Origin of the sequence: Anabaenopsis arnoldii, from assembly GCF_028331025.1 — a bacterium.
In the GTDB taxonomy this organism is placed as follows: domain Bacteria; phylum Cyanobacteriota; class Cyanobacteriia; order Cyanobacteriales; family Nostocaceae; genus Anabaenopsis; species Anabaenopsis arnoldii.
This window is the reverse complement of sequence record NZ_JAQMUH010000090.1, coordinates 1-41,213: the sequence shown is the minus strand read 5'-3', so window position 1 is coordinate 41,213 and position 41,213 is coordinate 1. Positions and strand designations below refer to the sequence as shown.

30 protein-coding genes, 1 tRNA gene and 1 pseudogene are annotated in these 41,213 nt (G+C 42.1%); 20 read left to right on the top strand and 12 right to left on the bottom strand.

The features are described from left to right. The 3 genes from PN457_RS07900 to PN457_RS07890 form a co-directional block, all read left to right on the top strand. Positions 1–211, top strand: a 211-nt coding sequence (locus tag PN457_RS07900) for a zinc ribbon domain-containing protein (RefSeq protein WP_425332777.1), incomplete at its 5' end; no start/stop codon positions are given. 105 nt (positions 212–316) lie between these two features. Further along, on the top strand, positions 317–1,552 hold the full coding sequence (locus PN457_RS07895; RefSeq protein WP_271732474.1) for an HhoA/HhoB/HtrA family serine endopeptidase: 1,236 nt from the start codon (positions 317–319) through the stop codon (positions 1,550–1,552). Positions 1,553–1,732: 180 nt separating this feature from the next. Next, positions 1,733–2,914, top strand: coding sequence for an aldo/keto reductase (locus tag PN457_RS07890; RefSeq protein WP_271732472.1), 1,182 nt, complete (start codon positions 1,733–1,735; stop codon positions 2,912–2,914). A gap of 3 nt (positions 2,915–2,917) precedes the next feature. On the opposite strand, the gene PN457_RS07885 is transcribed toward PN457_RS07890, so the two are convergent. Then, positions 2,918–4,264 (bottom strand): hemolysin family protein, encoded by a 1,347-nt coding sequence (locus PN457_RS07885; protein ID WP_271732471.1) that lies wholly within the window; start codon positions 4,262–4,264, stop codon positions 2,918–2,920. 289 nt (positions 4,265–4,553) lie between these two features. On the opposite strand from PN457_RS07885, the gene mfd reads away from it, so the two are divergent. The 3 genes from mfd to PN457_RS07870 all read left to right on the top strand — a co-directional run bounded on the left by mfd (position 4,554) and on the right by PN457_RS07870 (position 9,703). Then, a complete protein-coding gene (gene mfd, locus PN457_RS07880) occupies positions 4,554–8,012 on the top strand; it encodes a transcription-repair coupling factor (protein WP_271732470.1) in 3,459 nt (1,152 codons plus the stop codon). A 109-nt stretch (positions 8,013–8,121) separates the two neighbouring features. Next, positions 8,122–9,360, top strand: a complete 1,239-nt coding sequence (locus tag PN457_RS07875; RefSeq protein WP_271732469.1) for a glycosyltransferase family 4 protein — start codon at positions 8,122–8,124, stop codon at positions 9,358–9,360. Positions 9,361–9,463: 103 nt separating this feature from the next. After that, complete coding sequence (locus tag PN457_RS07870) at positions 9,464–9,703, top strand: hypothetical protein (protein ID WP_271732467.1); 240 nt, start codon at positions 9,464–9,466, stop codon at positions 9,701–9,703. Here the strand turns inward: PN457_RS07870 and PN457_RS07865 are convergent. Further along, complete coding sequence (locus tag PN457_RS07865) at positions 9,700–10,461, bottom strand: GDYXXLXY domain-containing protein (RefSeq protein ID WP_271732466.1); 762 nt, start codon at positions 10,459–10,461, stop codon at positions 9,700–9,702. The genes PN457_RS07870 and PN457_RS07865 overlap by 4 nt on opposite strands. Before the next feature lie 139 nt (positions 10,462–10,600). Then, positions 10,601–12,022, bottom strand: a complete 1,422-nt coding sequence (locus PN457_RS07860) for a DUF2157 domain-containing protein (RefSeq protein WP_271732464.1) — start codon at positions 12,020–12,022, stop codon at positions 10,601–10,603. Between the two features lie 165 nt (positions 12,023–12,187). Between PN457_RS07860 and PN457_RS07855 the strand changes: the two genes are divergently transcribed. The 4 genes from PN457_RS07855 (at position 12,188) to PN457_RS07840 (ending at position 16,618) form a co-directional block, all read left to right on the top strand. Then, on the top strand, positions 12,188–13,141 hold the full coding sequence (locus tag PN457_RS07855) for an RsmB/NOP family class I SAM-dependent RNA methyltransferase (protein ID WP_271732463.1): 954 nt from the start codon (positions 12,188–12,190) through the stop codon (positions 13,139–13,141). 113 nt (positions 13,142–13,254) lie between these two features. Further along, the gene (locus PN457_RS07850) at positions 13,255–13,863 is read left to right on the top strand and encodes a GIY-YIG nuclease family protein (RefSeq protein WP_271732462.1); all 609 of its coding nucleotides are present in this window, start codon (positions 13,255–13,257) and stop codon (positions 13,861–13,863) included. A gap of 86 nt (positions 13,864–13,949) precedes the next feature. Continuing rightward, the gene (locus tag PN457_RS07845; RefSeq protein WP_271732461.1) at positions 13,950–16,373 is read left to right on the top strand and encodes a dynamin-like GTPase family protein; all 2,424 of its coding nucleotides are present in this window, start codon (positions 13,950–13,952) and stop codon (positions 16,371–16,373) included. After that, positions 16,370–16,618 (top strand): HNH endonuclease, encoded by a 249-nt coding sequence (locus PN457_RS07840; protein WP_271732460.1) that lies wholly within the window; start codon positions 16,370–16,372, stop codon positions 16,616–16,618. The genes PN457_RS07845 and PN457_RS07840 overlap by 4 nt, the downstream gene beginning before the upstream one ends. Before the next feature lie 215 nt (positions 16,619–16,833). Here the strand turns inward: PN457_RS07840 and PN457_RS07835 are convergent, their stop codons facing one another. The 5 genes from PN457_RS07835 to PN457_RS07815 all read right to left on the bottom strand — a co-directional run bounded on the left by PN457_RS07835 (position 16,834) and on the right by PN457_RS07815 (position 21,552). Continuing rightward, on the bottom strand, positions 16,834–18,363 hold the full coding sequence (locus tag PN457_RS07835) for an EH signature domain-containing protein (RefSeq protein ID WP_271732458.1): 1,530 nt from the start codon (positions 18,361–18,363) through the stop codon (positions 16,834–16,836). Between the two features lie 19 nt (positions 18,364–18,382). After that, positions 18,383–19,024: an OmpA/MotB family protein gene (locus PN457_RS07830; protein WP_271732457.1), complete on the bottom strand. Its 642-nt coding sequence runs from the start codon at positions 19,022–19,024 to the stop codon at positions 18,383–18,385. Beyond that, positions 19,021–20,844: a hypothetical protein gene (locus PN457_RS07825; protein WP_271732456.1), complete on the bottom strand. Its 1,824-nt coding sequence runs from the start codon at positions 20,842–20,844 to the stop codon at positions 19,021–19,023. The genes PN457_RS07830 and PN457_RS07825 overlap by 4 nt, the downstream gene beginning before the upstream one ends. Positions 20,845–20,992: 148 nt before the next feature. Continuing rightward, a complete protein-coding gene (locus tag PN457_RS07820) occupies positions 20,993–21,331 on the bottom strand; it encodes a hypothetical protein (RefSeq protein WP_271732454.1) in 339 nt (112 codons plus the stop codon). 59 nt (positions 21,332–21,390) lie between these two features. Continuing rightward, positions 21,391–21,552: a hypothetical protein gene (locus PN457_RS07815; RefSeq protein ID WP_271732453.1), complete on the bottom strand. Its 162-nt coding sequence runs from the start codon at positions 21,550–21,552 to the stop codon at positions 21,391–21,393. Positions 21,553–21,806: 254 nt separating this feature from the next. Here PN457_RS07815 and PN457_RS07810 point away from each other — a divergent pair, with 254 nt between their 5' ends. Then, positions 21,807–23,168 (top strand): NAD(P)/FAD-dependent oxidoreductase, encoded by a 1,362-nt coding sequence (locus tag PN457_RS07810; RefSeq protein ID WP_271732452.1) that lies wholly within the window; start codon positions 21,807–21,809, stop codon positions 23,166–23,168. 87 nt (positions 23,169–23,255) lie between these two features. On the opposite strand, the gene PN457_RS07805 is transcribed toward PN457_RS07810, so the two are convergent. Next, on the bottom strand, positions 23,256–25,874 hold the full coding sequence (locus PN457_RS07805; RefSeq protein WP_271732451.1) for a DUF3536 domain-containing protein: 2,619 nt from the start codon (positions 25,872–25,874) through the stop codon (positions 23,256–23,258). A 1,239-nt stretch (positions 25,875–27,113) separates the two neighbouring features. Between PN457_RS07805 and PN457_RS07800 the strand changes: the two genes are divergently transcribed. Continuing rightward, positions 27,114–27,653, top strand: a complete 540-nt coding sequence (locus PN457_RS07800) for a peptidoglycan-binding domain-containing protein (protein WP_271732450.1) — start codon at positions 27,114–27,116, stop codon at positions 27,651–27,653. Positions 27,654–27,801: 148 nt separating this feature from the next. Further along, positions 27,802–27,996, top strand: a pseudogene (locus tag PN457_RS07795) (peptidoglycan-binding domain-containing protein); the annotation flags it as partial. A 4-nt stretch (positions 27,997–28,000) separates the two neighbouring features. On the opposite strand, the gene PN457_RS07790 reads toward PN457_RS07795, so the two are convergent. After that, positions 28,001–30,421 (bottom strand): sucrose synthase, encoded by a 2,421-nt coding sequence (locus PN457_RS07790; protein ID WP_271732448.1) that lies wholly within the window; start codon positions 30,419–30,421, stop codon positions 28,001–28,003. Positions 30,422–30,653: 232 nt separating this feature from the next. Further along, positions 30,654–30,726 (bottom strand) — tRNA-His (locus tag PN457_RS07785). A 119-nt stretch (positions 30,727–30,845) separates the two neighbouring features. On the opposite strand from PN457_RS07785, the gene PN457_RS07780 reads away from it, so the two are divergent. The 7 genes from PN457_RS07780 to PN457_RS07750 all read left to right on the top strand — a co-directional run bounded on the left by PN457_RS07780 (position 30,846) and on the right by PN457_RS07750 (position 40,823). Beyond that, the gene (locus PN457_RS07780) at positions 30,846–31,226 is read left to right on the top strand and encodes a DUF4359 domain-containing protein (protein WP_271732447.1); all 381 of its coding nucleotides are present in this window, start codon (positions 30,846–30,848) and stop codon (positions 31,224–31,226) included. A 33-nt stretch (positions 31,227–31,259) separates the two neighbouring features. Then, positions 31,260–31,973, top strand: a complete 714-nt coding sequence (locus PN457_RS07775) for a sirohydrochlorin chelatase (RefSeq protein WP_271732446.1) — start codon at positions 31,260–31,262, stop codon at positions 31,971–31,973. Further along, positions 31,970–32,731, top strand: a complete 762-nt coding sequence (gene cobA, locus PN457_RS07770; RefSeq protein ID WP_271732445.1) for a uroporphyrinogen-III C-methyltransferase — start codon at positions 31,970–31,972, stop codon at positions 32,729–32,731. Before PN457_RS07775 ends, cobA begins: the two co-directional genes overlap by 4 nt. 29 nt (positions 32,732–32,760) lie before the next feature. After that, the gene (locus PN457_RS07765; protein ID WP_271732443.1) at positions 32,761–33,330 is read left to right on the top strand and encodes a Uma2 family endonuclease; all 570 of its coding nucleotides are present in this window, start codon (positions 32,761–32,763) and stop codon (positions 33,328–33,330) included. Positions 33,331–33,571: 241 nt separating this feature from the next. Next, a complete protein-coding gene (locus PN457_RS07760; RefSeq protein WP_271732441.1) occupies positions 33,572–37,015 on the top strand; it encodes a helicase-related protein in 3,444 nt (1,147 codons plus the stop codon). Between the two features lie 129 nt (positions 37,016–37,144). After that, positions 37,145–37,756, top strand: coding sequence for a Uma2 family endonuclease (locus tag PN457_RS07755; RefSeq protein WP_271732440.1), 612 nt, complete (start codon positions 37,145–37,147; stop codon positions 37,754–37,756). Positions 37,757–37,796: 40 nt separating this feature from the next. After that, a complete protein-coding gene (locus tag PN457_RS07750; RefSeq protein ID WP_271732438.1) occupies positions 37,797–40,823 on the top strand; it encodes a DUF1156 domain-containing protein in 3,027 nt (1,008 codons plus the stop codon). 25 nt (positions 40,824–40,848) lie between these two features. Here the strand turns inward: PN457_RS07750 and PN457_RS07745 are convergent, their stop codons facing one another. Further along, positions 40,849–41,019 carry a hypothetical protein gene (locus PN457_RS07745; RefSeq protein WP_271732437.1) on the bottom strand — a complete coding sequence of 57 codons (171 nt, stop codon included), beginning with the start codon at positions 41,017–41,019 and terminating at the stop codon, positions 40,849–40,851. Between the last annotated feature and the right edge of the window lie 194 nt (positions 41,020–41,213).

The following is a 41,213-nucleotide window of genomic DNA, read 5'->3' as shown; positions in this document are numbered from 1 at the left end:
TGAGACTAATAAAGTAGTGATGGATGTGAACGAAGCGTACACATCAAAAACAGTCAGTTGGACTGGTGAAATCATCCCCAACCTTGGTGGTGCTAAGTTCGTTAAGTCTCCATCTGATGGGCGGGTAATGAGCCGGGACATGAATGGTGCGCGAGGGATTTTCCTTCGTGCATTGGTTGATACGCCCTCTCTTCAAGAGTGTATTTGTTAATGAATGTTAGCAAAAAAGTATCGGTTATCATCGATTTTGTCAAAATAAATGTAAATAGATGTTTCAAAACGTCTCACAATTAACCTTCTAGATTAGGTTGTGATTATGCGATTTTCTCAAGTAGGCGGTTTTCTACGTCAATTCAGTTCTTATCTGTTAGCCATAATTGTAGGCGTGGGGCTAACGTTGGGTACTTTTCATGTGTTACCGTCCCAAGCAGACCCAGCGCCGACTGTGGTCAGGGGTGAGGATGATATGACTATACCAACCCCAATATCAGATATCATCCCTCAACAGGAATCCCCAGCAAAAGCGGCTATAGGTAGCACTAGCTTTGTTACCGCAGCTGTAAATCGTGTGGGAAATGCAGTGGTACGTATTGACACAGAACGCACCATTACTCGTCGCATCGACCCATTTCTGGAAGACCCATTCTTCCGGCGATTTTTTGGTGATATCCCCCAACAGTTACCCACTGAACAGTTGCGCGGTTTAGGTTCTGGGTTCATTATTGATAAACGTGGTCTGATTTTAACCAATGCCCATGTAGTAGACCAAGCTGATAAAGTCACAGTCCGCCTCAAGGATGGTCGCACTTATGAAGGCAAAGTTAAAGGGATTGATGAAGTTACAGACTTAGCAGTGGTGAAGATTAACCCTGACCAGGATTTACCGGTGGCGGCTTTGGGTTCTTCGGATACAGTACAAGTGGGAGACTGGGCGATCGCAGTGGGTAATCCTTTAGGATTTGATAACACCGTCACTTTGGGAATTGTCAGCACTCTCAAACGTTCTAGCGCCCAAGTTGGGATCGCTGACAAACGCTTAGACTTTATTCAAACCGATGCGGCGATTAATCCTGGTAACTCCGGGGGTCCACTATTAAATGAGCGTGGGGAAGTTATCGGCATTAATACTGCTATTCGTCCTGATGCTATGGGTATTGGTTTTGCTATTCCCATTGATAAGGCTAAGGCGATCGCTTTAAAATTGCAACGTGATGGCAAAGTGATTCACCCCTATTTGGGTGTACAAATGATTACTTTAACCCCCCAGCTAGCAAGGCAAAATAATCTTGACCCTAACTCTCCTATTCAAATCCCAGAAGTTAATGGTGTTTTGGTGATGCGAGTTATACCAGATTCACCTGCGGCAATTGCGGGTATCCGACGCGGTGATGTGATTGTACAAGTTGACCGGGAATCAGTCACCAGTGCTGATAATTTACAGAATCTTGTAGAAAATAGTCGCCTTGGTCAAGTCTTACAAGTCAAGGTGCAACGCGGTAATCAGATACAAGTAATTTCAGTCCGCACGGCTGAGTTACAAGATGCTGCTTAGTGGGTGTCAGCTAGGGTGGGCATCATGCCTACCCTGGAAGATGGATACTTGGAGTGGGAATTAATTGACCACAGATAAACCCAGATAAACACAGATTAATCCTGAGTTGGGCTGAGTAGAAACGGCTATATCTGGGAAATTTTTGTACATTTGAATTAGTAGTAATTTCACAATTAGCTAATGTTATATAGAAGGTTTGGCCGCACGGAATTACAGATGCCTGTTTTTTCTTGTGGGGGTATGAGATACCAGTTTAAATGGCAAGATGTGCCAGACTCGGAAATTCCTGCGGATAGTCAGGCTAATCTGGAAGCAACTATTCGCCGCGCGGTGGAACTAGGGATTAATCACATTGAAACGGCTCGCGGTTATGGGACATCAGAAATACAATTGGGAAGGATATTACCTCAGTTTCCCCGGGAGGAGATAATTGTACAAACGAAGGTCTGTCCGGTTGCAGATGCCGACGAATTTCGCCAAACCTTTGAACAATCACTACAAAATCTCCAGTTAGATTACGTTGATTTACTGGGATTACATGGAATTAATCATGGGGAATCTTTGGATCATAGCATCCGTCCTGGTGGCTGTTTAGAAGTGGCGCAGCAGTTACAAAAAGAGGGAAAAGTCAAATTTATCGGCTTTTCTACCCATGGTTCTAAGGACTTGATTGTAGAAGCAATTAATACCAATAAATTTGATTATGTCAATCTACATTGGTACTACATTAATCAATGGAATTGGGAGGCAATTACAGCGGCTCAACATCACGATATGGGGGTATTTATTATTAGTCCCTCAGATAAAGGGGGGATGCTATATAAACCACCACAAAAGTTAGTTAATCTTTGCGCTCCCTTAAGTCCCATGGTGTTTAATGATTTGTTTTGTCTGAGTCATCCAGAAGTCCATACTTTGAGTTTAGGTGCTGCTAGACCCCAAGATTTTGATGAACATCTCAAGAGTTTGGAATATTTAAACCGGGCAGAGGAAATTCTGCCGCCAATTTTGCGTAAGTTAGAACAAGAAGCGATCGCTACTTTAGGAGAAGACTGGGTAAAAACTTGGGATAGTAACTTACCCACCTTTGAGGAAACACCAGGACGGGTGAATATTCCTGTGATTTTGTGGTTGTTAAATTTAGCGATCGCCTACGATTTAATTGACTATGCTAAAATGCGCTACAATCTCTTAGGTCACGGTAGTCACTGGTTTCCAGGTAGTAAAGCAGACCGCTTAGAGGAACTAGACTTACGACCATCTCTGGCCAATAGTCCCCACGCGGATAAAATTCCTCATAAGTTAGCACAAGCCCATGAAATGTTAGCTGGTGCGGAAGTCAAGCGGTTATCGAAAACTTAGGAATTACTCATTAGCAAGCTCATCATCATTCTCCCTAATCTCTACCTCGTCATCTAACTTTGGGATGACCAGGACTTTATCAACCCGGTTACTGTCCATATCCATAACTTCAATACGCATCCCCCGCCATTCAAAATAGTCTGCAACTACAGGAATACGACCCAGATGATTGATCACAAAACCACCCAATGTTTGATAGCTACCTCTTTCGCCAATTTCCCACTCTTCAAGATGAAAAAGTTCATAAAACTGATCTATATATAACATTCCATCCAAGAGCCAGGAACCATCCTCCCGTTGTACTGCTTGGGGTTCTTCCTCCCCCGGTTCCTCTGGAACATCACCGACGATTTCGCTCATGATGTCGTTAAGAGTTACTAATCCTTGAATTACACCATATTCATCCACTATCAAAGCCATGTAAGTAATGGTTTGTTTAAACAATTCCAATACTTTTAAACCGCGTGTGATTTCTGGTACATAGACAGGTGGCCGCAATCCCACTGTTAAGTCCATGGGTTCACTGCGGAAACACCTGGCTAGTAAGTCGGTAACTGGAATTATCCCCAAAACATTGTCTAATCCTCCCTGACAAACTGGATACCTAGAATAGGCACTTTCAATGATCTTTTGGCGGTTTTGTTCCAGTGAGTCCTCTAAGTCCAGCCAAACAATATCAGGACGGGGTGTCATAAAAGAACTCACAGGGCGATCGCCTAAACGAAAAACTCGCTCAACCATATCTTGTTCCGCCTCCTCAAAGGTTCCGGCTTCCGTTCCCTGTTCAATTAAAATCTTAATTTCTTCCTCCGTAACCTGTGGACCCAGATGGGGCGTCATCCCCAATCCTCGCACTATTATATCAGTAGAAGCACTGAGGAAATACACCAATGGTGAAGTAAATGCGGCTAGGCGTTGCATGGGAATAGCGATAAACTTGGCAATTGCTTCTGGGTTATTTAATGCCAGACGTTTTGGTAATAATTCACCAATAATCATGGAAAAATAGGTAATTATGACAACTACTACCGCGAAAGCTAGGGGTTGACTATAAGATGCCAAGAAGGGAATCAAACGTATATATACTGAGATTCTAGTTGTAATGATTGCTCCTAACCAAGCCCCTGTGAGGATAATTGAGAGGTTAATTGCTAATTGAATGGTGGAGAGAAAATCATTTGGCGACTCAGCTAGTGCTAAGGCTACCCGGGCTTTGGCATCTCCTTGATTCGCCAGCTGCTGTAACCTAAGTTTACTTGCCGAGACCACTGCCATCTCCGCCAGAGAAAATACACCATTAGCTATAATTAGCGCCAAAAGGACCAACATTTCAAACGTGATGGAGGACATTTTTGAGAATTGCCACTGAATCTAGGTGAAGGTGAGAAGCTCATACACCTTTTAGTATTTAGTAATCATAGGAGGGCTTTTACCGCTGTGTTGGTGATTGTCGAGAATTAATAAGAAAAATTAACCACAGATGTACAAAAATGTCATTGGTCATGACCCCTCTGGCTCCAGGTAAGTGAGGACAATTCTGTAAGTGAAGTTAATAACGGCTGGAACACTCTTAAAATGGTGAATATAAACTAACTGTAATTTCTGTGATTTTTAAGGACTTCCTCCTGTAGTAAAACTTATGGCATTTTCTTCTATTGTGCGCGCCTTGGGGCGATCGCCTCTCAACACTGAATTACTTTCTCAGTTAAATCGCCAACAAGAATTGCGGTTAAATGGCATTTCTCGCCTACCCAAAGGTCTAATAGCTTCAGCATTGGCCCAAAATTCTGGCAGAAATTTATTGGTAGTAGTTCCAACTCTGGAGGAAGGCGGACGCGCTTATGCACAGTTGGAGGCTATGGGATGGCAGACGGTGCATTTTTACCCCACTTCCGAAGCGTCTCCTTATGAACCCTTTGACCCGGAAACGGAAATGACTTGGGGACAGATGCAAGTTCTGGCTGATTTGGTAAATGGGAAGGGGGAAAGCAACACCAATCTTGCAATTGTCGCTACTGCTGGGGCGTTACAACCCCATTTACCACCACCAGCAGCTTTTATACCTTTCTGTCTGACGGTGAAGCGGGGGATGGAGTTTGACCTGGATACCTTCGGGGCAAAAATTACCAATTTGGGGTATGAAAGAGTACCACTGGTGGAAACAGAAGGTCAATGGAGTCGGCGCGGTGATATTGTCGATGTCTTTCCTGTTTCTTCGGGAATGCCAGTTAGATTAGAGTGGTTTGGTGACGAGATTGAGAAAATCCGCGAATTTGATGCTGCTAGTCAACGTTCTGCCCTGGATAAAATTGACCAAATTACCCTGACTCCTACTAGTTTTGCTCCTATTGTCTGGGAAGCATTACAAGATCAGGTTGAGGGGAAATCAGACTCGGAACTTCTAGAAGGGAGTCGTCGTTTTCTGGGGTTGGCTTTCACAAAACCAGCATCACTCTTAGATTATTTAAGTGAAAATACCCTGATTGCTGTTGATGAACCAGAACAGTGTCGTGCACATAGCGATCGCTGGGTAGAAAATGCCCAGGAACAATGGGGTATGAGTCATAGGGAAGAATCTAGCCCGATTTTCTCAGAGTTACCCAAAATTCATCGGTCTTTTGATGAATGCCTCATAGATGTAACTAAGTTTAAAACTTTATATTTATCTGAATTAGCCGAAGAGAACAGTGGTATAAATCTTGCTAGCCGCTCATTGCCGGTAACACCACACCAATTTGGCAAGCTGGCGGACATTCTGCGACAAGAACGCGATCGCAATTTCTCCATTTGGCTGATTTCTGCCCAACCTTCCCGTTCTGTCTCTCTACTACAAGAACACGATTGTCCGGCGCAATTTGTCCCCAATCCGCGGGACTACCAAGCAATTGATAAATTACAAATTAACCATATACCTACAGCCATAAAGTATTCCGGTTTAGCGGAACTAGAAGGTTTTATCCTGCCTACATTTCGACTGATAGTCATCACTGATCGGGAATTTTACGGACAGCATTCCCTGGCCACACCGGGATATATCCGCAAGCGTCGCCAAGCCATTTCCAAGCAAGTAGACCCCAATAAGCTGCGTCAAGGTGATTATGTAGTTCACAAAAGTCACGGAATCGGTCAGTTTATGAAGTTGGAAAGCTTAACTATTAATCATGAAACCCGTGATTATCTGGTGGTGCAGTATGCTGACGGTATCCTCAGAGTTGCTGCTGATCAAGTCGCTGCTTTATCTCGGTTTCGCCGCACGGGGGACAAACCACCAGAACTGCACAAAATGACTGGTAAGGCTTGGGAAAATACTAAAAACCGAGTTCGTAAGGCCATCAAAAAGTTGGCGGTGGATTTGCTAAAACTGTACGCAGCTCGATCTAAACAACAAGGCTATAGTTATCCCCAAGATATGCCTTGGCAAGAAGAAATGGAAGACTCATTCCCCTACCAAGCGACTATAGATCAGCTCAAAGCTGTACAAGATGTCAAACGAGATATGGAAAGCGATCGCCCCATGGATCGTTTAGTTTGTGGGGATGTGGGTTTTGGTAAAACAGAGGTGGCAATTCGGGCTATTTTCAAGGCTGTCACTGCGGGTAAGCAAGTTGCACTACTTGCACCCACGACAATTTTGACTCAGCAGCACTACCACACCCTCAAAGAACGCTTTGCTCCTTACCCGGTAACTATTGGCTTACTGAATCGTTTTCGCAGTGCTGAAGAACGCCGCACCATTCAAAAGCGATTAGCCACGGGGGAATTAGATATAGTTGTCGGTACACACCAAATTTTAGGTAAGAATGTCACTTTTCGTGATTTAGGACTGTTGGTGGTGGATGAAGAGCAACGGTTTGGGGTGAATCAAAAGGAAAAAATTAAAACCTTAAAAACTCAAGTTGATGTCCTCACACTTTCGGCTACTCCCATTCCCCGTACCTTATATATGTCTCTGTCAGGGATTCGGGAAATGAGTTTAATTACCACACCACCTCCTACCAGAAGAGCTATTAAAACCCACCTAGCGCCATTAAACCCGGAAATGGTGCGCACGGCAATTCGTCAGGAATTAGACAGAAGAGGGCAAATATTTTATGTAGTTCCACGGGTGGAAGGCATCGAAGAACTGACAACTAATTTACGGCAAATGATACCGGGGGCGAGGTTTGCGATCGCTCATGGTCAAATGGATGAAAGCGATTTAGAATCAACTATGCTGACTTTCAGTAATGGTGAAGCGGATATTCTCGTCTGTACAACAATTATTGAATCTGGTTTAGATATTCCCCGAGTCAACACAATCTTAATTGAAGATGCTCACCGTTTCGGGTTATCTCAATTATACCAACTGCGTGGTCGTGTGGGACGGGCGGGAATACAAGCCCATGCTTGGTTATTCTATCCCAAGCAAGAAAATTTATCTGATGCAGCACGGCAAAGACTGCGGGCGATTCAGGAATTTACCCAACTTGGTTCGGGGTATCAACTGGCGATGCGCGATATGGAAATCAGAGGTGTGGGTAACTTGTTAGGTGCAGAACAATCAGGTCAAATGGAAGCCATCGGCTTTGATTTGTATATGGAAATGTTAGAAGAGGCGATTCGAGAAATTCGCGGACAAGAAATACCCAAAGTTGATGATACTCAAATTGACCTCAACCTCACAGCATTTATTCCATCTGATTATATTCCCGACGTGGATCAAAAGATGAGTGCTTACCGGGCAGTGGCGGCGGCAAAATCTCCACAAGAATTAAAGTATATCACGGCGGAGTGGGGCGATCGCTATGGTGCCATACCAGTCCCGGCTAATCAACTTTTACGGGTAATGGAACTCAAACAGGTAGCGAAAAAGTTAGGATTTAGCCGCATTAAACCAGAGAATAAACAACACATTGTTTTAGAAACTCCCATGGAAGAACCGGCTTGGAATTTACTAGCAGCCAACTTACCAGAACATCTCAAGACCCGCTTTGTTTACTCTCCGGGTAAGGTAACGGTAAGGGGTTTAGCAGTCTTGAAAGCCGATCAGCAACTGCAAAGCTTACTGGATGCAATGCATAAAATTCAAGGTGGTGTTGCAGAGGCGGTTGTGGTTTGAGTGCTTGGGAAACAATAATTCTAGAAACTCACAATCACTAAAATGAACCTGCAAAATTTAGGGTATTTATAGCTACAATCAAATTTATCAAGTACGCTCTGTATGTGCAATGAAGGTTCTATTCATCCATCAAAACTTTCCTGGACAGTATAAGCATCTAGCCCCAGCATTAGCCCGGGATGGGCATCAAGTCGTGGGCTTGGGAGAAGCCAAGCAACCCCTTCCCCTACCGGGTGTGGAGCAGTTTGGCTATAAACCTCCCCAAAAAGGTAGTCCGACAACCCATCATTATCTCCAGGGATTTGAGGGACAGGTGCGACGGGGACAGCAGGTGCTGCGATCGCTACATAGCCTCCAGAAAAAGGGCTTTATCCCCGATTTAATTCTAGTCCATCCCGGCTGGGGGGAGGGGTTATATCTCAAGGATGTATACCCAAATGTTCCCACCATTGGGCTGTTTGAATTTTACTATCAGAGCCACGGCCATGATACTGCTTTTGATCCTGAATTTCCTTCTAGCACAGATTTAGAATGCAAAATCCGCACCCGGAACGCTAATCATCTAATTTCCCTGGAAGCACTGGATGTTGGCGTTTGTCCCACTGCGTATCAGAAGTCCTCACACCCGGTAATTTTCCACCACAAACTGGAGGTAATCCATGATGGCATTGATACAGATGTGGTCTGTCCCAATCCTGAGGTCACCGTCACCCTCAACCCCCAAGAGCAATCCCTGAGGCTCAAACGCTCCGACGAGGTAATTACCTTTATCAGTCGCAATCTGGAGCCGTACCGGGGATATCACATATTTATGCGTGCTTTACCCCGGATTTTGCGGGAACGCCCCCAGGCTCACGTGGTGATTATAGGGGGAGATGGAGTCAGCTATGGTTCAGCCCCCCCAAAGGGTAAAACCTGGAAGCAGATATATTTGGATGAGGTGAAAGACCAGTTAGACCCCCGTCGAGTTCACTTTGTTGGCCAATTGCCTTATTACCAACTGCTGGGACTATTTCAAGTTTCCAGTGTCCATATATATTTAACCTATCCCTTTGTGCTTTCCTGGTCGATGCTGGAAGCCATGAGCTGTGGCTGTCTGGTAGTTGGTTCCCGCACTCCCCCTGTGGAGGAAGTGATTCGAGATGGGGAAACGGGTTTATTGGTGGACTTTTTTAGCCCAGGGGATATATGCGATCGCATAGGTGAGGTACTGGAACATCCCAACAGAATGCAACAAATACGGGACAATGCGCGCCAGGAAATCGTCAGTCGCTACGACTTGCGACGAGTCTGCTTACCCCAACACCTGGACTTAATTCACAAAGTCATGGGCACAGGACGTAACTAAGGACAAGTATTTTCTTGCCGGATGAATCAGTGGTCAATTTAGAGAAACAGGTGTACATTAGTTGAGGTTAGTTATCTCATCCTCACCTTGAAAGCATCCATCCATGGATAGAAAAACCAAGCGCCTGTTGTTGCTCGTTTGTTCCTGTAGTCTCGCGGGTGTAATCCTAGGGGGTACATCCAGCTGGGCAGAAAGTAATTCTTGCTTGCAATCTCAGACTGTGACTAGTGATTGTCTCACACAAGACCCCATACAAAGAACTATCCAAGGAATGGCTACAGGTTTGGTAGCAGGCGCAGGGGCGGCGGCCGGTGTATCATGGAATTTACGTCATGAGGATTAAAGGCGATAATTGCGATAGTTGCGATCGCCGTAAGCATCGCGTACCCACAAACTAACGGGTACAGAATTACCTTGAGGGTCTACTTTGACTCTAACGGTAATTGGTCGAATTTGTGGGGGTCTATTTCCTCTAGTTTGCCGAACGCTTTGGAAAATATCGTTACTAACTTGCTGCCTTTGTGGTTCTGGGAGGTAGTATGTTTCTATTCCGTAGATAATGGCATTATCTTGATAGACACCTCTTAAAGCGACTTGATTGCTGGGAAGAGATTCGGGTAAATTGCTAGTCACCCTGATTGGTCGCCAAGGACTGGGAACACCACGACCGGAGGAAATTTGTTGCTCTTGCAATATCACGTATAAGTTAGTCCCAGGGAGAAGTTGTCTGTTTCTCCCCTGATTGCTTCTGAATAAATCATTCCAACCGGGAAGCCTTCTCAAATTGTCCACGCGGGATATATTGTATTCCAAGGTGAGAAAAAAATCTTGAACCACATTATTAGGGTTTTGAGCCAGTGTTTGCAAGATTACATCCCTACCAGCAATGCTAGTATACATTGCTTGGGTGGGAACGGCCAGGATAATTCCCGTTTGAATTAAGAGGGGAACTAATAGCCGCCAAAAACGTAGAGGCTGGTTCGCTCTTTGTTCACTAGCAGTGAGGTAATCTTTAAAACTCAGCTTCTCAGAAAATTCCACTTCAGGGGATAATGTTCTAGGTGATTGCTTTCCAGTCGATTCAGAGGAATCATTTCTCATGAGCCTAGTCCTAAGATGAAGAGTTATTAGTCAAAATTGCGTCTGGATGAACTACCAGAATTAGGACTGACGCAGAGATTCTCTAAAAAGGGTAAACCACCCACCCACTTGAATGTCCCTAATTGTGACCAAACTTTAATTAGGAACTGGATTTACTAGGTAAGCGACGTTCAAACCAAAGTCCGGCAGTAATTAATGCCCAACCGCAGATCACAAATACCAGGGACTGAAAAAGTCGGTCTGTATTATACTCTATAACCCTACTAATAATTTGTAAGGTTAATAATAGCATACCTCCCCAAAATCTGCTCCTGTTGTTTAACTTTAACCCCTCTCGGATTAACCCGAATGCTAAGAAGGCGAAAAGTACATTAAAGATGAAACTGCCTAATTCATCAATGCGGGTAATAGCTAAATGCCAGAAAGGTGTAATAATGATGAAAGCCAAAAAGGTAGTAACAACAGCAAGAGTAAAAATCACTTCCCTGCGGGGGGGGTTATTTCGCAGACGCAGCATTGATAACCATTGTAATACTGCTAAACCACTGAGAACCCCTAAATCGATTACAGGCAGAGACATGAATAGATTATTGTTACTATTTGGCATCAAGGTATTCAATGTTGGGGCTACCCATTGCCAACGGAAAGACAAGACATAAAAGACTAGTCCAAAAAATATCAATGCCAGGTTACGCGCCAGAGGTTGAAATAACCTGTAATTGACTGTGGGGAAAAGTAAATCGTCATAACTCCAGAATAATGCAGGTGGCAGTGCAAAGGCAAAGGAGGCCACCCAAGGGGCTATATTGTCCAGGTTCAGCAGTGGTAGGGGATTGAGATTCAACTGCAAAGTACCAGCAAAGACAAAGGCTGCTACCACAAAAATCAAGCGAGAGCGACAAAAATATGCTAAGGGTACAAATAGTAACCATGACAATAAGGGCATATGTCGAACTGCTAAACTTACCCAATTCCAGTCAACTGTGGAAACCCCAAAGTCTTCTCTTCCCGCCCAGTAACCGATTTGGCTGAGGATAATGGCCATAATTCCCAGGGAGTTTAAACACAAACTGTAGGCCATGACTAGAACGCCAAATCCCCAGGCTAAAAACAGTTCTGCCATGGAACCGCTAATATTGAAAATCTGTGCCATGAGCAATATGTTTGCACCTAAAAAGAAGGCACTTAAAATTAGTAATCCCTCTCCCAAAATACGTTTACTTTGTTGCTGTTTTCTCTTTTCGTTGTTCCCAGATTTAGCTTCTACCCATGTAGAAAAACCCGTGATACTAGTTGAGAGAAATAAACTGATCATCAAGATAAATTTGACTTCTCGTGACCATGATTGCCAATTTGTGGCTATGAAGGTAATTATACCTAAACACAAGAGGATACTACCTATACCAATCACAGTGACCACAAAGCGATCGCGTGATGCTGCTTCTAGGTTCTTAAATCGATAACGTTCTGCTAAGTTTTCGTACTGGGAAGCGCTAATTAGCCCTTCATCTCGCCATAATTGCGCTTCTCGGCGTAATTTATCCGGGAAATTATCGAACATTTATCATCATCTCCGAACAATTTTGGCGACTTGACTCCCTCAACCCAGGACTCAGTTCTTGAGTAGGAGCAAACATTCTTGATTCAGTTGGATTAACCGGTCATGATATTTTCAGTATGCAGCCAAGACCATCTATAGCATTGTTCTTCTGTCACATTTTTACTAATGGAAAAACCATCAAATTTATTACTTAAACTCTCGCGCCGGTTGTTTGAAAACCCTGATAAACAAGAACAGTTTATTGATTCATTAATGAATCCTCAACCCTTTAACCCAGCAATTATTTGGTGTAAAAATCAGCTTAATTTATCACCTTTCACCGTAGAATCATCAATAAATTGGCAACCAGATTTTGTGCAGCGTTTATCATTAGGAGAAAAGCCTGGTAAACATCCTCTGCATCAACAAGGTGATTTTTATTGTTTAGATTTTTCTTCTGTGTTTGCGGCTACAGTTTTATTAATGATTCCCCAGTCGGTGAATTTGGTTTTTGATATGTGTGCTTCCCCTGGGGGTAAGAGTATTTTTGCTTGGAAAGCTTTGCAACCTAATTTACTAATTTGTAATGAGGTCATTGGTAAACGTTTAGGGATGCTGATTTCTAATTTAAAGCGTTGTCAAGTTAGCCCTTGTACTGTGGTGAGTCGAGATTCTAGTATTTTTACGGAGCAAATCCCATTATCTAGTGATTTAGTTATAGTTGATGCGCCTTGTACTGGACAATCTTTAGTCGCTAAAGGTGAAAAAGCCCCTGGCTGTTTTCATCCCACAGCGATTAATAAAAGTGCTAATCGACAAAAGAGGATTCTAGCTAATTCGGCTCAATTAGTTGCACCCCAGGGCTATCTTGCTTATATGACCTGTACTTACTCTCCGGAGGAAAATGAGGAGGTTTGTCAATGGTTTATGTCACGGTTCCCTGATTTTCAACCAGTTACAGTTAGTTATTTAGGGGAATATCAATCTCATTTAACTGATATTCCTTGTTATCGGCTGTTTCCCCAATATAGGCTGGGTGCTGGTGGGTTTACTGTGCTATGGAAAAATACTCAGAAATTTCAACAAAATATAGTAAATTTAGATACTTTATTACCAGTATGGAGGAACGGGAAGGATTAAAATCAAGGCGCAATGCCTCTTTTTGAGGATTTGAAATCTATCTTTAGAGGTATTTTTTTATTTATACTCAAGATGCTAGTATTTTTAAATACTGGAATTAATGAAGTTGTGTGATGGAGATAATAATTAAAAAACTAGCTAAGGTGATGCTAGGTGAACACCATAATTTACCTGATTCACCAGGTATTTACTTTATATGTGATGATGCTTACAGGGTTTGGTATGTTGGTATTTCTACGAGTAGCTTAAGACAGAGACACCAAAACCATGAGCGGACTGGGGATTTTAAAAGTAATGGCGGTCAGTGGATATGTTACTTAAATTGGGATGATGTAGATGATTTGCATGACTGGGAATACCAGAATATTCAAAAGTTCCAACCACCACTAAATAAAAACTTAACTGAGCCTGAGTTACCCCTAGTTGATTTAGGGTATGATGAGTCTGAGTATTTTCATAGATATCGGGAAATTAAGCAGATGCAGGCGACTCTAGAGCAGGAATTGGAGGAGTTAAAGCCTAATCTGGTGACCCTGATTGAGAAGCACGGGGGAAAAATCAAAACTCGTGATGTAAATGCATATTTAGTTAAAAGGAAGACATGGGACTATTCGCGGGAAGTGGAGGCGCTCAACTCCCAGCTGAAGGAAAAGAAGAAAGAAGAGGAAAACACAGGTATAGCCACGGTGAAGTCTGTGATGACTTATCCTGTGGTGCGATAGTTGCTTTGGTGCATAGGAAAAATAATATACGATTCCCACTGAATCGTATACAGGCTGAATACTTAGATAATTATAGATAAAGAATCATGTCCAACATCCCTACCCAGTGTGAAAATTTAAAAGAGCAAGTTGAAACTGTATTACAACTGTTGCAACAAGAGCCACCTTTGCGCTCTGAAGATATTACATCTGTACAAACTTCTCTGGAAAAAGTCGTTTCACCGCAGTTTGAAATTGTCTTTGCAGGTGCATTTAGTGCGGGTAAGTCGATGTTGATTAATGCACTACTAGAACGGGAATTACTATACAGTGCAGAAGGACACGCTACAGGTACAGAATGCAGAATTGAGTATGCACCATTAGATCAGGAAAGGGTGGTTTTAACCTTTTTAAGTGAAGTAGAAATTCGCGAACAAGCCAGTTTTTTATGTGAAAAGTTGGGATTTCAAACAGGAGCTAATATTAACCAAACTGAAATTATTGATTTACTGCGTCAAGGTTGTAATGCTATTATTCAGCAAGAAGGTGGAGAAAGTAAATCGGAACGAGCAAAACAAGGGAAGGCTTTAATATTACTACTTGAGGGGTATGAGGCAAATCGTCAACATATTCAAACGATGAATAATGCTACATATTCCATGGAGCAATTTAATTTTTCTAATCTTAAGGAAGCTGCAGGATATGCGCGGCGTGGTAGTAATAGCTCTGTTTTAAAACGAATTGAATATTACTGCAATCATCCCCTGTTAGAAGATGGTAATGTAATTATTGATACGCCAGGTATCGATGCCCCCGTAGAAAAGGATGCACAATTAACTTACGCCAAAATTCAACATCCGGATACATCGGCGGTGGTGTGTGTATTAAAACCTGCTGCTGCTGGTGATATGACCAAGGAGGAAACGGAACTTTTAGAAATAATGCGAGACAATGGGGGAATACGCGATCGCATTTTCTACACCTTTAACCGCATTGATGAAACCTGGTATAATACCCAGTTAAGGCAGCGCTTAGATGACTTAATTAGTAAAGAGTTTCGTGATGCTCCTAGGGTTTATAAAACCAGTGGATTACTGGGATTTTACGGCAGTCAGATTAAACATACAAATATCAGCGATAGATTTGGGTTAAATTCTGTTTTTGCAGATACCGTTAAAAGTAGCAATGGGAGAGAAGAAACACCGCAATTTATTAATGAGTTTAACCGCTACTGTGCTAATTCCGGTAAGCTCTCATCCAGTCATTTTCGCATTTCGGTAAACAGTTATGAAACTCCCAATGAGAATTATGTCAGAATTTTAGCAGAGCAGGGAGCGCCTTTAATTAATCAGCTAATTCAAGATAGTGGTATTGAGGAATTTCGCACAGCGATTACTAAATATTTGGTAGAAGAAAAGCGCCCACAGCTATTTGAAAATTTGGCGGATGATTTAGAAGATGTTTGTATTAAACTAAAAAAACATTATCAAACTGAATACATAAAACTAGATAGTCAACCGCGAGAAATTGAGGGGATGAAGGCGCAGGAGTTACAACGGCTGAATCAGCAACTCCAGCAAGTATCTAAAGAATTTGGTCAGCACATCACAGAAGAGGTCAACCTAATAATTAATAATTCCTGTGATACTTTTGAGGCTGATTTTCGCCAACTACAAGGGCGGATGATTCGGCGTTTAGATGAGTTACTAAACACATTTTCCGTCGCTGATGCTTATCAACGTTCTACCCTTAGCCATCCCCGCAATTCCACTGCGCCTTTACTAGCGATTTTAGTAGAAGCGTTTTATTATTTAGCAAACGAGTTAGAAGATATTTTGAGCGAATGTTGTCAACAATTAGTAAATAATTTGTTTAGGCAATTAATTGAAAAGATTCGCAAATCAGAATACTATCGTCAATTGTATCGTTTATTAGGTAATGATGGGGGGATTGAGGAACAGGTGAAAGCTACCGCCAAAAACGTCTCAGTGATTTTGGATAATGCAGCTAGTGCAGAATGCGATCGCTTTGTGCGAGAAAGTCCGAGATTTTATGATGAGGGGACTTTTTCTATATATCAATTTCGTCAAACTTTGCTGCAAACCTCCCAAAGTTACGATTCCCAAAGTATGCTAGAAGCTGAACCAGCAATTAGACAATTGTTAAAGTTGGATTTTGAACCCAAGGTTTCCCAGACAGTTTGTAAATCTTTGCGTCAAACTATCAACACCATCCTCAAGAGGCAATTATTAGCCATGGCACAAGAGCAAGAAGATAATATATTACAGCAATACTCCCAAGCTCGTGCTTATTTAGAACAAACTTTACAACAGGAAGCAGAAGACAAAATTCTGAGTAATCAACGCTTACTGAATGTTGTTAAAGAGAAAATTGAGGGTTATAACACAGCAGTCTCCCATATTAATAACTGTTTACAATCTATGCAGTTGTACGATCACTTATTACCTGTAATTAGCAATGAAGATTTTCAGCAGATTGTCGCTGATTCCAGAACTGAGGGTAACTCATGAATAAAACTCCCCGGATTCCCATTCCCTCCTCAGTGAGAAAATACGTATTTGCAAGAGATAAATATCAATGTCAAAGCTGTGGTAAAACAAGTTCAGAAACTAAGCTGACAGTTGACCATATTGTCCCCCTAGCTCGTGGTGGTCAGAACGATATCAGCAACTTACAGACCCTCTGTTTCACCTGTAATCAGCAAAAAACAGATAAACTTGACCCCCGCTTTCGGCGACGTTTTCAGGGGTTGTGAATGGCGATCGCCCTCTTGTAGCCAAGTTTTGGTAAGTTTTTAAACGCCAAGGGGCGCGATCGCATGGTAGTTGCTGACTAATCACTTTTTCCTGTGAATCTAATTAATCTCAAACCTTTGCGCTCCTTTGCGTTTACCTTTGCGCTCCTTTGCGTTAAAAAAAAATAGTGCGTTGTGCGGGACAACACACCATGGTAATCTAGATTTAGATGTTACTAGTTACCCCAGTTATTCAAGGATATACCAAGTGCTTGGTATATTCTTTGAATATCCCGTCGCCAGCGTGCTAACTTCTGTTCACGGATTCCCTGTTTATCTACTGCAGGAGTGGGTAAACCTGTGGTGTGACTAAATTGATTATATTGTGAACCAAGTCCTTGAAAACGAGTTATCCCGTCATTCGGGTAAATATTATGTTGCGTTCTCAGCCACTTTTCCGCATAATATTGCCAGAGGAAAACATGATCATGAATTTCACCGCCAAAACGATATAAACGGCGAATATCTGAAATAGATAAATTTGGCGATTGAAATAATGTTTTTTCCACATTAGCAGAGTAATTGCGGTTAAACATTAAAATTTCACTGCCATTACCCCGGAAGAATTCTACAATAAACCAATCCCCAAAGTCAAAGATACAAATTTCTGTCTCATTACTACCATCATTGACCAGAAGATCAATATCTCGTGTTAATTCTTGACTAATCCAACTAGTTGATGCGGGTACTAAAATACGCAAACGTTCAAAGCGATCGCTATAATTTGACCAAAACCCTTTACGTCTTTGTAGTTGGTTTCTTTGATAATTTAGTTCCTGATATCTATTGTTATTCTGTGATAATGTTTGTAACTGTGAACTCAACTTATTGATTAACACTGTAATCATTCTGTCAAAATCTCCCCAAGTAGCAGCACCAATCCATTTACGTAATGCTAGTTGAGCTTGTGATGATAATTGACTCCAGCGAGAATTAACAGTGCGCGGTCCATAATTTTGACGTAACCATTCTACGATTGATAAAAAACCGCTTCCTATTTCAGCGGCGATCGTTGTCAATAAACGATTGACTTCCTGACATTGCTGTGAGTGGGACATTTGCGCAAAACAACGCAGTAACCATTCTGGTCGGTCGTTCCTGTCTGAAAATATTCTCACTACATAGTTTAAAGCCTGACTCACCGCATTACTAGTTGATGGAAGATTATATTTATTGAGTAATTCTTGGGGTGTAAAATTCTCGTCCCTAGCAATTAAAGCTAATCTGTGATAGTCATCCTGGGTGATGGCTTGTATGATTTGTAGTATTTGTGCGTCACTGTCTCCTGATTCCCTGATAAACACAGAAAAACTTGTAACTAAGGATTCACTGATAATTGGCTGTGACTCGCTATGATTCAACACTAACAGCCATAATAAAGTTTGTTTGAGCGGTAAGTTATTAACTGCTGCTCTCCAGATTAATGCTGAAGTTGTATAGCTGATTTCTGGGTGTGCCCTATCCCATTCAGCCTTATTATGGAGACAATAGACCCATTCTATGTGTTGAATGTCGTCAATATTGCCGGATTGGATGGTTTCGATAATTTGATCTAAAGAACGCCAAGTATCTGTTTCTACATTAGGGAGATTCTGAAGCTGGCGGAATTGTTCACTGTTGCGGAAATTTTTGACTAACTGGAGTAAATTGGTTGGTTCCGGTGACTGGCGATCGCTTAAGGATAGAGTGCGAAAATTTAACATCATATTTTCTAGGTTGTCAAAATCATTTTGATGTAAAAATCTCAGACAAATTATCTCCCTTAAACTGCAACCGGAAAATTACCTTTCTATCATTGGGGTCATCAATATTTGGATTAGCTTCAATTTCTCCCCTTCCAGAAGCAAGGATTTTTTCCTCCAGTTGTGATTTAGTTTCAAATTTCATCTCTGAGGAGATATATTCAGCAACAGCAAAAGACCTCAACAAACTTAACTGTAAATTACCGTTATAAGTTCCACTAGAACTAGTATGTCCTTCAATCACTACCCGGGTAATTTCTTGCTGATATTTAGGGTTGGATAAAATTACATTACTATAAACCGGGATAAATGATCGTAGAGTGCTTTTCCCAGCAGCACTTAATTGAGCGCTATTTTCTGGAAATAGGATATTTTCTTTCAAGGTAATATCTCCGGTGTCTTTATTAACTTCTACCTTAACGTTATTTTCTTCTAAAGTATTAATCAATTGTTCAATGACATTACGTCTGGGTTCTGATATTTCACTCAACTGTAAAGAAACGGTAATAAACAACAGCGCAAATATCATTAACAGTCCAGACATCATATCGCCAATGGCGAGTAAAACGCTAGAGTTATCCTCTTCTATTTGTGGTGTTGGTTCCCAATCGCTAAAATTATTCATGATTCAGATTGATGACGACGATTAGCTTCTGCAGCTACTAGATAATTAGCAGCTTGTAGTAATTGATTAGAAATTTTGGTGGTGGCTTCATCCGCTTGGGTGAAAAACCGGTTTTCAGATGCATATGCTTTATTTAGGTAATCAACTAAATGTTGATTACTTATTTCCAAAGCCTGATTTAACTGTTGAATCATAGCTGCATAGGTTTGTTCAATCCTATGAGCTTCTCGACCCAATCCCCTGGTAATTTCTTGGATTTGTGCTAGTCTTTCTCCTGAAGTTAAACCGGTGACATTAGCAAAATTACTGACCCTCTCTACAGTTTGTCCAATTCTGCTCATACTTTCGTCCACTTGTGCGGTTAAAGTTGAGCGTCTGTGATATTCTTCGTTAAAAGCAGTCTGTAAATCATTGACAACCTGAGCTAGTCCTTGACGCTGTTCGCCCAGGGTTTCTTCTAGTAACTGATTTTGGCTATTGAAGAACTCTTGTAAAGCTGTTTGATAACTCAGGCGGAATTGCTGTAGTTCTTCCTGTACAGTGATCCGGGTATTTTGCAGCATAGTATCAATGTTAGAGAGAGTAGATATTAAGTTTTCTCTGGCTCCATTCATTAATTGAGATGCTTCATGACCAACGGTGGTAATACTTTCAGTTTGTGTGGTGATAATCGCCAGGGTTCGATCTTGAAATTCCTGGAGCATTTGGCGCTCTATTTCTGCTTGGGTATGTAGTGCGGTTTCTAAATCTTCTCGAATACTTCTAAAAGTATTAGCTGCTTGATTAGAACTGACTTCAAAAGCAATTCTCTGGGAATTTATCGCTTCAACACTTGCAGTTACAGCTGACTGAATTTCTGTAGATACCCTTTCCATTACTCCTTGAGTATCAGAACGAAATTCAGTTAAGATAGACTGCAAACTAACTGCAAATTCTTGCAGTTGCACTAAAGTATCTTTTTGGAATGTTTGGATAGTCATTACAGATGTGCTGAGACTTTGGGAAATTCCCCCCAGTTCTTCTCTGAGTTGACTAACTGCTTGAGAAGCTGCTTGAGTCAGTTGTGCGCTCTTGGTAAGTTCAGCTATGAGGGGTTTGATTAATTGTTCTCTTTGTTCTGTAATTAACTCTCTTAATATTTCCTGACCTTGCTCCTTTTTAATTTCTCTGAGTGCTGATAGTTCTTTTCCGATCTCCTTAAAAATGGGAGACATGACTGCTCCCACTTTTTCACCAACTTTTTCACCAATAGCATCAGGACTTAATTGACCTCTTTCAGTTCCATCAAGGTTAAAACGAGATAAAAGCCTTGTGGGACTTTCTACAAAAGCAATCTGATCTAATCTTTTATCTAATCTTTGGCGGAATTTATGACCACGAGAGCGTTTATATGCTTCTCCACCTGCTAAAAACATAGTAAATAGACTGCTACAGCCTAACCCCATCAATGAAGTAGAAAAAGCAGTTTTCATACCTTCTAGAAGATTGACACTAGCATCTACTAGTAATTTGGTTTCATTAATATTCTTCAGGTCTATTTGTGATAATCCTTCCTGAATCCCATAAAAGGTTCCTAAAACACCAAGGGCGATGAGAATGGTAGGTATAAAACGCCAATAGCTGCTAGGAATAGAGGGATTTAAAATTCTTGGGTATTGTAATAATACAAATTTTCCCGCCTCAAATTTGGGTTGGAAACCTCCCTGAGTATTTGTTCCAGCTAGATGTTTCGGGAACCAGGATGATCCATTATCTGGGATAACTAAATCTTGACGTTGGTTGCTCTCCAAGTAGTTAATACTGTTTTCAGTATCTTTCAAATCTCTTTTTATAGAACGCCGATACCGAAAAATAGATCTAAGTTCGGCTATTACTCCCCCCAGGAAAACAATTACAATACTCCAATGAAAAGGAGTATTCTGCCAAAAAATATTGATTAAGCCTTGAATCATTTGACTACACTCCCCACTAAATTGTAAATTTGGCTATTTCTTCAGAAGACAGCAATTGTTGAGCTACACGCACGGGAAGATGTGCCGCATTCCAATAATCACCTATTGGTTGGCGTAGAATTAACCCATAAAGTTCTTCTGTGGTTGGTGTTTCTGGAGAAGTATCAATTTCTAAATAAACCTGTTCGGGTGCATAAGTACGTAAGAGTCGCACTTGTAACCGGTTCTTTAAATCCGCGAGTGATTCTGCTATGGCTGAGGTATGCTCACCCATGTCAGCAGTTAGTTTCCAGGCTTGATTAACAGCTACAATTTCTTCAACTAATTCTATTACGGATGGTGTCAACTGGATCATGAAATTCCCTGGTAACTGGAAAACAGGCGATCTGGGATGTGCAATGAATCATGAGATTATTATACAGATACATGGAAGCTACCTCTTCCAGTTGCTTGGGGGGTGCGATCGCCCACAGACTTTGTACTGTTTTTCTCCCTTGTCACCTTGTCCACCTTGTCCACCTTGTCTTGTCCTTGTAAGGGGAGGGGACTGGATTTTATTATTTTTTGTGTGTTCACCAATCCTTCCCAATCCTTCCCAATCCTTCCCAATCCTTTCCAATCCCTGTTCCGGTGTTCCCTGTTCCCTATTCCCTAAAACTAAAAAACTTTCTACCTTACGAGCATGGGAAATGCTGTAAATCAAATAAATCGTAAATTTGACTACAGTTATTATTTTTTCAACTGTTCTAAATAAACGGCAAAATATATTATAAATTTGTTACAAAGTTGTTAAGAATAGTTAACGCTCTTAACAGAAGGCAATATTTCCTATGGTAGTCTCAGTTGGGAAGAATGCACCACATAAAGTTGTCATTATTGGTGGTGGTTTTGGTGGACTATATACAGCCAAGACTTTGGCGAAAGCGAATGTAAGTATTACCCTCATTGACCAACGCAACTTTCACCTATTTCAGCCACTGTTATATCAAGTCGCCACAGGTACCCTCTCACCTGCTGATATTTCCTCACCATTGCGCGCCGTATTCAGAAGAAGTAAGAATACACGAGTGCTGTTAGGAAAGGTGAGTGATATTGACCCCAAAAAACAAGAGGTTATTTTAGATGATCAGGTAGTCCCTTACGATACATTAGTAGTAGCGACAGGTGCTAACCATTCCTATTTTGGTAAGGATGAGTGGAAAGCATTTGCGCCTGGTTTAAAAACTGTGGAAGATGCTATAGAAATACGTCGCCGGATATTTACAGCATTTGAAGCAGCAGAAAGAGAAACTGACCCAGAAAAACGCAAGGCTTTGTTGACCTTTGTGATTGTGGGTGGTGGTCCGACCGGTGTAGAATTAGCAGGTGCGATCGCAGAATTAGCATATAAAACACTGCAAGAAGATTTCCGCAATATCAATACTTCCGAGGCGAAAATTTTACTATTGCAAGGGGGCGATCGCATCCTCCCATACATTTCGCCCAAGTTATCGAAAGCAGCTACATCAGCTTTGGGAAAATTGGGTGTGATGATCAGAACTAACACCAGGGTGACCAACATTGAAAATGATATCGTTACTTTTAAGAGTGGCGATGAAGTTGAGGAAATCCCCTCAAAAACCGTCTTATGGGCTGCTGGTGTACAAGGGTCATCAATGGGTAAAGTCCTAGCAGAGCGTACAGGTGTAGAATGCGATCCTTCCGGACGTGTGATTGTGGAACCGGACTTGAGCGTCAAGGGTTATAAAAACATTTTTGTTGTGGGAGATTTAGCCAACTTCTCCCATCAAACTGGTAAACCCTTACCTGGTGTTGCACCCGTAGCTACTCAACAAGGGGAGTATGTAGCTGGACTGATTCAAGGAAGACTTCAAGGTTACACTTTGCCACAATTTCATTACAACGACGTGGGTAGTTTGGCAATGATTGGGCAAAATTTAGCGGTTGTAGATTTAGGCCTAATCAAACTTACAGGTTTCATTGCTTGGGTATTTTGGCTAATAATTCACATCTACTTCTTAATCGAGTTTGACACTAAATTAGTAGTGGTAATTCAGTGGGCTTGGAACTATATCACTCGGAATCGTCGTTCCAGATTGATTACAGGTAGAGAAGCTTTTTTGGAAGTAAAACCCATGAACAATGACAATGATTACCCGGGTAAAGAAAAGCAGCATCCCCTCAACGTCTAGTATTTTCCCTTAAGTTCCTAAATATTGACGGGAGGCTAAAGCATCCCGTGTCGCCTTTCCTCCCTAGGTCAGATTAGGGCTTTGTGACTACTCCAACTGACCCAGAACATGGCTAACATCAACAGCTAATTTTTGTCCTAACTTCAGCAATTGACGAGATTGATAATTTTCTTCTGTATTCTTCAAAGTCGTCAGACATAAAGGTCTAATTTGAGTGGACAGACAGCTAAAATATAGTTCCTGGGACTTGTGCAAAGAAATGCCGATATTTAGCTGATAGCTAACATCAATCAACCGTTCTAAACATTGGATTTGGGTAGCAAAACTGCCATTGAGGTCATGTAATAATTGCCACAATAAGCGCATGATTAGTTGTTCTAATATTTGCGTACCTTCGGGAATATTTAACCGACAATGTAAATGTTTAGCTTCAGTCGCGATCGCTTCTAATTCTACAATGTGATTTAAACTCAAGATGGGGTCTGTGATCTCTTGCTCGAGCGATCGCAGTATGAGCATACAGCGTGATCCCAAAGCAATCTCCGCAGCTACCTGCAACTCTTGGGGTACTTCTAACTCATCCCGGTGGAAGGCCATCAATAATCCGTAATTATCCCGATACACCTGAGTATACAGTTGGTCTAAACGTGTTAGTGTTTCCTGACTCAGAAGGCGCATAATCCGGTGACGTTCTTCAGCAAAGAGATTTTGTAGGCTAAATGTTTCTTCTCTAAATAGCCTGGTCATCACCAAGATACTGTGAGCAGCACTCCCCTGTTTTAGAGAGGTAAACAGCTTTTCTTTCAACTGACTGTACTCACGTCTACCGGTAAATAATTGGGTACAACAGTGGAAATCCCAGCCGCCCAAATGCAGCACAGCAAAGACTAAACTTTCACTCTCCCCGGTAACTTCCGACACCAGTTTTAAATTTCCTACCGCCAAGGTCAAGGAACCCATACGTTGCAACTGGTAATCAATCTCATCAAGACTGTAACAATAAATGCGCTTTTGTGTAGATTTTTGATTAGCAAACAGAGAACTAATAGCATAGTGAGCAGCTACTTGCTTGACACTCACTTGGGCAGTTTGCACCATTTGCCGATAGATCGCCGCACCATCTTTGAAAATATCCACATTACTGGGGGCTAAAGATAGGCGTTTGATGAAAGCTTTCTCCAACTGTACACCAGCCACATCCCCGGCCAATTCCAAAGCACGGGAAGCATAACGGAGAATTTGCGTACCTTCCGGGCGAGAAATTTCTTCAAAGAACCAGCCGCAACTAGTGAACATCAGCAAAGCGTGACGCTGCATTTCTAACAAGCGCAAAGCATCAACTTGTTCTGCTGGGGTGAGTTTGTGGGTTTGATGGCGAGACAGGAAACTGTTCACATTAGCCACACAGCGATCGCGGATCACCTGAATATATTCATCCCGTGCTAACCAGGGATCATGGAATAGGCGCAGGCCATGTTTCTCATAGACATCAATTAACTGATCCCGCAGCCAATTCAAAGCATCGCGCAAGGGTCGCCGCCATTTTTGATGCCATACACCACCTTCACCACCACAACCACAGTCATCTTGCCATCTATCCACCCCGTGGGCGCAACTCCAGGCTGTGGCGGGTTTAATTTCCACCTCCCAAGTGGGAGTATTGAGGCTGAGATAGTGAGCAAAGTTGGTGACAGTCCAATTGCGCTTAGGAAATTCTCCAATAAAGGCGTAGGCTAAAGTTTTTTCAGTGCCTTTCTTATGGTGTCCGAAGGTTTCCCCATCTGTGGCCACAGAAATTAATTGTGCTGGCCGGTGATCCCCACGTATTGCGGAGCCGATACGTCCGGCAAAATGACTAGAACTATAAACCACATCACTAAAGCCCATATCCCGGGAAATGGGGCCATCGTAGAAAAAGATATCAATGTAAGGGCGCGATTGCTGATCAGTGTCGCCACTTCCCTGTACATAACAGCGATAGGGACGGGTGGGATCAATTTGACTACCCCCTACTTCTTGCCATTCCGGGTCAGGCTCATCCTCTGTGGGTAGGGGGCGACAACGTTGGGCTTGGGATGGTGCGAGGATAATAAACTTGATATTTTCAGCCACCAAAGCCTCTAAGGTGGCATAGTCTACAGCTGTTTCCGCTAACCACATACCTTCGGGATCCCGGCCAAAGCGTGAGCGAAAATCTGCTTTACCCCAGCGGATTTGGGTGTATTTATCCCGTTCATTGGCCAGAGGCATAATTATATGATTGTATACCTGGGCGATCGCATTACCATGACCGTGCAGGCGCTGACAGCTCTTGGTGTCTGCCTCCAAAATTCGCTGATAAACCTCAAAATCGTAGCGTTCTAGCCACGACATCAGGGTAGGTCCCATATTAAAGCTGAAATATTCGTAATTATTCACAATCTCGACTATTTCCCCCCGGTCATTAAAGACCCTGGCAAAAGCATTAGGGCGATAGCATTCCCAGTGAATGCGTTCATTCCAATCATGGAAAGGTGCCGCACTAGGTTGACGTTCAATTGCCTCTAAATAAGGGTTTTCCCGTGGGGGCTGATAAAAATGACCATGCACCGTCACATAAACACCAGTAGCCTGTTTCAGCGGGTCTATCTGGTTGTGCTCATGGACAGTCAGATGTGATCTCACGGTTGAGCCAGGGCTAACTGGCCTTTCAGCAGCAGAAGTCATGTATATTTATCCCAATAAAAAACTTACATTTGCGCCGAACACTGGTATTTAAACCCTTCTACAGGGTTTCTATCCATAATCCGGTATATAACAAAACTATGAGTATATGATTCTGCCAATGCTCCTAAAAACTGCTTGACTCCACTGACAAATCTGCGTTAACCCACAGACGTGAGGGTTTTATTACTGCACTGTCTATTTACCCATTAAAGCTTATATTTTCCGGAAAATCCGAGGTTTAATTTATATTTTTCCTACGAAATTTTACAAACTATCCATAAGTCGTAACTTTATTTTACATATCTCTTTTTCATCTAGAGACAGCACCAGCCAAAATACTGTAGATAAGATTATATTAACTTATTTTAGTTGATTATATATATGCGTATTCTGGAAGATGCATATTTGATTTATACAAATTTCCCTGGCGAATCATCGCCCAAACAATTTGTGCATGATTATGATCTGATTAATTCACGGGGATCACTGCTAATGAAATTATTGGATGAATATATTTATTTACCGCCCTCAATCAGTGAAAATCTGATCAGTCTGTGACAACAACAGAATAAATCCTCAGATCATATACATATAAATCATGTAAGTTTAAAGATAACGGGTTTGTCCAGAAGAATCTGATTTTCCCAAATGTATCCTCAATTCACACCCCGTGATCACATCCGGGTTCCTAAAAGTCCCCAGAGCCTTTGCTTGCTACTTTTGGCAACCAAAAAACCGACTGAGCTTGTGCAAGATTGATGATCCCTGTGCAGAGTCAGGCTGGTAACCCTTAATTTTTAGGAGTTGCTCAAGAGGTGTTCTGCTACCCTTGTCACCCGATTTTGTACACCAGAGCATTAATTCACCAAAAATTAACAGAAAAACTTCCTTAACTAGAATATTAGATAATGCTATACTCATAAAATGAAAACTGCTTACGTAAATTTATCTAGGTTAACCAATCATCAATCAAAATTGATCTTGCATAATAACTGGAATATGAGATTATAGCATTTACCATGCTCGTGAGGTACAATTTTTTTTAGTTTGAGGGAATAGGGAACAGGGAATAGGGAATTGGTGTGTACTTCATGATCCTGAAAAAGGCTATATTTATAATTAATAGTTATAAAAAGAATATTACACACCTTTTGGGAATTTTTCCGTATTAAGAATTCCGGACTAACAACAGGTTTGTTTGTCAAGTGAGAAATTAGATTATTACTAAAATGAACAACGATGAGCGAAATTGGCCTGCTGATGACGGGTATACTAACCGCCAGACAAGTATATTCAGAGAATAGATTACCGAAGCAGCAACCATTGCAGATGGAAAGTAGCTCGGAGCATTTAAGCCATAACGTAAGTAAATTAATTAACATTCCCTCTCAAATCACACCACCGGAATTTATCCCAATAGATGCAATTTCTCAAACCTCCTCATCGGCGTCCCACTTACCTCAAGAAAAACTGCTCGCGTCAATCACAATTAGCCAAAGGAGTCACCAACCTAGGACAATCACTGCGGACAATAGGATCAAAGTAGCTGCGGTCTCATCGGGTTTCACAGGTCAATCTCTACCGACTTTGCGTTTTGGTACTTCAGGTACTGCTGTGAGAGTTTTACAGCGTTTGTTAATTTCTAAAGGCTACGCCATTAGAGTTGATGGGTCTTTTGGTCCATTGACTGAAACAGCTGTCAAAGCCTTTCAGAACCAGCGGAAAGTAGGGGTAGATGGAGTAGTCGGTCCACTAACTTGGCAACAGTTGACAATGTAGTTATTGATCAGCTACAAATATGATTAACTAGATATATCTCAGATACTCAAATGCCCGCGGACAAGATTGTTAGTTATCAGTGGTCGCAAGTCCGATGACCGGCAACCGAACTAATTATAACTTAAAATATGCTGAGTAATTTATGCTAACTCTACGTTTTGGTAATTCAGGTATTGTGGTGAGAGTTTTACAGCGGTTGTTAGTTTCTCAAGGCTATATGACCCGAGTGGATGGAAATTTTGGGGCGCTGACTGAGGTAGCTGTCAAGGCTTTTCAGAACCAGCGCCGACTCAAAGTAGATGGAATAGTCGGGTCAATTACTTGGGAACAGTTGACTAAATGAACTTCTACCGATGCTGATGCTGCGCTAATAACTCTTGTGCTTTGGGTTTGTAAATTAAATAGAATAAAGCTTCCAGATAACGCAACAAGTCCTCGCGGTTTTCCTTGGAGGTAAAGTTCCAAAAGCCATAAATCCTGGCTAGGGATAACAACTTGGTGGTATGAATTTTCCAGGTATATGTACTTAATACCCGGTTAATTGCTTCCCGGGAAATAGCATCCCAATATTGGGAGGTTTGATTGCACTTGGTGACAAAGGTGAGGATTTTGGCCGCTGTCTCTTCTAAATTTGTGGGGTTAATGTAAAAGCCATTGACTTGATCTTGAATAATTTCTAGGGGTCCACCAAATTGGGTCGCAAAAGTTGGTAGTCCTGAAACCATGGCTTCTAAGATGGTTAAACCAAAGGCTTCAAATAAAGCAGGTTGAATAAATATCCCTTGGCGATCGCCGATCACACGGTAAATCTCACCGGAATCAGATTTAGATAGGCGTACACCCAGCCAACGCACTTTACCATAGAGATTATACTGTTCAATGATCTGATAGAGTTTAATAATCTCCTCTTGTTCTTCGTTGTCGTCTGACTCTTCCACACGCAACTTACCCGCCACTAAGATTAAGTTACAATGCTCCTGTAATTCTGGAGACTGACCATAACATTCTGCTAAACCTGTGAGGTTTTTAATCCGGTCAAGACGGGCCATAGAAAACAGGGGGCGCTTTTGGGGATTATCTAGTTTACCAAAAATTTGGTGCGGGTCTTCCAGGGTAAACAGCATTTGAGCAATTCGCTGGCGATCGCTTTCCACTCGGTCTTGAGTGCGGGAGTAAGGGAAATAGTAACTCTCATTCACCCCTGGAGGTACAACATTAAACTTAGGACTAAATAATTCAATGCCGTTGACTACGTGGTATAACTCCGGCATGGTGAAGCATTTGTAAGACTCATACTGTCCTACACTATCAGGTGTACCAACAATTTCTTGGTAAGTACTGCTGATCACGAAATTGGCGGCGTTCATGGCAATCAAATCAGCGGTAAATTGTAGGGAGAAATGGTATTTATCCTCCAATTCTTCCCAGTAGAGGTTACTAAATAAGTATTTAGACTTTTCCAAAGCGTGGGCGATGTTGCACTGAGTCACATTCATGCGCCGTGCTAGCAGAAACGCCACCAAATTACCATCAGAGTAGTTACCCACAATTAAGTCAGGTCTACCTTGAAATTCTGCCAACAGTTCTTTTTCTGAGTCAATAGCAAAAGTTTCCAGATAAGGCCAGAATTCAAATCGAGAAATCCAGTTTTGGGTCATATTGGGATTAAAATCCCGCAGGGGTACGCGCAAAATCCAGGCGTTCTCTGTACCGTGAACTTTTTCTAGCCTTTGATTGCACAGTGTACCATCGCTATTAGGTATTAGGCGGGTGAGAATAATCACCTTTGGCTCGACGTTTAACCCTCCTAAACCTGCTAGATCCAGATCCTCTTGTAGTTGTTTTTCCAGATTCTTAGCTTGGTCAAGCACATAAACTACCTGTCCCCCAGTGTCTGGACGACCTAAAACACCTTCTTGACCAAACCAACCATGAGCCGATACGAGGACGATTCTAAAAATCATCGGGATGCGAGAGATGAAAGCTTCGATGGTCTGAGGGTCAGGAGAATCAATTAATTCATCTAAAATATCCAGGGTATCACGGACTCGCCCGGCTGTATTACCCCACCCCGGTTCAAAACCCATTATCTGTAATTCAAAGCGGAATTCTTCATAGGGTTGATCTTGGGGTCGCTCGCTGACGAGGGTGATGGCTTTTTTTACTTGGTCAGAAAGTTGCTGCTGAGTCTTAATCCGCTCATTAATTAACAGCTGCACACCGTTATACTGGTGGAGGCGCAAGAAATTCAATAAGCTGTCCAGCAATTGTTTTGAGTCTTGAAATAATTTGCTGGATAGGTAGCGGTTGAGGAATTGTACCCCCTTACCAATATTTTTCGGGTCGCGGATGACTGGGGTGTAATCGTAAAACGGGCCAAAATCTAATTCTAGTAGGTCACCCTCTAGTGGGTGATATTTATTCACAAAGCGATCGCGCAGGTCCAGCAGTTCCTGGACTGACATGGGCTCAACATTCAAATCTTCTGTGAGCCGATAAACTTCTTGACGAGCAATTTTAGGACGAATAATCAAACACAGGCTGGAATCTTCTTGAATTATTTCCTGAGTATAGTAGATGAGTTTCCCTAAGCGGGAAGCAGACGCGGTTGTTTCTGATTTCTCCGACTGAGAACAATAATTCTTAAATACATTGAGGATATCGTTACGTAGCAAGTATTTTTGTTCTTCCTGGCGTAACTGGCTCAAAAAGGCACGCAAATCGCTTTTTTCTTCACTATCTAAGATTGCTTGGATCAATTCAGACATGATAACCCCTCAGATCGAATTTGCATTTTACAAAAAAAATAAACACAGATGGGCGTTCTGTGTTTTTCCTGTTATAATCTGGCCAATTTCTTTGTGTTTTTTTTGACTCAGAATATATGCTGCTCAGTTTTTTTTACCTTAACTTAAGTTACATAATTTTGGGGGATATTAGCTGACTCACATAGGTAACTATTCCCCACTTTAGCTGTTGAGCAAACTTTTGCTAAATGAGGGCGAACGATGGGACTCGAACCCACGAATGGTGGTACCACAAACCACTGCCTTAACCACTTGGCTACGCTCGCCATTATTGTATATTAGTGATTATAGCACGATAATCAGAAAATGATCAAGACCTTTTTTTCCAGTGGCGGATTTTCTCAAATTCCAGTCGGATAACTATAGTGAGTTTAAGCCAGAAACCATGAAAGCACTGACAACTATCGCATATTCCGGAGCCATAGGACTAGTAGCCTTGGGGGTAGCAATGGCTATGACCAATCCTTCCCAGGCTGAATATGAAGATTATGCCACACAACGGCTAACAGAATATTTAAAAGGGGACGTTTGCCAGAAAACGGGCAATTTTTTAGAAAATTTAATCAAGTCTCAATGTGACAACCTCGTAGATCAAACCATTCCTCAAATGCGTGATATCCTGGCGCGGAGTACCCAAAAGCAGGATTTCCTCATTTTTAGTGTTTACCGGACTGATTTAAAAATCAGTTCCTGGATACCGTTGTATAAATTTGAAACTGTAGGAGCTTTCGATAACTTTTATACCTATAGTGCTAAGAAGCAATAAGCTGATATACTCCCAAACAGTTATTTGATGATTATGACATCTGCATATTTACTGGTATCACATGGTAGCCGTGACCCCCGCCCCCAAGTGGCTATGGAGCAATTAGCAGAGCTCGTATCTGCTCAATTGGGTCATGGTAAAGACTTGGTAGGTATAGCTGCTCTGGAATTACAACCCCAGCCTTTACACCAGCAGATTAAAGACTTTGCTAGTATTGCTTTTTTGGATGGGGTTGGTTCCTTAGAAATTGTACCACTGTTTCTGTTACCGGGTGTCCATGTAATGGCGGATATTCCGGAGCAGATTGCTTTGGCACAAGAGGCTCTGGGGAAAGATATAATTATTCGTCAACACCGCCATTTAGGTAGTCACCGGAATTTAGTGACCTTACTATCCCAGGAAGTGGCTACAATGGAAGCCCAAACTACAATTTTATTAGCTCATGGTAGCCGTCGTCCTGGTTCCCTGGAGCCTATAGAAACTATAGCAGGCCAGTTGGGTGCAGTTACTGCTTATTGGGCTGTAGCGCCTAGTTTAGAATCACGTATCCAGGATTTAGTGGCTACAGGACAAACAAAAGTGGCAATTTTACCCTACTTTTTATTTACAGGTGGTATAACTGATGCGATCGCTGTGTCCCTAGAAAGGCTAAAATTACAATTTCCTACTGTGACTTTCCAACTGGCTGCGCCTTTGGGAGCAAGTCCAGAATTAGCTGAGATAATTGGGGATTTAATAGATACATGAGCCGCACGGTGACGGGTAAGGTTTATTTATTAGGTGCGGGGCCAGGAGACCCAGGACTAATGACCCTCAAGGGTAAGGGTTTATTAGAATCTGCTGATGTGGTGATTTATGATGCTTTGGTTAGTCCAGAGATTTTGGGGATGATTAACCCCCAAGCGGAAAAAATTAACGCGGGTAAGCGCATGGGGAGACATTCGTTATTACAGTCAGAAACTACCCAGTTATTAATTACCAAAGCCCAAGAATACCCCCTAGTGGTGCGACTCAAGGGGGGTGACCCTTTTATCTTCGGTCGTGGGGGGGAAGAAATGGCGGATTTAGTGGCTGCTGGTGTACCTGTGGAGGTTGTGCCGGGTATTACATCTGGGGTGGCGGCTCCTGCCTATGCTGGTATACCTTTAACCCATAGGTTATATAGTTCTTCTGTGACTTTTGTAACTGGACATGAGGCTGTAAATCAGTATAAACCACAAGTAAACTGGCAGGCGATCGCCCAAGGTTCACAAACTATTGTGATTTACATGGGGGTTCAGAATCTGCCTTATATTGTGGAACAATTAAGCCAGGCTGGGCTAGATTTAGCAACACCTATTGCTTTAGTGCGTTGGGGTACACGACCAGAACAAGAGGAATTGATTGGAACCCTAGAAACTATTATTGCCCAAGTTACAGCCTCTGGATTTACCGCCCCGGCGATCGCTGTGATTGGTGCAGTTGTCAATATGCACAGTATTTTATCTGGCGGATCTTCTGTGTAATTCTACAGTAAAAGCCGAGTCCCCAAACCATGACTACCTTTTCCCCCCAAACTCTGACAATTGATGGATTTCTGAAACTTCCCTGTGTAGAGGAATCCCCAGCATGGGAATACATGGACGGGGTAGCTATGCAAAAACCAATGCCAAAAACTCGCCACTCTCTTTTACAAAAGCGCCTGTTAACTGAAATTGATAGTCATAGCCAAGCATATACGGCTTTACCTGAACTGCGCTGTACTTTCGCTGGGCGATCTATTGTTCCTGATATCGCTGTAATTGCTTGGGCGCGAATTGCAGTCAACGAAGTGGGAGAGCCTGAGGATAATTTTACAGCACCCCCTGATTGGTCTATTGAAATTCTTTCACCTGATCAGAAGGCGAATCGGGTGATTGATAATCTTTTACATTGTTTAAAACATGGTTGTCAGTTGGGGTGGATGGTTGATCCAGATGATTATTCTGTGCTGATTTTGACCCCAGACCAACAACCTCAGATTTGTAGAGGAGCTTCCCCTGTGCAAGTTTTAGCAGGAGTCGATTTAAACCTGACATCACAGCAAGTTTTTACCTGGTTGAAAATTAATCAGCGCTCATCCTGAAACCAGAAAATCCAGTCCCCTCCTCTTATCAGGGGAGGGTTAGGGAGGGGTCGGCTTTTTTACCTACCCTAAGAAGTTGTTTTATGTAAAAATATTTAGTTAATTTCTTAAGTTTTATGACCTTTAAGTACAACAATTTTAACTATAAAGTTTACCTAAAGTTTATCTAAATATGCTTATACTTATATAATCAGTCAAGTGCTGGTAACAGATATACTACTGAGTATTCAGAGGTAACCCCATGAAAATTGACCAACTACAAAGGAATGTGATTGTACGTGGTTCCATTTTTCCAGAACCAGTACAGGTATTGTTGGTGGAACCAATGGGGACAGCAGTTAAACTCACGGGTAAAGGACTCAAAAGTAATCAGGTTTATGAACCCATACTGAATGCTGAACAGTTGGAAGAGTTACAAGCTACACCGGAAAGAGAACCCTTTGATGGTAACTCCCAGTATTTTCGGTTCGGTGTGGAAGCTCTACGTTTGGGGTTAGCTTACGAATATGATCCTTATTTTGCCTTGGCGATCGCCCGGGTGGACCCCCTCCCCCATCAATTAGAGGCGGTTTATGAGTATTTTTTAAAACAGCCAAGGTTGCGGTTTTTACTGGCGGATGACCCCGGCGCGGGTAAAACTATTATGGCGGGGTTGCTGCTGAAAGAATTAAAAGCTAGGGGACTGGTGAAACGTACTCTAATTATTACACCCGCCAACCTGACATTTCAATGGCAACGAGAACTAAAAGACAAATTTCGCGAAGAATTTGAGGTGATCCGGGGTGATGTTCTGCGGGCTAATTATGGTTCTAATCCTTGGCAAGAAAAAAGTCAAGTGATCACTTCTGTATCTTGGGTTTCTCGCATTCAAGATGCGAAAGATAGTTTATTAAGAAGTAACTGGGATTTAATTATTGTGGATGAAGCACATAAAATGAGTGCTTACAGTTCCGATAATAAAACTTTAGCCTATAAACTGGGTGAACAACTCTCCCAAATTACCGACCACTATTTATTAATGACCGCTACCCCCCATAAGGGCGACCCGAAAAACTTTTGTTTATTCCTGGAATTATTAGATAGAGATGTGTATGGGGATGTGCAAAGTTTACAAGCTGCAATTAATCAAAATCATGCTCCTTTTTACCTGCGTCGGACTAAAGAATCTTTAAAAACATTTCCCGATGCAGAAACCGGTATTGTTAAAAAATTATTCACTAATCGCAAAGTTGATACTATTGAGTTTCAAATTGACGCGGAAGAATTAGAATTTTATCATGCACTGACAGACTATGTAGAAGACCAATCAATCAAAGCTGCAACGGATGATACAGCTAAAGGTAGAGCATTGGGTTTTACTATGGCGATGTTACAACGTCGCTTTGCTTCTAGTATTTACGCTGTGCGGCGCAGTTTAGAACGAATGCGCGATAAACGCCAAAGAATTTTAGAAGACCCAGAAGCTCATCGTCAAGAACAAATTAAAAAAAAGCTTCCCGATGACTTTAATGATTTAACAGACACAGAACAGGAAAAAATTATGGGGGATTTAGAAGGTGTGGTAGCTTCTATTGACCCCATTGCTTTGCAAAAGGAAATCCTACAATTAACTGCTTTAATTAATCAAGCATTGAGCTTAGAAAAACGGGAAGTAGAATCTAAATTAGTCAAACTCAAAGAAGTAATTACCCAGGAGGGAATTTTTCAAGACCCTAAGATGAAAATGCTCATTTTTACTGAGCATAAGGACACCTTAGATTATCTAGTGGGGAAATTACAAGCTTGGGGTTTATCGGTGACCCAAATTCATGGAACAATGAAAATAGGCGATCGAGATACACCCAACACTCGCATTTATTCCGAACGGAAATTTAAAGAAGAGTGTCAGGTACTGGTTGCGACGGAAGCAGCGGGGGAGGGAATTAATTTACAATTCTGCTGGTTCATGATTAATTATGATATCCCCTGGAATCCGGTAAGATTAGAGCAGCGGATGGGACGTATTCACCGCTACGGACAGGATAAAGATTGTTTAATTTTTAACTTTGTTGCTATTAATACCACTGAAGGTAAGGTATTATGGAAGCTGTTTGAGCGGATTCGCGCCATTGAAAGGGATTTAGACCCGGAAAGAACCGGTAAAGTATTTAACGTCCTAGGTGATATTTTCCCGGCCAATGAGTTAGAAAAGATGATGCGGGATATGTACGCTCATAACCTGACTGAGGGGGCAATTCTTGATCGGATTGTAGAACAAGTAGATACAGAACATTTCCGTAAAATTAGTGATTCTGCTCTGGAAGGACTAGCCAAACGAGAATTAAACTTATCACCAATTATCAGTAAATCTGCTGAAGCTAAGGAACGGCGATTAGTTCCCGAAGTCATCCATGATTTCTTTGTCGAAGCAGCACCCATAACGGGGATTCATCCTAAGGAAACAGGGAAGGGTAAGAAAATATATAAAATTGGGCGGGTTCCGCGCACCTTGTGGGGAACGGGAGATAAGTTAGAAAGTCGCTTTGGTAAATTGGGGCGAGAGTATAAAAAGATTACCTTTGATAAACATATCTTGACAAATGACCCCACATTAGAATGGGTCACCCCAGGACATCCCCTATTTGAGTGTGTGCGGGATGAAGTTGCTACCAAAGTACAGGAAGACCTGCGCCGGGGTGCGGTATTTTTTGATTTACATCGTCACACCCCAGGGAGGTTAGATGTATTTTCCGCTGCTATTAGTGATGGACGGGGTAATAAACTCCATGAACGTTTATATGTAGTCCAGACAGAGTTAGATGGAAAAATCACCATCCGTCAACCAACCATATTTTTAGATTTACTACCTAGTAGCAGTGGGGAAGGTGAGGAGAATGGTAACTGGGTTAATTCCATCCCAGATGACAGTAGTTTACCCAGTCGCGAACAGGTAGAACAAGCATTAGTTGAACAAGAATTAAATAGCTTTTTAACAGAAATTCGCACCCAAAGACAAAAGGAAGTCAAGACAATTTCCCAGCATATAAAAATTAGTCTGAATGTGATTATAGATAGAGTCCAGGTTCAATATGCAGAGTTGTTTGAACTTAAGGAATCTGGCTCTAAAGAACAGGGATTAGATGGGCGAATTAAACAATTAGAAGACCGACTATTTGAATTAAATGGTCGCTTAGAACAACGTCGGGAAGAATTGCAAAAAGAAGCCAGTTGTACCATTACTAGTATTAATCATCATGGGCGAGCTTGGGTGTTACCCCATCCCCAAAGAACATCCCCAGAAGTTGCGCCTATGGTTGCTGATGAGCAAATTGAAAAAATTGCCATTCAAGCAGTGATAGAATATGAACAAGCTAGAGGTTGGGAGGTTGTGAGTGTGGAAGCAGAAAACCGGGGTTTTGATTTAATCTCCCGTCAACCAGACTCTGGCGATCCTTTAAAAGCTAGTGAAGTGAGGTTTATTGAAGTTAAGGGACGGGGGAATATTGGGCCCGTGGCCTTGACGACAAATGAATATAAAACTGCGGAAAGATTACAGCATGATTATTGGTTATATGTGGTGTTTAATTGTGCGTCTTCTCCTAGGGTGGTGACTATTAAAAACCCTGTGCGCTTGGGTTGGGAACCTTTAATTAAAATTGAGCATTTTCATTTAAAAGCAGAGGAGATTTTAGGAGATATTATATAGGATATGGGCAAGATTAAAGCCAGAGATTTGGTGAAAATATCTTTGACCCCACCCTCACCCTCCCTTTGTCAAGGGAGGGGACTGGATTTGATTGTTTTATGCTATACCTAATTTATCCTGAATAAATCAATGAAATTACAAACTACTACCCAGAACATTAAAATACTTAAAGCCTACTATACCCCAGAAGAATATTTAGAACTAGAAGCAAAGGCTGATGATAAAAATGAATTTCGAGATGGGGAAATTATAGCGATGACTGGGGGGACTACTAATCATAACAAATTGGCGTTAAATCTCGCCACTAGGTTAAATTTGGCTTTAGATGATTTGAACTATGAGGTTTATATTGGTGATGTGAAGTTGTGGATCCCACAGTATAGACAGTTTACCTATCCTGATGTGATGGTTGTTGGGGGTGAACCTGTTTATTACAGCACAAATACGACAACGGTGACAAATCCTTTATTAATTGCTGAGGTTTTATCGAAATCTACCAAAGACTATGACCAGGGGGATAAGTTTCTCTATTATCGCTCAATTCCTGAGTTAAAAGAATATATTTTAATTGACCAGACTCAATATTATGTGATGCAGTATGTCAAGACTGGTGAACATCAATGGATCTTGACTGAGTATACAACAGAAAATGCTCAGTTAAATCTGTCAACAATTAAGTTACAATTGCCTGTGCAGCAATTATATAAAAAAGTTAATTTTACTGAAAATATAGATTTATAGTTGCTTGCTGTGTGTTCACATCCTGGGGATTCTCTAAATAATGCCATACCCTAAACGCCTGATTGAGGTTGACCTACCTATTAAACGCATTTCCGCCCACGCTAGAAGAGAGAAATCAATCCGCCATGGACATATTTCTACTTTACATATTTGGTGGGCGCGGCGACCTTTGGCGGCTTGTCGGGCGGTGCTGTGTGCGGCGTTATGGCCTGACCCCGTTGATGTAAACTGTCCCCAGTCTTTTCGCGATTTGGCTACTGATTATATCACAGATTTTGCTCAAAGAGTAGATAAAGGTGGAGATTTAGCTAAATATTGTTCTACGGATATTTGGCATAAATGGCAGGTTTTAGCTAAACCAGACAGTCGGTTAGATGCTAATAACCCTCAACATTGGAATATATTAAGATATAGGTTACTTGATTTTATTGCAGATTTTGCTAACTGGGATAATTCTACCCAGCCTGATTATTTAGAAACTAGTCGTAAATTAACCCAAGCAGCACACGAGGCTTTAGGGGGGATACCAGGAACTAAGCCCTTAGTGGTAGACCCTTTTGCTGGGGGTGGTTCCATACCTTTAGAAGCTCTGCGGGTGGGTGGGGATGCTTTTGCTTCTGACATTAACCCCGTGGCGGTGTTGTTAAATAAGGTGGTGTTGGAATATATCCCTAAGTATGGGCAAAAATTAGCGGATGAGGTGCGCCATTGGGGACAGTGGGTAAAGGAGGAAGCAGAAAAAGAGTTAAGTCAATTTTATCCCCAAGATGCTGATGGTAGTAAACCCATTGCTTATTTATGGGCTAGGACTATTGTTTGTGAGGGTCCAGGATGTGGGGCGGAAGTTCCGTTAATGCGGTCTTTATATCTGTGTAAAAAGACTAACCGGAATATTGGTTTAAGGATCATTCCCCAACCGGAACAAAAGCGGGTAGATTTTGAAATTATCCACAAGGATAAAAATAAATGGGTAGTCGCTGATAACCCAGAAATAGAGGTTACCAAACCTAGTTTTGATGGGACGGTGAAAAGGGGATCGGTTACTTGTCCCTGCTGTGGGTATACTACCCCTGTCGCGTCGGTGCGTAAACAGTTAAAAGCCCGTCGGGGAGGGGCGAATGATGCGCGGTTGTTTTGTGTGGTGACCACTAAGGAAGGTAAAAAGGGGCGATTTTATCGGTTACCCAATCAGCAGGATTTAGAGGCTGTGGAAAATGCCGGTATTGAGTTACAAAAGCGGGTGAATGAGCATTCTGGGGATTTGAGTTTAATTCCTGATGAGCCTACTCCTGATCATAGAGGACATCGTGCAGTTTCTTCAGTTTGTCTTTATGGTATGCAAACTTGGGGAAGTTTATTTACATCTCGTCAGGCTTTAGCTTTAACTACACTGGTGAAGTTGGTTAAGGATGTGGGGGATAAGTTAGGAGATAGGGAAGATAAAGGTTTGGCTGAGGCTGTGCAAACTTGTTTAGCTTTTGCTGTTGATAGACAAGCCAATACACTAACATCTTTATCACGTTGGAGTACAACACGAGAAAACATAGAAGGACTTTTTGCAAGACAAGCAATACCAATGGTTTGGGATATTGCAGAAGCTAACTCATTTTCAGGTGCTACAGGTGGTTTAGATGGTGCTTTGCAATGGGTTGTAGATGTATGTAAATCTAATCTTTTTTTATCTGGTTCTGGACAAACTCAACAAGCCAACGCAGCAAGTCACCCCCTACCAGATGATTTTGCTCAATGCTTATTTTCCGACCCTCCTTATTATGATGCCGTACCCTATGCCGACTTATCCGACTTCTTCTATGTCTGGCTAAAACGCACTTTACCTTTATCTCTTGCTAGAAACTTTAGAAACGAACTCACACCAAAAAAAGAGCAAGCTATTGTTTGGCATCCCAATTCTACAGAAGAAAAAGTAGAATTTGAACAAAAAATGAACTTAGCTATGGCGGAGGGAAAACGATTTTTAGCACCCGAAGGTATAGCTGTAATTGTCTTTGCTCATAAATCAACCGCTGGTTGGGAAGCCCAATTACAAGCAATGGTAGATGCAGGTTGGACTATGACAGGTTCCTGGCCTATAGATACAGAAAGGGAAAGTAGAATGAATGCAATGGGGACAGCCGCCCTTGCTTCCTCAGTCCATATAGTCTGTCGTCCCCGCACCTGTACAGAAATTGGCGACTGGCGGGATGTATTAGGAGAACTCCCCCAACGCATACATGACTGGATGGCGAGATTAGCAGCAGAAGGGGTAGTAGGTGCTGATGCTATCTTTGCGTGTCTAGGTCCAGCTTTAGAAATCTTCTCTCGCTACTCCGGGGTAGAAAAGGCTTCTGGTGAAATTGTCACCCTGAAGGAATATTTAGAATATGTGTGGGCTGCGGTATCAAGGGAAGCTCTAAGTATGATTTTCTCTAACACCGATACTACCAGCTTTGAAGAAGATGCGCGCCTGACCGCCATGTGGTTGTGGACTCTTTCCGCAGGTAAAGTTGATACCACGGAACCAGAGGAGGAGGAAGAGGAAGAAACCAGCAGCAAAACCAGTAAAACCAGCGGTTATACCCTAGAGTATGACGCAGCGCGGAAAATAGCCCAAGGACTGGGGGTAAAGTTAGAACAATTAACCCGGTTAGTAGAGGTGAAAGGTAGCAGCGCCCGACTGTTACCAGTATCTGAACGTAGACAATATTTATTTGCTTCTGCGGATTCCCCAACCCCAACCACGGGTAAAGCTAAGGGGAAAAAGCAACAAGCCCAACAACTGAACTTTTTACCCCAGATGGGGATGACAGAGGAAGATGGCGGGGATGAGGTGGAGCAAATATTACCCCAGTTAGGGAATACTACTTTAGATCAAGTTCACCAAACTATGATTTTATTTGCATCGGGACGCAGCCAAGCATTGAAGCGTTTTTTAGTTGATGAAGGTGTCGGGAGTGATTCCCGTTTTTGGGGACTTGCTCAGGCATTATCGGCATTATACCCCGTTAGTTCGGAGGAAAAACGCTGGGTAGATGGGGTATTAGCTAGAAAGAAGGGGTTAGGGTTTTAGATCGCCCCTATTCCTTCGACTCCGCTCAGGAAACAGATTCCGGTGGTTGAGCGTAGTCGAAACCACAATGAGCGTAGTCGAAACCACAATGAGCGTAGTCGAAACCACAATGAGGGTAGTCGAAACTGCGATCGCGCCTATTCCTTCGACTCCGCTCAGGGAACAGATTCCGGTGGTTGAGCGTATTTGATGACAATATGTTTGACCCCACCCTAACCCTCCCCTCAAGATGGGAGGGAACTGGATTAGATTGTTCCCTTCGACTCCGCTCAGGGAACAGATTCCGGTGGTTGAGCGTAGTCGAAACCACAATGAGCGTAGTCGAAACCACAATGAGCGTAGTCGAAACCACAATGAGGGTAGTCGAAACTGCGATCGCGCCTATTCCTT

Coding starts and splice junctions, on each gene's coding strand:
- PN457_RS07895 (WP_271732474.1), top strand. CDS start 317: ATGCGATTTTCTCAAGTAGGCGGTTTTCTACGTCAATTCAGTTCTTAT.
- PN457_RS07890 (WP_271732472.1), top strand. CDS start 1,733: ATGTTATATAGAAGGTTTGGCCGCACGGAATTACAGATGCCTGTTTTT.
- PN457_RS07885 (WP_271732471.1), bottom strand. CDS start 4,264: ATGTCCTCCATCACGTTTGAAATGTTGGTCCTTTTGGCGCTAATTATA.
- mfd (WP_271732470.1), top strand. CDS start 4,554: ATGGCATTTTCTTCTATTGTGCGCGCCTTGGGGCGATCGCCTCTCAAC.
- PN457_RS07875 (WP_271732469.1), top strand. CDS start 8,122: ATGAAGGTTCTATTCATCCATCAAAACTTTCCTGGACAGTATAAGCAT.
- PN457_RS07870 (WP_271732467.1), top strand. CDS start 9,464: ATGGATAGAAAAACCAAGCGCCTGTTGTTGCTCGTTTGTTCCTGTAGT.
- PN457_RS07865 (WP_271732466.1), bottom strand. CDS start 10,461: ATGAGAAATGATTCCTCTGAATCGACTGGAAAGCAATCACCTAGAACA.
- PN457_RS07860 (WP_271732464.1), bottom strand. CDS start 12,022: ATGTTCGATAATTTCCCGGATAAATTACGCCGAGAAGCGCAATTATGG.
- PN457_RS07855 (WP_271732463.1), top strand. CDS start 12,188: ATGGAAAAACCATCAAATTTATTACTTAAACTCTCGCGCCGGTTGTTT.
- PN457_RS07850 (WP_271732462.1), top strand. CDS start 13,255: ATGGAGATAATAATTAAAAAACTAGCTAAGGTGATGCTAGGTGAACAC.
- PN457_RS07845 (WP_271732461.1), top strand. CDS start 13,950: ATGTCCAACATCCCTACCCAGTGTGAAAATTTAAAAGAGCAAGTTGAA.
- PN457_RS07840 (WP_271732460.1), top strand. CDS start 16,370: ATGAATAAAACTCCCCGGATTCCCATTCCCTCCTCAGTGAGAAAATAC.
- PN457_RS07835 (WP_271732458.1), bottom strand. CDS start 18,363: ATGATGTTAAATTTTCGCACTCTATCCTTAAGCGATCGCCAGTCACCG.
- PN457_RS07830 (WP_271732457.1), bottom strand. CDS start 19,024: ATGAATAATTTTAGCGATTGGGAACCAACACCACAAATAGAAGAGGAT.
- PN457_RS07820 (WP_271732454.1), bottom strand. CDS start 21,331: ATGATCCAGTTGACACCATCCGTAATAGAATTAGTTGAAGAAATTGTA.
- PN457_RS07810 (WP_271732452.1), top strand. CDS start 21,807: ATGGTAGTCTCAGTTGGGAAGAATGCACCACATAAAGTTGTCATTATT.
- PN457_RS07805 (WP_271732451.1), bottom strand. CDS start 25,874: ATGACTTCTGCTGCTGAAAGGCCAGTTAGCCCTGGCTCAACCGTGAGA.
- PN457_RS07800 (WP_271732450.1), top strand. CDS start 27,114: ATGAGCGAAATTGGCCTGCTGATGACGGGTATACTAACCGCCAGACAA.
- PN457_RS07790 (WP_271732448.1), bottom strand. CDS start 30,421: ATGTCTGAATTGATCCAAGCAATCTTAGATAGTGAAGAAAAAAGCGAT.
- PN457_RS07780 (WP_271732447.1), top strand. CDS start 30,846: ATGAAAGCACTGACAACTATCGCATATTCCGGAGCCATAGGACTAGTA.
- PN457_RS07775 (WP_271732446.1), top strand. CDS start 31,260: ATGACATCTGCATATTTACTGGTATCACATGGTAGCCGTGACCCCCGC.
- cobA (WP_271732445.1), top strand. CDS start 31,970: ATGAGCCGCACGGTGACGGGTAAGGTTTATTTATTAGGTGCGGGGCCA.
- PN457_RS07765 (WP_271732443.1), top strand. CDS start 32,761: ATGACTACCTTTTCCCCCCAAACTCTGACAATTGATGGATTTCTGAAA.
- PN457_RS07760 (WP_271732441.1), top strand. CDS start 33,572: ATGAAAATTGACCAACTACAAAGGAATGTGATTGTACGTGGTTCCATT.
- PN457_RS07755 (WP_271732440.1), top strand. CDS start 37,145: ATGAAATTACAAACTACTACCCAGAACATTAAAATACTTAAAGCCTAC.
- PN457_RS07750 (WP_271732438.1), top strand. CDS start 37,797: ATGCCATACCCTAAACGCCTGATTGAGGTTGACCTACCTATTAAACGC.